The organism is Herbaspirillum sp. NPDC101397 (genome assembly GCF_044767325.1).
Taxonomy (GTDB): Bacteria; Pseudomonadota; Gammaproteobacteria; order Burkholderiales; family Burkholderiaceae_D; genus Herbaspirillum.
In genome coordinates this window covers 745394-802578 of record NZ_JBIWNS010000001.1, presented here as the reverse complement: position 1 = coordinate 802578, position 57185 = coordinate 745394, and the positions used below count along the sequence as shown (strand labels likewise).

Below are 57185 nucleotides of genomic sequence, written 5' to 3'. Positions count from 1 at the left end.
AGCGATTGCAGCCTATGATGATTGCCTGCAGCGCTTTCCGACTCTGGAGGAGGCGTCGCAATCGCGCCATCGCGCCATGATCCTGGCGCTGGATCTCTGCCAGATCATGCTGGAGGAGCGGCCGCAGGAGGCCGCTCTGCTGTGCGAGCAGGCGGCCCTATTGGAGCGGCTTGGACGGTTCGATGAAGCGCTGGCCAGCCTGGACCGGGCATTGGAGTACGCGCCCACGCACCAGCAGGCGCTGAATCAGTGCGGCAATGTGCTGTTGCATCTGAACCGCCACGAAGAAGCTGTGCTGTGTTACGACCGCATCCTGGCGCAATCGGCGGTCGACGCCGCGGCGATTTTCAATCGCGGCAACGTGCTGCAAAAAATGAATTGCATCAACCAGGCGCTGTGGTGCTACGAGCAGGCGCTCACCTTGCAGCCGAATTTCCCCGAAGCGGAGATGGCGCAGAGTCATTGCCTGCTGTTGCAGGGCGACTTCGCCGGCGGCTGGCAGCATCACGAAGCGCGCTGGCGGACGTCGCAGCTGCGCGACCAGGGCCTGTTCCCGCATGAGCCGGCCTGGCTGGGTGAGCAATCGCTGGCGGGGCGCAGCATCCTGTTGTGGGCCGAGCAGGGACTGGGCGACACGATCCAGTTCGCGCGCTACATCCCCTTGGTCGCGGACATGGCGGCGCAGGTGACGGTGTGCGTGCCGGAGACCTTGCGCCGGCTGCTGGCCTCACTGACCTCCTTGCCCAATGTCACGCTGGTCAGCAACGACAAGGCGCTGACGCCGCACGATTTCCATTGCCCGTTGATGAGCTTGCCGCTGGCGCTGAGCTGGACGCTGGCGACGATTCCGGCAGCGGTGCCATATCTGCATGCCGACGTCGAACTCAAACAGCAGTGGTCGGCCGTGCTCGGGTCGGCATCGCCGCGGCTGCGCGTCGGCCTGGCCTGGGCCGGACGGCAGCACGGCGAACTCAATTACACGCGCGATATCCCCTTGAGTCATCTGCGCCCGTTGACGGAGATCGACGTGGAACTGGTGAGTTTGCAGCAGCAGATTCCCGCCGGCGATCTCGCTGAGCTGGCGCAGTGGGGGCGCATGCACCGGCTGGAGGCGGCCATGACGGACATGGCCGAGACGGCGGCGCTGATCGATAATCTGGATCTGGTGATCAGCGCGGATACGGCGGTGATCCATCTGGCGGGTGCGCTGGGCAAGCCGTCCTGGCTGCTGCTGCGTTATGAAAGCGAATGGCGCTGGGGCTGGCAGACCGGCAGCTCGCGCTGGTATCCGACGGTGAAAGTATTCCGCCAGCAACATCGCGGCGACTGGTCGGGCGTGGTGGAAGAGGTGACGGAGTGTCTGCGGCTGGCGGCGGACAGGTAAGGAATCGCCGCGCAGGGATCCTTGCGCGGCTGCAGGGTTTTTTTAACGGCGGTGGGTTTTCATGGCAGCCTGGATTTCACGCTGGCTGTCGCGTTGCTTCTCGGTCTCGCGCTTGTCGTGCTGCTTCTTGCCCTTGGCCAGGCCGATTTCGCATTTGATGCGGCCTTTACTGAAATGCAGGTTCAGGGGCATCAACGTATAACCGGAGCGTTCCACCTTGCCGATCAGCTTGTCAATTTCGGATGCATTGAGCAGCAGCTTGCGGGTGCGGGTGGTTTCAGGATGGACGTGCGTGGAGGTGCTGGTCAGGGCGCTGATGTGCGCGCCGAACAAAAAGATCTCGCCGTTGCGGATCGTCACGTAGGCTTCCTTGATCTGCGCCTTGCCGGCGCGGATAGCCTTGACTTCCCAGCCTTCCAGGACGATTCCGGCTTCGAAGCGCTCCTCGACGAAGTAATCGAAAAATGCTTTTTTATTATCAACAATACTCATCTGGTCGGAAAATCCGTGGTCTCGGTTAAAATTTCAACTTTGCGATTTTATCAAACGGACCACCTTTCATGGCAGTCGTACATAAAACAGTCCTGATCAATTACAGCGCCGAGCAGATGTTCAAGCTGGTCGACCGTGTCGAAGACTATCCTGAATTCCTGCCGTGGTGCGGCGGCGTTGACGTTGAAGAACGCCAGGGCGACAAGCTCAAGGCCAAGCTCAAGATCAACTATCACGGCCTCAAGCAATCCTTCACCACTGAAAACACCAACACGCCGCCGAGCAGCATGACCATGCATCTGGTGGAAGGTCCGTTCAAGCATTTCGAAGCGCGCTGGAACTTCAAGGCGCTGCGCGAGGATGCCTGCAAGATCGAATTCGACATGCAGTACGAATTCTCGAGCCGCATCCTGGAATCGGTGATCGGGCCGGTGTTCAGCATGATCGCCAACAGTTTCGTCGATTCTTTCTGCAAGCGTGCAGAACAGATATATGGCTGAAACGGCGCAATTGCAAGTCGAGATCTGCTATGCCGCGCCGGACTTGCAGGTCCGCAAGCCGGTGCGTGTCGACGCCGGCGCCACCGTGCAGCAGGCCATCATGCAAAGCGGGGTAATGCGCGAGTGTACAGCAATCGACCTGACGGTTTGCCGCGTGGGCATCTACGGCAAGCTCAAAACGCTTGAGACGGTGCTGCGCGACCAGGACCGGATTGAGATCTACCGTCCGCTGATCGCCGACCCCATGGATTCACGCCGCCGCCGGGTGGCGAAGAAGGGCTGAGACATCGTTGCGGCAAGGCATGCAGCAAATAAGCTGCACATTTCACGGAAAAATCAAGGTCGGCGAGACGCGTGCAAAAGTTTTCTGTATAATTCGCTTTTGCGCCTATAGGAAATGCTATGCGTCTTCTCCAAAAAGCACTCACATTCGATGACGTGCTCCTCGTCCCGGCTTATTCGGACATCCTCCCCAAAGATACTTCCCTTGCCACGCGTCTGACACGCAACATTCGCCTGAACATTCCGCTTATCTCCGCGGCAATGGACACCGTGACTGAAGCGCGCCTGGCGATTGCCATCGCACAAGAGGGCGGCATCGGTATTGTCCACAAGAATCTCACGCCGAAGGAGCAGGCGCGCGAAGTTTCCAAGGTCAAGCGTTTTGAGTCCGGCGTGGTGCGCGATCCGATCACGATCCCGCCCACCATGAAGATCCGCGAAGTCATCGCGCTGTCGGAATTGCACGGCATCAGCGGTTTCCCGGTTGTCGAGGGCAGCGCCCTGGTCGGTGTGATCACCAACCGCGACCTGCGTTTTGAAGAAGACCTCGACGCCGAAGTGCGCGCCAAGATGACGCCGCGCGACAAGCTGGTCTACGTCAAGGACGGCGCCGGCCTGGAAGAAGCCAAGCGCCTGATGAACAAGCACCGCCTCGAGCGCGTGATGGTGATCAACGACAACTTCGAGCTGCGCGGCCTGATTACCGTCAAAGACATTCAGAAATCCACAGCTCACCCGTTCGCCAGCAAGGACGACCAAGGCAAGCTGCGCGTCGGCGCTGCCGTCGGCGTCGGTCCTGACAATGACGAACGCATTGAATTGCTGGTTGCCGCAGGCGTTGACGTGCTGGTGGTCGATACCGCCCACGGCCACTCCGCCGGCGTGCTGAACCGCGTCAAATGGGTCAAGACCCGTTACCCGCACGTTGATGTGATCGGCGGCAACATCGCTACCGGCGCAGCAGCCAAGGCGCTGGTCGAACACGGCGCGGATGCGGTCAAGGTCGGCATCGGCCCAGGCTCGATCTGCACCACCCGTATCGTTGCCGGCGTCGGCGTGCCGCAGATCTCGGCCATCGCCAACGTTGCAAAGGCACTCGAAGGCACAGGCGTGCCGGTCATCGCCGACGGCGGCATCCGCTTCTCGGGTGATGTTTCCAAGGCATTGGCGGCAGGCGCCTCCACGGTCATGATGGGCAGCATGTTCGCCGGCACGGAAGAAGCGCCGGGCGAAGTGATCCTGTTCCAGGGCCGCAGCTACAAGTCGTATCGCGGCATGGGTAGCGTCGGCGCCATGACCGACGGTTCGGCTGACCGCTATTTCCAGGACGGCGAAAACAACGCGGAAAAACTGGTGCCGGAAGGTATCGAAGGCCGCGTCGCCTACAAGGGCAGCGTGCTGGCGATTCTGTATCAATTGGTCGGCGGCGTGCGTTCCTCGATGGGTTATTGCGGTTGCGCCACCATCGATGAATTCCGCGAAAAAGCCGAGTTCGTCGAGATCACCTCGGCGGGTATGCGCGAGTCGCATGTCCACGATGTGCAGATCACCAAGGAAGCTCCTAACTACCGCGCCGACTAAGCAAGGTGACGATAGTGACAAAAGGCCGCGCCACTTAGTTTTGGCCGCGGCCTTTTGACTTATTTTTGCCGCTGAAATAATTTCAAACTTGCCTACCATCACAGCCATGCACTCAAAAATTCTGATCATCGATTTCGGTTCCCAGGTCACTCAGCTGATCGCTCGCCGCGTGCGCGAAGCCGGCGTGTTTTCCGAAGTTTTTCCCCACGACGTGAGCGACGAATTCGTCCGTAACTACGGCGCCTCCGGCGTGATCCTGTCGGGCGGCCCGAACAGCGTGACCGAAGGCGATACGCCGCGCGCGCCGTTCGCGGTGTTTGAGTTGGGTGTGCCGGTGCTTGGCATCTGCTACGGCATGCAAACCATGGCCGAGCAGCTCGGCGGCAAGGTGGAAAACGGCACGCTGCGCGAATTCGGTTACGCCGAAGTGCGCGCGCATGGCCACACCGCGCTGTTGAAAGACATCGCCGACTTCACCACGGCCGACGGCCACGGCATGCTGAAGGTCTGGATGAGCCACGGCGACAAGGTCAACGAAATGCCGCACGGCTTCAAGCTGATGGCCTCGACCGGCAACTGTCCGGTGGCCGGCATGGCCGACGAAGACCGCCGCTTCTATGCCGTGCAATTCCATCCGGAAGTCACGCATACGCTGCAAGGCAAGGCTTTGCTGGGCCGTTTCGTGCATGACATCTGCGGCTGCAAATCGGACTGGAACATGCCCGACTACATCGCTGAAGCGGTCGCATCGATCCGCCAGCAAGTCGGTACCGACGAAGTCATCCTGGGCCTGTCCGGCGGCGTCGACAGCAGCGTTGCCGCTGCGCTGATCCATCGCGCCATCGGCGACCAGCTGACCTGTGTGTTCGTCGACCACGGCCTGCTGCGCCTCGACGAAGGCAAGATGGTCATGGAGATGTTCGGCAAGAACCTGGGCGTCAAAGTCATCCACGTCGACGCGACGGATCAGTTCATGGGCCACCTGGCCGGCGTGACCGATCCGGAAGCCAAGCGCAAGATCATCGGCCGCGAATTCGTCGAAGTGTTCCAGGCCGAATCCGGCAAGCTGAAGAACGCCAAATGGCTGGCGCAAGGTACGATCTATCCGGACGTCATTGAAAGCGCCGGCAAGGGCAAGAAGGGCGCGCACACCATCAAGAGCCACCACAACGTCGGCGGCCTGCCGGAGACGCTGAACCTGAAGCTGCTGGAGCCGCTGCGCGAACTGTTCAAGGACGAAGTGCGCGAACTGGGCGTGGCCCTCGGCCTGCCGCACGAGATGGTATATCGTCATCCATTCCCAGGACCGGGCCTGGGCGTGCGCATCCTCGGCGAAGTGAAGAAGGAATTCGCCGACCTGCTGCGCCGCGCCGATGCGATCTTCATCGAAGAACTGCGCAACACCAAGGATGCCGACGGCCAGAGCTGGTACGAAAAGACCAGCCAGGCCTTCGCCGTGTTCCTGCCGGTGAAATCGGTGGGCGTGATGGGCGACGGCCGCACCTACGAATACGTGGTGGCGCTGCGCGCCGTGCAGACCCAGGACTTCATGACTGCACACTGGGCGCATCTGCCGCACGAGTTGCTGGGCCATGTGTCCAATCGCATCATCAACGAAGTGCGCGGCATCAACCGCGTGGTCTATGACATCTCGGGCAAGCCGCCTGCGACGATTGAGTGGGAGTGATCGGCTTCCTGACGCGTTGATTCTACTGTGCTAAATGAATGCCATTGATGGTCGTGACCACATCATCAATGGCATTTTTCATGGCATGTTGCCTTCGTCGAGGTGACTCGAAGATCACCGGGCTACACCGTGAGCATGCAGAACATTTGATGACTAGTCCGGCGCGACACGCGGCTTGGAATTCGAGCGGAATTGCTTGCGGTAGGCCGAGGGTGAAAGGCGAAAGGATGACTGGAAGTGCTGCCGCATGGACAGCCCGGTCCCAAACCCAGCCTGCTGGGCAACGACTTCAATCGATGCCGCGCTGCTTTCAAGCAGATGCTGGGCATGTACCAACCGCTGGCTCAATATCCATTGCTTAAACGACGTGCCGGTCGCATCGCGAAAATGGCGTGTGAAGTTGCGCCGGCTCATCGCTGCGCGCTTCGCGAGCGATTCAATGGTGTGGACTTGCTCCATATGTGCCGTCACCCATTCGAGAACCTGGGAAAGGCGGCCGTCGCTGCTCGTCACCGGCAAGGGACGTTCGATAAACTGCGCTTGCCCTCCCTGCCGATGCGGAGCGACCAGTAGTCTTTTGGCGCGACGATTTGCGGCATCTGGACCAGAAATCTGGCGTAACAGATGCAAGCAGCAATCGATGCCTGCGGCGACGCCTGCCGAGGTAAGGACATCGCCTTCGTCGACATACAGCACATCCGGATCCACTTTTACCTTGGGATATCGTTTGGCCATTGTGTCGACACACTCCCAGTGGGTCGTGGCGGTTTTGCCGTCCAGAAGACCAGCCTGGGCCAGCGGAAACGCCCCAACGCACAAACCCACGACTCTGGCGCCTCGGCGATGCGCCCGCTGAAGCGCTTCCAGCAAAGCAGGCGGCGCCTCGCGACAGTCGTCATGCCAGGATGGCATGATCACCAGGTCGGCCGAGTCCAGAGCGGCAAGGTCGAACGGCGTGTCGATCATAAAGCCGGCCGTGGTGCGTAGCGGCGTCTTGTCAGTTGTACAAACCACCACTTCAAACGCCGACACCACAGGGTCGCGCGCATTGCCGCCAAAAACCAGGCATGGCACCGATAAGTGAAATGGAATGATGCCGTCGAAAGCAATGATGGCAATTTTCAAGCGATCGGATAAAAAAGCTTTTTTTCGCATGGCCCAATTATATCGAACATTGGCTTTCAGGCCGCTAGTCCTGACCGCGGGATGGATCGACAATGGCTGTGGTGGGGAAGCAAACTCAGCCAGCATCCCGGCCTGCACGCCGATCAATACAAAAAAGGATACCTATGCACACCTCAAGCCGCTTGCACATCTTGCCGGCCGTCGCCTGCACTGTGCTGCTGGCCGCTAACGCAAACGCCGTCGTCACTTTCAACGAAAAAAACCTGAATCTCCAACGCGTGTTGGTGCCGGAGGACGGTGAGATCTGCAGCTTTTGGCTGGCTAAGGGGACAGGATGAACAATGCCGAGATTTCCGGCGTGAAGATACCGGACAGTCGAATCGCCCGGGAAATAACCCAACACGTTCGCGACACCGAAACCGATCTGCTGTTCCAGCATTCCAGGCGCGTTTATTTTTGGGGCGCCTTGCTGGGGCAGCGCAAGGATTTGAAATTCGATCCGGAACTACTTTACGCCGCCGCCATGTTCCACGACATCGGCATCACGCCCCATTACCACGGGAGCCAGCTCCGCTTCGAGGTCGATGGCGCGAACGCGGCGCGCGAATTTCTGCAAGGCCATGGAATTGCCGAAAGCGACATCGAGAAAGTCTGGCTTGCGATCGCGCTGCATACGACGCCTGGCATTCCCGAACATATGCACCCCGAAATCTGCCTGGTGCAGGCTGGCGCCGGAATGGATATGACGGGCCGTCACCAGGCAGACTTCTCGGATGAAGAGCGCGGTGCAGTGATTGCCGCCTGCCCCCGCGGTCACGATTTCGGGCATCAAGTCATCGAAACTTTTTATCAAGGTCTGAAGCATCGGCCCGGTAGCACCTTCGGCACGTTCAATGACGATTTTCTCGCATTCAATGATCCTGAGTTTCAGCGGGCGGACCTGTGCAGCATCATCCTCGCCAGTTGGCGGGGTTAGAACGGCGTGCACATTGCCACGGTTCTTCTTCTCTCATTAAAGGAAAGCAAAATGAATACATTCATCAAATTTGGCAAAGGCGCCAAAAAATCTCACTTACGGTCAATTTCGATTGCATCGGCAATGCTGCTGGCCTCCACGATGGTCTTTGCTGCTCCCGAGAGCGAGCTCGCTCAAACGACGCCGGATGACTATTTTCACACCGGCGCAGGCGCCAGATATCTGAAGCGCGCCGATTCGGATCTGGTCGTGGAATCCTTGCGAGGAAACATCAGCGTAATACAGGGTTCCGGCGGCAATATCACCGTCCTCTCGGGAAAAGACGGCAAGTTCCTGGTTGACGCGGGTATTAGCAAATCGCAGGAAAAACTACAGGCTGCCCTCAATAACCTCAGTCCCGCGCCAGTAAAGTTTGTGGTCAACACGCACTGGCATTGGGACCATACGGATGGCAATGCATGGATGCATGCGGCTGGCGCCACCATAATTGCTCACAAAAATACCTCGAAGCATTTGACCGAAACCACACACGTGAATGCCTGGAACTGGACCTTCGATCCGGTGCCGACATCGGCGCGTCCAACACTGCTGGTCGACAAGAAGAAAACATTTACCTTCGCTGGAAGCCAAGTTGAAGTTGAAAATTTCGGCGACGGCCACACCGATGGCGATCTGTGGGTCTATTTCAAGAACGCAGATGTACTAGCGTTGGGAGACACTTTCTGGAACGGCAACTATCCCTATATCGACAATGAAGACGGCGGCAGCATCGATGGAGCGATCAAGTGGGCCAACCAGGCCGTCGCACGCACGACGGACCACACCATCGTTATTCCTGGCCACGGCGCAGTAGGCACTCGCAAACAGCTGATCGAGTTCAGCGACATGCTGGTCACGGTACGCAACAACGTAGCGGCGTTGAAACAACAAGGAAAATCGCTCGATGAAATAATTGCCGCCAAGCCGACCGCTGCCTTCGACGCGAAATGGGGAAATTTCGTATTCAACGGCGATCAATTTACCAGGATGGTCTACGCCGGCCTGCGATGAAAAATTGAAGACGAGCCGGGAGAGCGCCGTAACAATGCCTGCTGACTTGAAACGGTAAAGATGGCGCCCTTGTTTCATTTGGTCAGCTGAAAAGAGCGTACAGAATAAGGTACCTGATACTGCAGCTGTCTTATGCTGCGAAGCTTGGGCTCGATAGCCGGCCTGAGCCGGGGAAGCCCCCGCGGACTTATTTCCCCCGCAGATGCGTCCTCGGCACCGGGGTGGTCAAGGATGACGGATAATAGCGGCCACATCTTTTCAGCACCATTTTGGAATTCCCCCATGGAAATTAAAGTCAACTTCCTCGACAAGCTGCGTCTCGAAGCCAAGTTCGATGACTTCACGGTCATCGCCGACCAGCCCATCCGCTACAAGGGCGACGGCTCGGCGCCCGGACCTTTCGATTACTTCCTGGCGTCGTCAGCTTTGTGCGCCGCTTACTTCGTGAAGTTGTACTGCAACACGCGCAACATCTCCACCGAGAATATCCGCCTGTCGCAAAACAATATTGTCGATCCGGAAAACCGGTACAAGCAGATCTTCAAGATCCAGGTGGAGTTGCCGGCGGATATGGAGGAAACCGATCGCCGCGGCATCCTGCGTTCCATCGAGCGCTGTACGGTGAAGAAGGTGGTGCAGGAAGGCCCCGACTTCATCATCGAAGAGGTGGAAAGCCTGGACGCCGACGCGCAATCCTTGCTGACCCTGAAGCCGGCTGCCGATGCCAGTACCTTTATCCTGGGCAAGGATCTGCCGCTGGAGCAGACCATCGCCAACATGTCCGGCATCCTCGCGGACCTGGGCATCAAGATTGAAATCGCTTCGTGGCGCAATATCATCCCCAACGTATGGTCGCTGCACATTCGCGATGCGCATTCGCCGATGTGTTTCACCAACGGCAAGGGCGCGACCAAGGAAAGCGCGCTGGCGTCGGCCCTGGGTGAATACATCGAGCGGCTCAACAACAACCATTTTTACGCAGGTTCATTCTGGGGTGAAGACATCGCCGAGGCGGAATTTGTCCACTATCCGAACGAGCGCTGGTTCAAGCCCGGCCGCAAGGATGCGCTGCCGAAAGAAATCCTGGATGCGTACTCTCTGGAAATCTACAACCCCGATGGCGAGCTGCGTGGTTCGCATCTGATCGACACCAACTCCGGCAACGTAAAGCGCGGCATCTGTTCGCTGCCCTATGTGCGGCAGTCGGACGGCGAGACGGTGTATTTCCCGTCCAACCTGATCGAAAACCTGTTCGTCAGCAACGGCATGAGCGCCGGCAATACGCTGGCCGAAGCACAGGTGCAATGTCTGTCCGAAATTTTCGAACGCGCTGTCAAGCGCGAGATCCTGGAAGGCGAAATCACGTTGCCTGACGTGCCTCAGGAAGTGCTGGCGAAATATCCCGGCATCCTGGCGGGCATCAAGGGTCTGGAAGAGCAGGGCTTTCCGGTGCTGGTGAAGGATGCGTCGCTGGGCGGGACCTATCCGGTGATGTGCGTCACGCTGATGAATCCGCGCACGGGCGGCGTCTTCGCCTCCTTCGGTGCGCATCCGAGCTTTGAAGTCGCGTTGGAACGCAGCCTGACGGAGTTGCTGCAAGGTCGCAGCTTTGAAGGCCTGAACGATTTGCCGCCGCCGACCTTCGAGAGCAACGCGGTGACCGAGCCGAACAACTTTGTCGAACACTTCATCGATTCCAGCGGCATCGTGTCGTGGCGCTTTTTCAGTGCCAAAGCGAATGTCGAATTTGTCGAATGGGACTTTACCGGCAAGGGTGAAAATTCCAACGCCGAGGAAGCCGCGACCTTGTTCGGTATTCTCAAAGACATGGGTAAAGAGGCTTACGTGGCGGTGTATGACCAGTTGGGCGCCATCGCCTGCCGAATCCTGGTGCCCGGTTATTCCGAGGTGTATCCGGTCGAGGATCTGATCTGGGACAACACCAACAAGGCGCTGTTGTTCCGCGCCGATGTGCTGAACCTGCATCGTCTGAATGATGCCGCCCTGGAAGCACTGCTTGAGCGTCTGGAAAACAGCGAGCTCGATGAATACTCCGATATCGCCACCCTGATCGGCATTGAATTCGACGAGAACACGGTCTGGGGGCAACTGACGGTGCTCGAATTGAAGCTGCTGATCCAACTCGCCTTGCAGCAATTCGAGGACGCGCAGGATCTGGTCGGGGCTTTCTTGCAGTACAACGACAACACGGTCGAGCGCGGCTTGTTTTACCAGGCGCTGAAGGTGGTGCTGGAGGTCATGCTGGATGACGATCTGGAACTGGACGACTACGTGGTCAACTTCCGCCGCATGTTCGGCGACGCCCGCATGGACGCGGTCATGGGTTCGGTGGACGGCAGCGTGCGTTTCTTCGGCTTGACGCCGACCAGCATGAAACTCGAAGGCCTCGACCGGCATCATCGCCTGATCGACAGCTACAAGAAACTGCACAAGGCGCGCGCCAATGCGGCTGCTGCAAATAGCTAGGATTGCGAGCCATGGCTGAACAGGATCTGTTTGGAGAGGTACCGGCACCTGTAGCGCGTCCGCGTCCATCCCGTCCGCGCCCGTCAGCCGCGGCACCGCAGCACACCTGGTTCTTCGCTTTGCGTCCGGCGGTCGCGGATGCAGCCCGTCTTGATGCGTTTGCCGAACAATTAATGACGTCTCATGGCGTCACCGGCAAACGTGTCGGGGCGGAGCGGCTGCATATCACGCTCGAACTGGTCGGGCACGACAGCGACGAGCGCGTGGTGGAGGCGGCGTGCCGCGCAGCCGATGCAGTTCGTTTTCCTGCCATTGATGCGCGTTTCGACGCCGCCGTGACTTTCTCTGCACCCAGCGGGCCGTTCGTGCTGCTCGGAAGCGACGGGCTCGACGCCGTGCGCGAGCTACGCACGGCGCTTGGTTGTGCGATGGCCGAGCATGGCTTTACGCCGCAACGCTCCTATGAACCGCACATGACCCTCGGCTATGATCCGCGCAACCGTGTGGAACGTGCTGCCATCGATCCCATCGGATTCCGGATTGCCGAGTTCGCACTCGTCAAAAGCCATATCGGAATGTCGCGGCACGAAGTGTTGCGCGTGTGGCCGCTCAACGGCTGAGCTCCTCCGCCCGGCGCGATCCGCCGCTCCAGTGCACCAGCCCTGCGATCAATCCCAGCACGATACCGAAGACCACGATGCCGCTCCAGCCGTAGCGCGCCATCAGCCAGCCGCTGATCATCACGCCGAGGGCGCCGCCTGAGAAGGTGGCGGTCATGTACAGGCTATTGATGCGACCTTGCGCTTTCGGATCGACGGCGAAGGCGCGGGTCTGGTTGGACACCAGGCCCGACTGCACGCCAATATCGAGCACGATGACCCCGATCACCAGCAACACCAGCGAGGTCTCAGCGCCGGCCAGCAGCAGGAAGGCCGCCGTCACGATGCCGATGCTGGCGGCAACCACGCTGCGCGGTCCAAGCCTGTCGGTGGCGCGTCCGCCGAGCGAGGCGGCCAGCGCGCCGGCTGCGCCGATGATGCCGAAGCCGCCGGCCCAGGCGCTGCCCATGTGCCACGGACCGTTCGCCAGTAGCGCCGCCAGATTGACCCAGAAAGCATTGAAGCAAGCCCACAGCAAGGCCTGCACCATCATCGATTCGCGAATCGGACGATGGTCGCGCGCCAGCGGCCACAGCGATGCCAGCAGGCGTCCATAAGACAGATTGGTGCTCGGCACGCCGCGCGGCAACAGCATCGCAGCGGCGACCCACACGGGAATCATGAACGCGGCTTCCACGCCATACACCGCACGCCAGCCATAGGCTGATCCGACCACGCCGCTGATGGTGCGGCCCAGCAGGATGCCGACCATGATGCCGCTGACTACTGTCCCGACTGCGCGTCCGCGATCCTTCGGCAGTGACATGACGGCGGCGAAAGGCACCAGTTGCTGGGGTACGCAACTGACGATGCCCAGTCCGAACGAGGCTGCGATCAGCGCCCAGATGCCGGGCGCCAATGCCGCTGCACTGGCGAAAATGAACGCGCCGATGATCTGGCCCAGTACCAACTTGCGGCGGTCGAAGCGGTCACCCAGCGGTAGCAGCAAAGCCAGTCCGACGGCGAAACCGAGCAGCGCCGAGCCGGCCACGAGATCGACTGTTGCCACGTCGACGTGCATGTCGGAGGCAATCAAGGGCAGGATGGGCTGGGTGCAGTAGATGTTGGTGATCACCGCGCCAGCGATGATCGCCATCATGAGGATCTTGCCGCGCGATACAGTGGTGGGCAATGGGGGATTGATGGATGTGGTTGGCTGATCGTTCACGGCGTTCTCCTTCGACAGGCCTGTGGAGGGCGGCGGAATGCCACGTTCCGCAGGCTGATGCCGTAGCTTACTTGTTTGCATTTATAAAGATAATTACCTAAGATTGGGAATCATCCTTCCAGAATTTGGTAATTGCACATGAACCGTCTCGATTCCATGGCCATCCTGATCGCCGTCGTTGATGCGGGCAGCTTGTCGGCTGCCGCGCGTGTCCTCGACATGCCGCTGGCCACGGTCAGCCGCAAGCTGGCGGAACTGGAGACGCATCTGAAGACGCGCTTGCTCCATCGCTCGACGCGGCAGCTCTCGCTGACGGAGGCTGGCATCTCCTATGTGGCCGCCTGCCGACGCATCCTGGAAGAAATCGGCGAGGCCGAGCGCGCCGCGACGGGCGAGTACGCTTCGCCCAAAGGCGAGCTGCTGGTCACGGCGCCGGTGGCGTTCGGACGCTTGCATGTGGTGCCGGTAGTGGCGGAATTTCTGGCACAGTATCCCGAGATCAGCGTCAACCTGATGCTCACCGATCGTGTCGTGCATTTGATGGATGAACATGCCGACGCGGCGATACGAATCGGCGAGCTGCCCGACAGCATGCTCATGGCCACGCGTGTCGGGACCGTGCGACGCGTGATCTGCGCCAGCCCGGCTTATCTGGCGGCACGTGGCGTGCCGGCCCGGCCGCAGGATCTTGCCGGGCATGCCTGTGTCACATTTGAAGTCCTTGCGTCCATGCGCGCCTGGGTATTCGGAAGCGGCAAATCCGAGTTGTCGGTACCGGTGCAATCGCGGTTCACGGTCAACACGGCAGAGGCGGCCATCGCGGCTGCAACGGTGGGCGTCGGGCTGATCCGCGTGTTGTCCTATCAGGTCGCGGACGCGGTGCGTGAGCAGGCGCTGCGCGTGGTGCTGGAGGCGTTCGAATCGGCGCCGTTGCCTGTCAGCCTGGTGCATACGGGACAGGCGCCGCTGCCGTTGAAGCTGCGGGCCTTTCTGGATTTCGTGACGCCGCGTTTGCGCGTGCGCACTGAACGACTCCTTGCTGAATAATCAGGTGCGCCGGCGTTGCAGCAACGGCAGGCCGAGATCGGCCGCGAGTGCAATGGCGATCGCAATGCCGCCGATCATGAAAAGCAGGCGATGGCTACCGCCGCTGGCATTGAAGATGGCCGAATAGCTGTAGCCGGCAACCGCCTGGAACGCCGCAAAGATCGTTGTGGCGCGTCCCCAGACGACGTTTTGCCGCTCTGCGTGGGCATGGCCGGTGACGACTTCCCGTACGCGCGCCAGCATCAGCGGCACGATGCCGGGCGGGAAGGCGCCTATCAGCAAGGTCAGCAGGGCGAGATAGAGATGGTTGTCGGTGCTGCACAGGCCCGCGACCGCCAGCAACTGGACCAGCAATACGTAGCGCATGGTCAGCCGCGCACCGATGCGGTCGGCCAGCAAGCCATAGACCGGCGGACCAAAGATCGCTCCCACGCCGTACAGAATCCAGAACAGCGATCCCTGATGCGCGCCGGCGCCGAGGCCGCGCGCAATGAAGTCGACGAAGAACACCATGGCCGGCACCAGGCCGACGGCCATCAGCGCATATTGTGCATACAACAGGCCAACGCCGGATGACGATGGCGGCGCGGCTGATGCCGCCGTCTCCGCATGTGCGGTGACGGCGGCCGCGATCGGTGCGTTTGCCGGCGGCCAGGCAAACCAGCTGGCCGCTGTCAGCACAGCCGAGACGACGCCAAGTCCGAACCAGGTTTGCCAGAGTCCGAGATTGAGCAGCAGCGGCACCAGTGTTCCTGAACCGGCGATACCCAATCCCAGCCCCAGAAAGATCGCGCCGCTGGCCGACCCGCGGCGCTCCGGCGGCACGTGCGGCAGGATGGTCGCAGCCACCAGCACCATGATGGCGCCGCCGGCGATGCCCGACACCAGTCGCCAGCCGAAGAACCACGCCACCGACAGCGGCACGGCGCAGGCCAGAAACGACAGCGTCACCAGCACCATCATCAGCCGCAGCGTGGCGACGTTCGACAGCTTGCGCGCGATCGGCCGACCCAGCAGCGCACCGAGCAGGTAGCCAGCCAGGTTGGCGGCGCCGAGATAGACGATGTCCGCAGCGGAAAACCAGTGCGCCTGGATCAGCGGTGGAATCAGCGGCGTGTAAGAAAAGCGCGCCAGCCCGATGCTGACGAGACTGGCGCACAGGCCGGCAAGAATGTGACGCCATACGGCTGAACGGCTGGCGACTGCGGTGGCTGGGGCGGTGACGTCGGTGGACATGCGCGATGTTCCTTCAAGGCAAGCAGAATATTGTGCGAAATTATGTTTGACACATATGTCAATAATGCGCATCGTAATCATCATTGACAGTTGTGTCAATGATGATCTACTCTCGTGCATCATCTACCGATTAATGGAGAAGAGCATGGCCGGAGTCCGGCAGTTCGATGAAGAAGCAGTACTGGACAAGGCCCTGGGCCTGTTCTGGCAAAGGGGCTACGCCGAAACCACCATGCAGGAGCTGGCCGCGGTAACCGGCGTGCAGCGCGGCTCGTTGTACAACGCCTATCAGGGCAAAGACGCCTTGTTCCTGAAAGTGTTCGACCTGTACATGGACAGGTTCATCGAGGGCGTTGTCCAGACCCTGGATCGGCAGGACATGGCCGAGGCCCTGAGTGGATTTTTTGCCTTTGTCATCGATTCCATGACGGCCGGAGCGCCGACGCGCGGCTGCCTGAGCAGCAAGACGGCATTGAGCGGCGAAGTGATCGAGGAGCCGATACGGCTGGTGCTGAAAAAACTGGTCGACAAATTGGAGGAGGTGTTGCTGGAACGCTTCCGGCGTCCGGGCGATGCCGCCAGGCTGATGACCACGCCGGAGGAGGCCGCGCGCCTGATCGCCACCTTTACGCGCGGATTGGTGGTCATGGAGCGGGTGTATCGCGACAAGGCGCGTTTGCTGGAGACGGCGGAAATGCTGGTGAGCTTGTTGCTGGGCTCCGCCGCCCGCGACAGGTAGCAACGCCAGACAAGCTATAATGCCGACTTACGGACAACGCGAGGCGCAAGCCTGCAAGCACGGCTCCGAAACCCGCGGCGCACACGCCGCCGCCAGCTTCCTATCATCGTGACTTACAGCATCAAAGAAATTTTCTATACCTTGCAAGGCGAGGGCACGCACGCCGGTCGTCCGGCGGTGTTTTGCCGTTTCAGCGGCTGCAACCTGTGGACCGGCCGCGAAGAAGACCGCAGCAAGGCGATTTGCCAGTTTTGCGATACCGATTTTGTCGGCACCGACGGCGAGGGCGGCGGCAAGTTCAAGACCAGCGATGCGCTGGCGCAGACCATCAACGATCTCTGGCCGGAGACTTACGCTGCCAGCAAGTACGTCGTGTTCACCGGCGGCGAACCGCTGCTGCAACTCGACGAAGCGCTGATCGCCAGCATGCATGCGGTCGGCTTCGAGATCGCCATCGAAACCAACGGCACGATTCCGGTGCCGCCGGGCGTCGACTGGATTTGCGTCAGCCCCAAGATGGGCTCCGAGCTGAAGGTATTCAAAGGCAGCGAGCTGAAGGTCGTGATTCCGCAGCAGGCGCAGGTTCTGGCCGACTATGAGAAGCTGGATTTCGCGCATTTCCTGCTGCAGCCGATGGACGGACCCGACGCCGCGCGCAATACCAAAATGGCGATCGAGCTGGTCAAGAATAATCCAAAGTGGAAGCTGAGCATTCAGACGCATAAGCTGCTGCAGATACCGTAAGCAACTGCGATATATCGGTTATCGGCTTGCGCCCCTATTGCCGGGCGCGCGTTTGTTTACAATCCATTTCTATTTTCAATCCGTATTTAATCCGTATCCAATCCGTAAGGCGTTCATGCTGACCATCACCCGTAAACTCGAATTCGATGCAGGTCATCGCATCCCCGACCACAAGAGCCAGTGCCGCAACCTGCACGGCCATCGCTACACGCTGGAAATCACCTTGGTCGGCAAGGTCATCGAAGTCGAGGGCAGTTCCGATAACGGCATGATCATGGACTTCTCCGACATCAAGACGCTGGCCAAGCAGCATTTGGTCGATGTCTGGGATCACGCCTTCCTGGTCTATGAAAAAGACATGCCGGTGCGCGACTTCCTGGCCAGCCTGCCGGACCACAAGACGGTCGTGATCGACCGCATCCCGACCGTGGAAAACCTGGCGCGCACCGCCTTCGACATCCTCAACGCGGCCTACAAGGACGCCTACGGCACCGGCCTGCATCTGCAGAAACTGGTGCTGCACGAAACGCCCAATTGCTGGGCCGAAATCACCGCCGATTGAGGCGCCAGCGATCATGACCGACACGTTCATGGCCTCACCTGAGCACATGCAGCTTGCGCTCGTGCAGGCGCAGCACGCCTGGGACCTCGGCGAAGTGCCGGTCGGCGCGGTGGTGGTCAAGGACGGCGAAGTCATCGCCACCGGCTATAACCAGCCCATCGGCAAGCATGACCCGACTGCGCATGCCGAGATCATGGCCTTGCGCGCGGCGGCCGAGATTCTCGGCAATTACCGTTTGCCCGGATGCGAACTGTATGTCACGCTGGAACCTTGCGTGATGTGCGCCGGCGCCATGATGCATGCACGCCTGGCGCGCGTGGTCTACGGTGCAACCGATCCCAAGACCGGCGCCTGCGGTTCGGTGGTCAACCTGTTTGCGCAGGAGCAACTGAACCACCATACTGAACTGGTCGGCGGCGTGATGGCGGAGGCCTGCGGACAGATGCTGAAGAGTTTTTTTTCGGAACGACGCGAACAGCTGAAACAGGAAAGACTGCAGCGCCAGGCAATCGCCCACGCGCATGCCAATGCCCAATCAATCGACGAAGAAGCCAATGACTGAGACCTTGCTCGCTCCCGAGATCCACGTGCCGGCCGGCACCTGCGTCGCCATCGTCGCCCCCGGCGGCTATGCGCCCGACGAGGCTGCGGTCGGACGCGGCATCGCCTTGCTGGAAGCACAAGGCTGCAAGGTCAAGAGCTACTACGATCACGCGGCGCGGCACCAGCGTTTCGGCGCCACCGATGCCGGCCGTGCGGCCCACATCCAGCAGGCGGCGGCCGATCCCGAGGTGCAGGTGGTCATTGCATTGCGCGGCGCCTACGGCATGTCGCGCATCCTGCCGGTGCTGAACTATGAAGCGCTGGCCGCCAGCGGCAAGTTGTTCGTCGGCTACAGCGACATCACCGCCTTGCATCTGGCCTTGCTGGCACAGACCGGCGCCGGTGGCATCGCCGGGCCGATGCTGTGCGGCGATTTCGGCGCCGAGACTCCGAGCACGATGACGATGAACAGTTTCTGGCGCACCCTCACGCAACCGACACAGACCATTGCAGTGGAAGAGGCGGGCAATCCTGCGCTGAAGGTAGCGGGCAAGCTATGGGGCGGCAATCTGGCGATGGTCGTACATTTGCTCGGCACGCCGTATTTTCCGCAGATCGACGGCGGCATCCTGTTCGTGGAAGACGTCAACGAGCATCCGTATCGCGTCGAACGCATGCTGCTGCAACTGGAACACGCCGGCGTGCTGGCGCGCCAGAAGGCGGTGTTGCTGGGGGATTTCTCAAATTACCGCTTGTCCGACTACGACAACGGCTACAACTTCGAGCAGATGCTGGGCTATGCGCGCCAGCATTTGTCGGCGCCGCTGCTGACCGGTCTGCCGTTCGGCCATATCGCCGACCGCGTGAGCCTGCCGGTCGGCGCGCATGCCGAGTTGGAGTCGGACGCCTCCGGCTTCTCGCTGCGTCTCAGCGGCTATCCGATCCTGTCCTGAGATAGAGCCTACAAAGGCTTGATCTCGACCTTGACGCCATCGCTGAGCACCGTAATGGCGCCCGGTTCGAAACGCTTGCCGTTCATTTCCAGTTGTTCCGGCTTGAAGGTGTAGAGCGGGTAATCCTTGAGCACCTGTTCCGCCGCGGCGTTGCCGATGGCGTTGAGTTGCGGCGCATATTGCGCCGGCACGCCGGCGATGTCGACTTTTTCCACCGCGGGCGAATCCAGCCGCACCGAACGCGAGGCGGCGTCGTACCTGAGTGCGCTGCTCATGGACAGCGTGCCGTTAACGGGTTTATTCATCAGCAGTTTGTTGTCGATCTGGGCGTCGACTACGGTGGTGAGGCGATTGCTGTCGGGATTGAGCGCCAGGCGCGGATTGCTCAGGTTGACGTCGAACATGTCCATGTAGCGCAGCTTGCGCGGGAACTGGGTGGCGATGGCCGATTGCAGGTCTTTCTTCGGCACGGTGTATTCGTTGGTCCAGATGTTGTACGCCGCCTGGCTGGCACCGGCCGCCGCCAATGCGCCGCAGGCCAGCAGCGCCGCGCCTGCCAGAGTGCGCCAGCGCTTGTTGAATACGGATGTTGTCGTTTTGATCATCTGTCTTTCCTGTCATCGGGCAAAGCGGTTGGAACCGTTGCCGGGCAAATAATTCAAAGCGATTGGCCTCGGAATTTCCCCCGCCTCGGGGAGCAGTCACGCCGGACTTGGCCTGCAATGGTAAAATCACGTGTTTACACCTGACCTCATTCGACTTCCCGGGTTAGTTTGTTTTCCGGCAACTTGTCGGGCAACTCCTCAGCATTATCTAAATACGTAAGGGCTTTTTTCAGTGTTATCCACGGCAAACATCACGATGCAGTTCGGCCCCAAGCCGCTGTTTGAAAACATTTCGGTCAAATTCGGCGACGGCAACCGCTACGGTCTGATCGGCGCCAACGGCTGCGGCAAGTCGACGTTCATGAAAATCCTCGGTGGCGATCTCGAGCCGTCGGCCGGCAACGTCAGCTTGGACACCAACGAACGCCTCGGTAAATTGCGCCAGGATCAGTTCGCCTACGAAGAAATGCGCGTGCTGGACGTAGTCATGATGGGCCACACCGAAATGTGGGCGGCGATGGCCGAGCGCGACGCGATTTACGCCAATCCGGACGCCACCGACGACGACTACATGAAGGCCGCCGACCTGGAAGCCAAGTTCGCCGAGTACGACGGCTACACTGCCGAAGCGCGCGCCGGTGAGCTGCTGTTGGGCGTGGGCGTGGCGATCGAACAGCACCAGGGTCCGATGAGCAACGTCGCGCCGGGCTGGAAGCTGCGTGTCTTGCTGGCGCAGGCGCTGTTCTCGAATCCGGACATCCTGCTGCTCGACGAACCGACCAATAACCTCGACATCAACACCATCCGCTGGCTGGAAGACATGCTCAACGAGCGCAATTCCACCATGATCATCATTTCCCATGATCGCCACTTCCTGAACCAGGTCTGTACGCACATGGCCGACATGGACTACGGCACGCTGAAGGTCTATCCGGGCAACTACGACGAATACATGCTGGCGTCCTCGCAAGCGCGTGCGCAGCAACTGTCGGTCAATGCCAAGGCCAAGGAAAAGGTCGCGGAATTGCAAGACTTCGTGCGCCGTTTCTCGGCCAACAAATCCAAGGCGCGCCAGGCGACGTCGCGCGCCAAGCAGATCGACAAAATCAAGGTCGAAGACATCAAGCCGTCCAGTCGCGCCAATCCTTTCGTGCGTTTCGACGGCGAGAAGAAGCTGCATCGCCTGGCGGTGGAAACGCAAAGCATCAGCAAGACCTACGATCGTCCGATTTTCAAGAACTTCAACATCATGGTTGAAGCCGGCGAAAAGATCGCCATCATCGGCGCCAACGGCGTCGGCAAGACCACGCTGTTGCGCTGTATCGGCGGCGATGTCGCCGGCCTGCAACCCGACAGCGGCCTGGTCAAGTGGGCGGAAAATGCCAACGTCGGCTACATGCCGCAGGATCCGACCGAAGAATTCGCCAAGGGTGAAATCCTGACCGACTGGATGGGTCAATGGACCCAGGAAGGCGACGACGACCAGGCAGTGCGCTCGATCCTCGGCCGCCTGCTGTTCTCCGGCGACGACGTCAAGAAGTCGGTGCAGGTGCTGTCCGGCGGCGAGAAGGGCCGCATGATGTACGGCAAGCTGATGCTCGGTCGCCACAACGTCCTGCTGATGGATGAACCGACCAATCACATGGATATGGAGTCGATCGAATCGCTCAATATCGCACTTGAAAAGTATGCCGGCACGCTGATCTTCGTGTCGCACGACCGTGAATTTGTTTCGTCGCTGGCCACGCGCATTCTGGAAGTGAAGGAGAACGAAATCGTCGACTTCCGTGGCAGCTACGAAGACTATCTGTCCAGCCAGGGCATCGAATAACTTTTTTCAGGCGATCGATTTTTCGATCGCCTTTTTATCGTCCAAGCCATGCAAGCAACCGCAATGAAGGTCGTCGAGTTTGAACGACCACAGATGGAGACAGGCAGCAGCTGCACAGCCAACGCGTGGGCCAAGGTCCCGGCCACGCCGACGGCCGATGAACGCCAGGTATTGAAGGCGCGCATCAAACAGCTGCTGAAGGAAAAACAGGCCGTGCTCGTCGCGCACTATTACGTCGACGGCGACCTCCAAGACCTCGCCGAGGAAACCGGCGGCTGCGTCTCCGACTCACTCGAGATGGCGCGCTTCGGCCGTGACCATGCCGCACAGACGCTGGTCGTCGCCGGCGTGCGCTTCATGGGCGAAACCGCCAAGATCCTGAGCCCGGAGAAGCGCATCCTGATGCCCGATCTGGACGCCACCTGTTCGCTCGACCTCGGCTGTCCGAGCGACGAATTCAACGCCTTCTGCGACGCCCATCCGGACCGCACCGTAGTCGTGTACGCCAATACCAGCGCCGCCGTCAAGGCGCGCGCCGACTGGATGGTGACCTCGTCGATCGGCCTCGACATCGTCAAGCACCTGCATGCGCAAGGCAAAAAAATCCTGTGGGCGCCCGACAAGCATCTGGGCGGCTATATTCAAAAGCAGACCGGCGCCGACATGCTGCTGTGGCAGGGTTCCTGCCTGGTGCACGACGAGTTCAAGGGCGTCGAACTGGAACTGTTGCGCAAGGAACATCCCGAGGCCCTGATCCTGGTGCATCCGGAGTCGCCCGAAGGCGTGGTCGCGCAGGCCGATGTGATCGGCTCGACCTCGCAACTGATCGCCGCAGTGCAATCGTCGGACGCCAAGGAATTCATCGTCGCCACCGACAACGGCATCCTGCACAAGATGCGCGCCGCCGCGCCCGGCAAGATCTTCATCGACGCGCCGACCGCCGGCAACAGCGCCACCTGCAAGAGCTGCGCACATTGCCCGTGGATGGCCATGAACGGTTTGCAGAATCTGCTGCACGTGCTGGAAACCGGCAGCAACGAAATCCACGTCGATCCTGCCATCGGCAGGAAGGCCGTGGTCTGCATCGACCGCATGCTGGATTTCGCGGCGCAGAAAAAAGCCAATGTGCGCCCGACCGGCGCATTGGAAAACGAACAAACACTGTTTGCAGGAATCGGCCCAGCATGAGTCTCACCGTCAGCAGCACCAGCAATCTGCGCAACCCGTTTGCACCTTTCGATCCGGCCTTGTCGGCCGCCTTCGACGCCAATGTCAACCTGGCGATTGCCGAAGACGTCGGCAACGGCGACCACACCGGCAAACTGGTGCCGGAGAACGAACACGTCAAGGCGCGCGTCATTGTGCGCGAACAAGCCGTGCTGTGCGGTGCGCCGTGGTTTGAAGCCGTCATGGCGCGGCTCGATCCGCGCCTGCGCGTGGACTGGAAGTTCGGCGAAGGCGACCTGATGCAGACCGATGCCGAAGTCTGCCGCATCGAAGGTCCGGCGCGGGCCTTGCTGACGGCGGAACGCGGTGCCTTGAATTTCCTGCAATTGCTGTCCGGCGTGGCGACCGCCACCCATCGCTACGTTGACCTGATCCGTGATACCCGCGCGCGCATTCTCGACACCCGCAAGACCTTGCCGGGCCTGCGTCTGGCGCAGAAGTACGCGGTCCGCGTCGGCGGCGGCATGAACCAGCGCCTGGCGCTGTATGACGGCATCCTCATCAAGGAAAACCATATCGCCGCAGCCGGCGGCATCACTGCTGCCGTGACGGCGGCGATCAAGCTCAATGCCGGCGTCAGCATTCAGGTCGAAGTCGAAAGCATTGATGAGCTCGGGGAAGCATTGGCCGCAGGCGCCACCTCGATCCTGCTTGACAACTTCACGCTGGACATGATGCGCGAAGGCGTCATGATCAATGCGCGTCGCGCTGTACTGGAAGCATCCGGCGGCATCAACATGGATACGGTCCGCGCCATTGCCGAGACCGGCGTGGACCGCATTTCGGTGGGCAGCCTCACCAAGGATCTGCAGGCGATCGACTATTCGCTGCGGATCATCGGCTGAGGTTGGCTGAGGTCGGCTGAACCGGCTTTCTTCTTTCTTTCGACACAACCCGCATGACTTTCATGGCATGCGGGTTGTGTCGTTTTGCGGCTGCGCTTGCTGCGGGCGCTGATAAAATGCGCCATTGCACCGGGCGTGAGAAAAGGCAATTGAACCGCCGCACATCTGCCCGCACCGGCAGGCCATCTTCAGGGGATCCAACGTGAAATCAAACAATCTCGTCGCACCGTTGCTATGGGCCGCACTGTATTTCGTGTTCGGCTTCGTCTCGCACGCGTTGAACGGCTCCTTCGTCGCCACCGGCTACATCTGGCTACCGGCCGGGATCACCGTCAGTGCCTTGTTGTTGACACCGACCGCGCGCTGGTTTCCATTGCTGGTGTTGTTGTTCGCCGCGCAGATTCTTCTGGGTTGGCTGGAGCATCGCGAACTCTGGCGCATGGCTTTGTTCTGCCTGGATGAAATCGGCGTCGCAGCGGTGGCGGTGTGGTTGGTCAGGCGCGCGCCTTTCCCGATGGAAGGACTCTTTTTCGTTCGCGGCCTGCTGATGGTCGGGGTCGGTGCCAGCGTCGTCAGCGGCCTGTTTGGGGCGGCCTGGTTCGCTGCGACGCAGGGTACGCCATTCTGGCCAACGTTGCGCGTGTGGGCGCTGTCAGACCTGGTCGGCATCCTGATCATGACGCCGGTGCTGGCGAGCTGGTCGCAGTTCCGGGCCACGCGTTCGGGCGGGATTGCGCGCACCGAATTCCTGCTGGGCCTGGCGTCCTTCATCGCCGTCATTGCGACCGCTTATCTTGCGTTCGACAGCGAGCTTGACCGCATCGTTTTCGACATCGATTTTTCAACGACGTATCTGCCGCTGTTTTTCATCGCGCTGGTCGCCCTGTTGTGGGGCGGTCGCGGCGGCGCCTTGTCGGTCGCGGTCTTGTCCCTGATGGCGTTCGTCTACAATTCGCTGGGACGCGGACCGTTCGTCGAACTGGTCCGGCTGAACTCCAGCAATGCTCTGCTTGAGTTGCAGATCTATCTGGCGGTGGCGTCGCTGCTGTCGTTGCTGATCAGCGCATTGAAGACCACGCGCGAGCAACTGCATGACGACGTCGCGCGCTGGAAGAGCAATGTCGAGCTGGCGCTGACCGTGAGTCGGCAACTCGTGTACAGCATCGATCCCGACAAGAAGACCCTCGCCTGGAGCGGCGACGTACAAAGTTTGCTTGGTCTTTCGCCGAACAAACTTGCAACCCTGGATCAGGTATTGAAGCTGGTGCACCCCCTGGATCAGCATCGCTTGCGTCAGCGTTGGCTGGAAGAAGAGGGCGGCGACAGCGAAGAAGTGCGCGAGGACATGCCGTTCCGCTTGCTGCTGGCTGACGGAAAAATCATCGGCGCGATCGACATGAGCCGCAGTTTGCGCGATCCCGACGGTAGCCTCGTGATGGTCGCCGGCACCTGGCATTTCAACGGTGCAGATCTCGCCCAGGGCCGGGGCGAAAAATGACAGCCCGCGTTGGCGTCATCATGATTCACGGCTTGGGCGGCACGCAATACGATTTGGGCTCGATGCACAAAATCCTGCAAAAAGCCGGCGCCGATACTCATGCCGTTACCTTGCCCGGACATGGGACCAGGCCGGAGGATCTGATTCCGATCCGGGCCGAGCAATGGATAGACCTGCTCGTCGCGCAGTATCGCGAATTGCAGCCGCAGTACGAGCAATTGCATGTCATGGGCATGTGCATGGGGTCATTGCTGGCGCTGATTCTGTGCGAGCGGGTCGGGCATACGGCGAAACAGGGCAAGCTCGTCACGCTGGCGCCGCCGATCTACATCGATGGCTGGTCGACGCCCTGGTATGCCAATTTGCGCAGACTGTTCTATCTGATCCCGGGCGTCGCCTCGCGCATGAAGGTGGAAGAGGGCGAGCCTTACGGTATCAAAAACACGCTGGTGCGTGCCGTCGTCAAGGCCAAATTCGAGCGCGGCGACAATTTCCACTATCGCTGGGTGCCGATGGCGTGCATCCGCCAGGTCGATCGCCTGCGCAGCTGGGCCACTGCCGGCGCGAAGAACATCAAGGCGCCGACGCTGATCGTCCATGCGCGGGAGGATGAGCTCACCAGTTTGCGTTCGGCGGAATACCTGCAGGCCGCGATTCCAGATGCGCGCACCGTGGTGCTGGAGAACAGCTACCACATGATCTGCGTCGACAACGACCGCGACCAGGTGGCCAACAGCGTACTGGAATTCTTCGGCTTCCCGCCGCTGCCGGAGCGCGTACGCCGGCAGCGTGGCACGGCCGCCTGAGACATATCAGAACACGCGTCCGAGCTGCAGGTAGACGTTCCACACGCCCTGGTCGCCCAGCGCGGCGCCGAAGTACAGCGGCCCGACCGGACTGCTGCCGCCGAGGAACAGGCTGATGCTCTTTTTGTACGGACCGTCGCCCATGGCGCTGCGCGACTGCCAGACGTTGCCGGCTTCCAGGCTGGTGCCGAGCACCGGATTGCGCAAGCCCGGTACGGCGAATTCATTGAGATCGCGCAAGTAGGTCAGCCTGCTGTAGAGCAGATAATTCCCATAGAACTGGTCGGCTGCATACGCCGACAAGCGCTGGAATCCACCCAGGAAAAAGCCCGGTCCCGCGCTGTTGGACGACAGGTTGCTGGCCGCTTCCAGCGCCACGTTGACGGTGTTGCGATCGTGGCTGAAGGCCCACAGGCTCTTGACCTGGGCGTCGCTGTAGCGATCGTCGTCCTTGCCGAAGCCGCGATGTGCTTCGGCGAACAGGTAGTAGCCCTTGCGCGGGAACAGCGGATCGTCGAGCTGATCGATGGTCAATCGTGCGCGCGCCACCGGCTGGTTGCTTTGCGCGGTGCCGTATAACGAACCGAAAGCCGGATCTGACAGGTTGTAGGACGGCGTGTATTTGTTGTGCTGATAGTTGACGCCCAGCCGCACTTCGCCCAGCCGCGCCAGCGGCATGCCAAGGTCGACGCCGGCGGTGTAGGTATCGATGCGGTATTGCGTCAACGGCGAAGCCTTGCCGTCGCTGCCGTCGGGGTAGATGTCCACGTAGCGGCGGTTCAAGTCGACATACGGCGACAGGTACATGCCAGTGGTGCCGAACACCGGCTGGCGCAGTTCGCTGTGCAGGCTGGCGCGGTTGTTGCCGAGCACCAGGTCGTTGCGCCATTCGAGGCCGCTCTGGTTGATCCAGGGATAGCGATGGCCGATCTGCAGGTTGACGCCGCCGCGACCGTTGAAGTTGTTTGACAGGCCAAGTCCGAACAGCAGGTATTGCGGTCCCCAGGATTTTTCTTCGGCGTCGATCAGCAGCACATTGCGACCGTCTTTCTCGACGATCTCCTGCGTCAGCGCGTTGAAGTCGCCGTTGGTCGCCAGTTGCGACAATTGCTGGTTGATCTTGTCGGCGTCGTAGACATCGCCTTCCTTCACGCTGAGCCGGCTGCGCACGTACGCGGCAGGAATTCGTCCCGTGGTCTTGATTTCGATTGCATCGACGCGGGTGTCCCGCGCCAGCGCCGGACCGCTTTGGCGCGCAGCCAGATAAGCCTGCCACGCGGCCGGCGGCAGCGACAGTTCGGTGAGGCGGGCGCTCTGCGTCTGCGCCGCATTCCAGCCCGCGTTGACCCCGTCCTTGCCGCGCGCAAAGTCGGTGAAGGACATGCCGGTCAGTTCCGGTTCGATCAGCACGTCGCTCTTGCCGAGCAAGGCCTTCTGCGCCTTGACGTTTTGCTGGATCAGGATGCCCACCATCTGCTGCGCGACGGCGGTGGGTGATTGCAGATTGGCGGGGTCCTGCAAGGGGGTGGCGATGTTGACCGCGATGATGACGTCGGCGCCCATGTCGCGCGCTTCCTGCACCGGCAGGTTGCTGACCAGGCCGCCGTCGACCAGCGTGCGGCCGTCGATCGCATAGGGCGCGAACAGACCCGGCACGGCCATGCTGGCGCGCATGGCGCGCGGCAACGAGCCATGCTCAAGGATGACTTCGGTGCCCTTGCCAAGATCGGTGGCGACGGCGCGAAACGGAATCGGCAGATGGTCAAAGGAAATGTTGGCCGGCAACTGCGCCGTCCAGTTCTGCAACAAGGTCAGCAGATTGTTTCCCTGCACCAGGCCGGGCGCCAGCTTGAGCTTGCCGTCGTCGTAACCGGCGGCAATCGAGATCGGATACTGGAAGTCGTCTTCACGCTGCGATTGCGGCAGCTTGGCGCGTTCATTGCGGTCAAAGGCGATGTCGCTGAGGTTGGTCTGCGACAGCCGGTTTTCCAGGTCTTCGGCCGAAATCCCGGTGGCGTACAGGCCACCGACCAGCGCGCCCATGCTGGTCGCGGCGATGTAGTCGACCGGCACGTGCAGCTTCTCCAGATATTGCAGTACGCCCAGATGCGCATAACCGCGCGCGCCGCCGCCGGACAGGACCAGGCCGATGCGCGGGCGCGGCTTGGCGGCGATTCCAGGATCGGTATCTGCCGCCGACGCAGATGCGGTAGTGGTGAGGAAGGCAACTCCCGCCAGCAGGCAGAGCACGCGAAGGGGGAGAAGGTCGGCGGGGCGTGTCACGATGTAGGGGCGAAGATTGGCGAAGGCTCTAGTGTAAATCGGGCCGTACCGGACAAGCAACGCAACGCAGCGCCTTCAGACAGCCTTCATTCTCGAAGGATGCACCGGTGAAGCAACACCGCCAGCGAGTTTTTACTGGTAATAGCCACCGACCGGCGGTGAGGCCAGCATGGTTTTCACTTCATCAATGCTTTCGCGTGGCACATGCTGAAGCGACTGATGATGGGCGTCGATGCTGTCCCAGACTTCGATGATCACCATGCGTGCCGGGATGGTCTGGTCCTGCAGCAACTGGCAGGACTGGCAACCGGACGAGGCGCGGATGGTCGGCAACAGAGCGGTCAGGAATTTCTTCAGCGCGTCGACCTTGTCGTCGAGCGCGCGGAATGTGTTGATACGTGTAATGCTCATCGTTTCCTCCCAGGGCAGGTTGCATTCAATGACGCAGCGATCTTGTTGTTGCTTGTTGTTGCTTGTTGTTGCTTGTCTTTGCTTGTCATGGCGGTTCCTGCGGCCATTATGAACCGAATCGCTCAACTTCTCATTTTTGCGGCGACAGAACCGTCGGCAAGGCTTTCGCCAGGGTGTCCGGATAGTCGAGGCTGTAATGCAGGCCGCGGCTTTCCTTGCGCGCCAATGCGCTATTGACGATCAGCGAAGCGACTTCGACCAGGTTGCGCAGCTCCAGCAGATCGCGGGTGATGCGGAAATTGGCGTAGTACTCGTCGATCTCCTCCCGCAGCAAACGGATACGGTGCTGCGCGCGCTCGAGACGCTTGTTGGTGCGCACGATGCTGACGTAATTCCACATGAAGCGGCGCAGCTCGTCCCAGTTGTGCGAGATCACGACTTCTTCATCGGCGTTGGTGACGCGGCTCTCGTCCCAGGCCGGCAAGGCGATCTCGGGCGCTGTGGGCTGCTGTTCAATGAATTGTGCGGCGGCGCGGCCGAGCACCAGGCATTCCAGCAACGAGTTGCTGGCCAGGCGGTTGGCGCCGTGCAGGCCGGTGTAGGCGGTTTCGCCGACGGCATACAGCCCAGGCAGGTCGGTACGGCCGGCCATGTCCGTGACCACGCCGCCGCAAGTGTAATGCGCCGCCGGCACGACCGGAATCGGTTGTTTGGTGATGTCGATGCCGAACTCCAGGCAGCGCGCCTGGATGGTCGGGAAATGTTCCTTGATGAACTCCGGCGGCTGGTGGCTGATGTCGAGGTCGACATGGTCTAGGCCGCGCTTCTTCATTTCAAAGTCGATGCTGCGCGCCACGATATCGCGCGGCGCCAGTTCGGCGCGCGCGTCGTGTTCCGGCATGAAGCGCGTGCCGGCAGCGACGCCTGCCGAGGCAGGCAGCTTGAGCAGAGCGCCTTCCCCGCGCAGGGCCTCGCTGATCAGGAAAGACTTGGCGTACGGGTGGTACAGGCAAGTCGGATGGAACTGGATGAACTCCATGTTGGCCACGCGGCAGCCGGCGCGTGACGCCATCGCGATGCCGTCGCCGGTGGCGGAGTCCGGGTTCGATGTGTACAGGTAGACCTTGCCGGCGCCGCCGGTGGCCAGCACGGTATGGTCGGCGGCGATGGTGACGACCTTGCCTTGCTTGATGTCCTGCACGTAGACGCCGACGCAGCGTGGCGTGCCTTTGGCGGAGGGATCGAGCTTCTTCGTGGTGATGACGTCAATGGCGCAGTGATGTTCCAGCAAAGTGATGTTTGGATGTGAGCGCACACGTTGTTCCAGCGTTACCTGCACGGCATGGCCGGTGGCGTCGGCGGCGTGGATGATGCGGCGCTGGCTGTGGCCGCCTTCGCGGGTCAGGTGATAGCCCAGTTCGGCGCTGGCGTCGCGCGTGAAGGGCACGCCCTGTTCGATCAGCCATTCGATCGCTTCGCGGCCGTGCTCGACGATGAAGCGCGTGGACGCTTCGTCGCACAGGCCGGCGCCGGCGATCAGCGTGTCGTCGATATGCTGGTCATGGCTGTCGCCCGAGTCGAGCACCGCAGCGATGCCGCCCTGCGCCCAGTTGCTGGCGCCGTCGAGCAGTTCGCCCTTGGAAACTACGACCACGTTTTTCTTTTCGGCAAGGTGCAGGGCGACGGACAAACCGGCAAGTCCGCTGCCGATGATGGCGACATCGAATTTCATGAGGGCTGACGAAGATGTTGAAGGGAATGCACGATTATATCCGGCAATCGTGTGAGGCCAGGTCAGCGGGGAATACGAGGGGGAGAGGGTAAAACGAGTGTAACGAGGGAAGGCATGCATCGCTGCGCGGATAAGGCAGCGATGCGGTGCAGCTGAAACAGATCAGGAGGTCTTGACCGGCTTGACCTTGGCGGCGGCTTGCTTGGCGCGGATGCGGGCGTCGCTGACGTTGTCGGCGGCGGCCAGGGCCACGCCCATGCGGCGGCGTTCAAACGATTCCGGCTTGCCGAACAGGCGGATGTCGGCGCCCGGGATGCGCAGTGCGTCGGCCACGCCTTCGAAGGCGATCGCCTTGGCGTCATGCTGGCCGTAGATCACGGCGGACGCGCCCGGCGTGCGCAGCGCGACGTTGACCGGCAGGCCGAGGATGGCCTTGGCGTGCAATTCGAATTCGCTCTGGACTTGGGTGACCATGGTGACCATGCCGGTGTCATGCGGTCGCGGGCTGACTTCCGAGAACCAGACCATCTCGCCCTTGACGAACAGTTCGACGCCGAACAAGCCCAGGCCGCCGAGGTTTTCAGTGACCTTGCGGGCGATGTCGCGCGCCTTGTCGAGTGCGGCCGGATGCATGGGATGCGGTTGCCAGGATTCGACGTAATCACCCTTGACCTGCACGTGGCCGATCGGATCGCAGAAGCTGGTGACGGTGTCGCCGTTTTCGTTGAGCGAGCGCACGGTCAGCAGCGTAATTTCGTAGTCGAAATCGATGAAGCCTTCCACGATCACGCGACCGGAGTCGACGCGGCCGCCGGCAGCAGCGTAGTTCCAGGCTGCTTCCACTTCAGCGGCGCTGTCGATCTTCGACTGACCCTTGCCCGAAGACGACATGACCGGCTTGATCACGCACGGGAAACCGATTTGTTCGGTGGCGGCCTTCAGCTCTTCCAGGCTGTCGGCGAAACGGTAAGGCGAAGTCGCCAGGCCCAGCGTTTCACCGGCCAGGCGGCGGATGCCTTCGCGGTTCATGGTCAGCCAGGCGGCGCGGGCGGTCGGGATGACGCGCGCCTTGCCGGCTTTTTCCAGCTCGACCAGGGTCTCGGTGGCGATGGCTTCGATTTCAGGCACGACCAGGTCGGGTTGTTCCTGAGCGATCAGCGCGGCCAGCGCGGCGCCGTCGGTCATGTTGATGACATGTGAGCGGTGCGCGACCTGATGGCCTGGCGCATCGGCGTAACGGTCCACGGCAATCACTTCCACGCCCAGGCGCTGCAGGGCGATGATCACTTCTTTGCCGAGTTCGCCGGAACCGAGCAGCATGACTTTGGTGGCGGAAGGAGAAAGCGGGGTGCCGAGGCGAACGGGAGTCTTCATTGGATAAATGCAGAAAGGAAAGATGGGAAAGTCGGGGGAATCGCGCGACGATACCAAATCTTGGGGGTTTTGGACAGCACAAAAATTGTGCCGCCGTTAGCAAATCGGAAAGCTCTTGAGAGAATGCTTGAAGAAAGGCAGATAAGTGCAAGCAATCCGCAGAGACCGTCCGGATGACTCTTATTCCCGTTCGGGGAGCGGGATCGCCAGCATCGCTCCACTCAGACTTTTCCCATGCGCATCCAGCGCCAATGAACGCGTCACGCCGCCGCCCAGCGCGTGCTGCATGACGAAGTTGAGCGCGCCCAGGTGTGGCAGCGCGTAACGCGTCACCTCACCCTGCACGACGCCGGCGAAATGCGCCTTCACGCGTTCCGGGGTCAGGTGTTTTTCCAGCAGCGCGTAGTCCTTGAGGTCGTAGGCGATGACGGAGATGTTGGATATGTCGCCCTTGTCGCCGGCGCGCGAATGCGCGATGTCTCGCAGCAGCATCTCAGTTCTCCTCGAAATGGATAGCCGGCGCGACCAGTTCGCGCGGCAGCAGCATCGACAACACGGCGATGACTTCGCGCGCCGATTTGGTGGCGCCGCCCCCGCCGGCCGGGCCGCAGGTATAGAGCGTTTCGACTTCATTGCCGATGCGTACGGCTTCGCGCAGGCTGGCGGTTCTGCCGGTGACGCGGGCGCGCACTTCGTAGGGTTCGTTGGCGGCGGAAGAGAGTTGCGCGCCGTGGATGGCGTTGACGCCTATGAGGTCGTAGCGCACTTCATCGATTTGCACGCCGGTGATGGCGAATCGCTCTCGGACAATGTCCAGCGCCAGCTGGCCGCGTGCTTGGGCGCCGGGGCCGGCGTAGGAGATCTGGCCTTCGCCGACGTAGCTGTCGAGGTAGCCGAGCGTGGTCTTTAGCGTGGCGGGACGTGCGCGGCCGTTGCCGCCGCTGATGGCGACGCGGTCGGGGCCGGTTTCGGTGATGATGACTTGCGAGAAATTGGCGATCACGTCGGGCGTGAAGTAGCTGCGCGGATCGTGGATTTCGTACAGCAGTTGTTCCTTGCAGGTGGCGGCGGTGACCTGTCCGCCGGAGCCTGCGACCTTGGTGATGACGGCGCTGCCGTCGGCGGCAACTTCGGCGATGGGGAAACCGAGACGTGCGAGATCCTTGACGTCCTTCTTGCCGGGATCGGCGAAGTAACCGCCGGTAACCTGGCCCGCGCATTCTAGCAGATGGCCGACCAGCGTGCCCTGGCCGAGTGTTTTCCAGTCGTCGGCAGCCCAGCCGAATTCATGGATCAGCGGGCCCAGCACCAAGGCCGGATCGGCGATACGCCCGGTGATGACGACATCGGCGCCGGCCTTGAGTGCGTCGACAATCGGCTGCGCGCCGAGGTAGGCGTTGGCGGAGATCAGCTTGTCGCCCAGGGATTTGACGGGCAGGCCGTTGTCTTCGATGCGGTAGTCGCCGTCGAGCAACACATCCAGCACGTCGTCGCCGGTGATGGCGGCGATCTTCAGGTGGGGCAGGCCGAGTGCGAGGGCGATTTCGCGCGTCTTCTTCGCTGCCGCGAGCGGATTGGCGGCGCCCATGTTGGTGACGATCTTGACGCCTTTGTCGGCGCACAGTTTCAGCACGGCCTGCATGCGCTCGGCCAGCAGCGGGTCGTAGCCTTTTTGCGGATCGGCACGGCGCGCTTGTTGGCCGATGGCGATGGTGCGTTCGGCCAGGCATTCGAAGATCAGATAATCGAGTTCGCCTTTTTCGGCGAGTTCGACGGCAGGTTCGATGCGGTCGCCGGAATAGCCGGCGCCTGCGCCTATGCGGATAGTTTTCATATCAGGCCTTTACAGCAGCGGGAACAATCCGAGCAGCACGCAAGCGATCGTCATGACCACCGAGGCGCCGAACAGGAAAGGAATCGTGTACTTCTGATGATCAGCCAGCTCGATGCCGGCCAGGCCGCACACCAGGAAGGTCGCCGGCGTCAGCGGACTGACCGGGAAGCCGGTGGTCATCTGACCCAGCAGCGCGGCCTGCGCCACCTGGATCGACGGCACGCCCAGCAGATGGCTGACTTCAGCGATTACCGGCAGCACGCCGAAGTAGAACGAGTCGGGATCGAACAGCAGGCTCAGCGGCATCGACAGCAGGCCGAGCACGACCGGGATGTGCGACGCCATGGATGGCGGCACGAAGCCGACCGCCATCTTGGCCATGGCCGTGAGCATGCCGGACTTGGTCATGATGCCGGTGAACACGCCGGCGGCGAACAGGATACTGGCCATCAGCAGCGCCGCCTTGGCGTGGGCATCGATGCGGGCGCGTTGCATGGCGACGTCGGGATAGTTGACCATCAGCGCCAGCACCACGCCGATCATGAACATCACGACCGGATCGACTTTGCCGCTGATCATCACGCCCAGCACGAAGACGGTCAGCACGATGTTGATCCAGAAATTGCGCGGGCGGCGGATCTTCTTTTCTTCTTCGGTCAGCACGTGCTGCTGCACCACGCCGGCGGCGGCGCCGCTGCTCAGGCCGAGTCGTTTTTCTTCTTTCAGGCCGAGCAGGTAGGAGGCGATGAAGACGAACGCCAGCCCGACCAGCTGTACCGGGATCAGCGGGGTGAAGATATCGCTCACGGGAATGTGCAGTGCAGCGGAGGCGCGGATCATCGGGCCGGTCCACGGCAGGAAGTTGACGCCGGCCGCCATCGAGGCCACGCAGGCCAGGATGCGTTTGTCGATGCCCAGGCGCGTGTACAGCGGCAGCATGGCCGGGATGGTGATCAGGAAGGTCACCGCACCCGAGCCGTCCAGATGGATCAGCAGCGCCAGCAGGGCGGTGCCGGGCACGATGCGGCTGGGGCGGCTGCCGACGGTGCGCAGGATGCGGGTGATGATGGGGTCGAGCATGCCGGCGTCGGTGACGATGCCGAAGAACAGGATGGCGAACACGAACATGCCGGCCACCGGCGCAATCGAGGTGACTCCGGAGACGATGAACTTCGACGTCTGCATGCCGAAGCCGCCGATCAGTGCGGCGGCGATCGGGATGGCGATCAGCGCCACCAGCGGCGACATCTTCTTGGTGAGGATGGCCGTGAAGAGCAAAACGATCGTGATAAAGCCGAGCAGGGCAAGCATGCGTGTCTCCGGTGTTTTTGTTGGAGGAATACCGTCGCCGGTTTCCATTGATTCTTGTTGGTGGGGCGAGTGTAGGCGGCGGGCAATTTTGTTGTAAAGTTCATTTTTCCGATTGATTAATCGGTTTCATGAATGAATCGACATGCAAACGAATATCTCCACCAGGCTGCTGCAGGGCTTCCTTGCGCTCAACGACTGCCGGCACTTCGGCCACGCGGCAGAGCGCTGCCACGTGTCGCAGTCGGCGTTCAGCGTGATGATCCAGAAACTCGAAGCCGCTGCCGGCGCGAAGTTGTTCGAACGCGATACGCGCAACGTCACGCTGACGCCGGAGGGCGAATTGTTCGTCGAAGTGGCGCGCCAGCTGATGGCCGATATCGATGCAGCGTTCTCCAACATGAGCGACTACGTTGCGCGCCGCAAGGGCAAGGTCTCCATCGCCGCCTTGCCGTCGCTGGCGGCGGGCTGGCTGCCGCCGGTGATCGCGGCGTACCGCATCCAATATCCGGGGGTGACGGTGGAGCTGTTCGACGCGCTTTCAGATCATTGCCTGAATTACCTGCGCCAGGGCAAGGCTGATATTGCGCTGACCGCCCCGGGACCGAACCTGATGGAGTTCGATACCCAACCGCTGTGCGAGGATCCGTTTTACCTGGTGTGCCGGCGTGACCACAAGCTGGCGAAAAAGCGCGTGATCCGGATTCCGCAACTGGCAGGCTGTGAATTGATCCATCTGGCGCGCTCGACCAGCGTGCGCCAGCACCTCGATGCGCTGCTGCAGCCGGTCGGCGTGGTCAATACGGGACTGGAGGTGGAGCATCTGGCGACGGTCGCCGGACTGATCGAAAGCGGGCTGGGCGTGAGCCTGGTGCCGGAGCTGACGCTGTTCCAGTTCCGTCATCCGAACCTGGTGGCGATTCCGTTGAATGCGCCCGACCTGGTGCGGCCGCTGCTGATCGTCAAGGCCAAGGAACGCAGCCTGTCGATTGCCGCGCAGGGCTTGCTGGAACTGATACAAGAAAAAAGCCGGTCAGGATTTGCACCCTGACCGGCTCGACGTACTCTCTCACTTGTACTTCCAGACTTCTGCAAGCGAGGGAGCCGTCCGGCTTCCCCCTCTTGATGCTTTTAGTACTCTTCGGCGTTGATGTTGTTGTCTTTCGACTCTTTGACGAAGAGCAGACCGATGACGAAAGTCGCCAGCGCGATCACGATCGGATACCACAGACCGTAGTAGATGTCGCCCTTGTACGCCACCAGCGCGAAGGCCGTGGTAGGCAGCAGGCCGCCGAACCAGCCGTTACCGATGTGGTAAGGCATGGACATCGAGGTGTAGCGGATGCGGGTCGGGAACATTTCCACCAGTGCGGCAGCGACCGGACCGTAGACCATGGTCACGTAGAGCACCAGGATGAACAGCAGCAGCAGAACCATCGGCTTGTTCATCTGATCAGGATCGGCCTTGGTCGGGTAACCGGCGGCCTTGATGTCGTCAGCCAGTTCCTTGGAGAATGCCTTGTCCTTCGCTGCAGCATCTTCCTTGGACAGACCTGAGGCGTCATACGAAGTGAGGACCTTGTCGCCGATCTTGATGGTAGCGACGGAGCCCGGGGCGCCAACCACGTTTTCGTAGTTCACCGAAGCGGCGGACAGCTTGGCCTTGGCGATGTCGCAAGACGAAGTGAACTTCTTGGTGCCGGTCGGGTTGAACTGGAATTGGCAGGTTGCAGGATCGGCTGTGACGATCACAGGTGCTTTTTTCAGGGCTGCTTCCAGCGCTGGATTGGCATAGTGGGTCAGGCCCTGGAAGATCGGGAAGTAGGTCAGTGCAGCGATCAGGCAGCCGCCAAGGATGATGGGTTTGCGGCCGATCTTGTCGGACAGCGAACCGAACACCAGGAAGAACGGTGTTGCCAGCAGCAGCGCCAGCGCGATCAGGATGTTGGCCAGGGGACCGTCGACCTTCAGCGTTTGCGTCAGGAAGAACAGCGAGTAGAACTGACCTGCGTACCAGACCACGGCTTGGCCGGCTGTCATACCGATCAGCGCCAGGATGACCAGCTTCAGGTTCTTCCACTTGCCGAATGCTTCGGTCAGCGGAGCCTTCGACAGCTTGCCTTCGGATTTCATCTTCAGGAAGGCCGGCGACTCATTCATCGACAGGCGGATCCAGACGGAAATGCCCAGCAGGATGATCGAGACCAGGAACGGAATGCGCCATCCCCAATCGGCAAATGCAGCTTCGCCGACGGCGGTGCGCACGCCCAGGATCACCAGCAGCGACAGGAACAGACCCAGCGTCGCTGTGGTTTGAATCCATGCAGTGAACGAACCGCGTTTGCCTTCCGGCGCGTGCTCGGCGACATAAGTCGCTGCGCCGCCGTACTCGCCACCCAATGCCAGACCTTGCAGAATGCGCAGGATGATCAGGATGATCGGCGCAGCAATGCCGATGGAGTTGTAATTCGGCAGGATGCCGACGATGAAGGTCGACGCACCCATGATCAGGATGGTCACCAGGAAGGTGTATTTGCGTCCGACCAGATCACCCAGGCGGCCGAACACCAGCGCGCCGAACGGACGCACGATGAAGCCCGCGGCAAATGCCAGCAGCGCGAAAATGAAAGCGGTGTTGGGATCCGTGCCGGCGAAGAATTGCTTGGCGATGATCGCTGCCAGCGAGCCGTACAGATAGAAGTCGTACCATTCGAACACGGTGCCCAGCGAAGAGGCAAAAATAACTTTGCGCTCTTCGGGCGTAATGGTATGCGCAGTGGAAGCTGTCGCCATGCTTGTCTCCTAGATTTATTGATGTAATTGGATGTACAAACGGGCGACCGGGAAGACTCAAACTGCGCAGGCGCCATTTGTGCACGGGTGGAGTGTGCGACGCGAACCTTACGCAGGACTTGCTTGAAACTTACATAAGCTTACAGAGAATTTTCCGCATTGCAGCGTAGACGGCAATGGCGATCAGGCTGCTTGCTGTTGCAGGAAAACCGGTACTTTTGCGGCAGGCAGGCGGTTGATCGCCGCCAGCAGTGTAGGGTCGACCCGCGTGCATTTGTGATGACCGCGCAGGCGTTCGCTCAGGTGCAACAGCAATTCGGCGGAGACTTCGGCATCGGCTTCCGCTCTGTGGGCATGGCCGCTGAAGCGGATGCCGAGGCTGTCTGCCAGGCTCGACAAACGATAGCTGGACAAGCCCGGCAGCAGCCGGCGCGACAGGAGCAACGAACAGACCAGCTCGGAATAACCGGCCTGCAGATCGAGGCGTTCGGCTTCGGCAGCGAGGAATTTGGCGTCGAAACTGGCATTGTGCGCTGCAAGAGCGTCGCTGCCGATGAAGCGTAGCAATTCAGGCAATATGCGTTCCACCGACGGCGCCGAATCGACCATGTCTTGCGTGATGCCGGTCAGTACGGTGATTTCGTAAGGCACCTCGGCGCCGCAATTGATGAGCGACACGAAACGCTCGACCACGCGGCCGTCAACGATACGCAGCGCGGCGACTTCGGTGATGCGGGCGCCTTGCGCAGGACTCAGGCCGGTGGTTTCGAAGTCCAGCATGACGACAGGTTGATTGATCACGGCAACGGCAATTAAAAAGTAACGAAGGACGGATTTTAATACGGCGCGGGGTTTCTCTCTGAAATCACCTGAAGACAAGCCCGCATCCAAGCGATCAGAGCATCCCGGACGGCCTTCGCTTATCATTACGGCTTTGCTAATTTTGCCGGGAGACTCGCCATGCTGAAACACATCGTCATGTGGAAACTGAAAGACCAGGCCGAAGGCGGCGACAAGGCGACCAACGCGCGCAAGATGAAGGAGCTGCTGGACGGTTGCAAGAACCTTGTGCCGGGCATCCTGAAGTTCGAGGCTGCGCTGGCGCAACCGGGACTGGAGGCGACTTACGACGTGGTGCTGTATTCCGAGTTCGAATCGCAGGCGGCGCTCGACGCCTACCAGGACCATCCCGACCATATTGCCATCAAGCCTTTTATCGGCGCGATCCGCGAGGCGCGCCAATGCATGGACTATCTGGCCTGAACACGCGCTGACATGACTTATTCACTCTCTGAAGTTTTCACCAACGGTAATCCTTACCTGGAAAGCCTGGGTGTCGAAGTGCTGCAGTATGGCGACGGCAAAGCCACCATGGCGTTGCTGCTGCGTCCCGAATTCATGAACAGCTGGCTGGTCGCGCAGGGCGGCATTTCGATGACGCTGATGGATGTGGCGATGGGACTGGCGGCGCGCACCGCGATTCCAGACGCCAAATCTTCGGCCACGGTCGACATGAGCACCAGTTTCCTGCTGCCGGCGGGCAAGGCAGGGGAAACCATCGTCGCCAAGGGAGTCGCCTACCATCGCTCGACCACCATGTGCTTTTGCGAAGCCGAGCTGTGGAACGGCGACAAGCTGGTCGCCAAGGCGATGGGCACCTTCAAGGCGATCAAGCGCCTCGACATCGCCAAGAAGCTGACGGACGAGTCTTGAGCACCATCGATATCACCAGAACAACAGAGATTCCGAACATGAGCTACAACATCAAGATCGCCGCATGGGACGTGCTGCGCGAAGACGCCGCAGTAATTCGCAATGAAGTCTTCGTCGTTGAACAAAACGTGCCGGCCGAGCTGGAAATGGACGAGATGGATGCCGTATGTGTGCATGCCGTCGCCTACGATGCCGCCGGTGTGCCGGTGGCGACCGGCCGCCTGCTGCCGGACGGACATATCGGCCGCATGGCGGTGCGCAAGAGCGGCCGCGGTCAAGGCATCGGCGGCAGCGTGCTGCAGGCGCTGATGGCAGCGGCGCGTGCGCGCGGCGACCGCGAGGTGGTGCTGAATGCGCAAACGCATGCAGCCTCCTTCTACGGCAGCCATGGTTTCGCCCAGGAGGGCGCCGAATTCATGGAAGCCGGTATTCCGCACATCCACATGCGCGCTGCATTGGACTGATTCCGCCGCCAGGCGGAGCAAGGGTGAGGGCGGTTCTCGTCCTCATCCATATTCCTCGTTTTTTAGATCCCACATGGCTGTCGCCTCAAGTAACGGCATAAAGTTGTTCCCGGGGAAATAATTGTATTTTGTTGTGGTTTCCCACAATATCTAGAGGTATGCCGGTCGGGCATACTTGCGCCCGCAGCGACTCATGCCGTGTTACGCACCTTGCGATGTCGACTGCAGACAGTTTCCTAGATTTCATAATAAACGGAGAACCGCAATGGCCGCCAAAACGCCGCTTTACAGATCCCTCTACTTCCAGGTGTTGGTGGCAATTGCCATCGGCGTCTTGCTGGGCCACTTCTATCCGCAGACGGGCGAGGCGATGAAGCCGTTCGGCGACGGCTTCATCAAGCTGATCAAGATGATCATCGCACCGGTGATTTTCTGTACCGTCGTGCTCGGCATCGCCGGCATGGAAGACATGAAGAAGGTCGGCAAGACCGGCGGCCTGGCGCTGCTGTACTTTGAAGTGGTCAGCACCCTGGCGCTGATCGTCGGCCTGATCCTGGTCAACGTGCTGCAACCTGGCGCGGGCATGAACATCGATGCCAGCACGATCGACACCAAGAGCATCGCCGCCTACACCGCACCGGGCAAGATGACCAGCACCACCGACTTCGTGATGAACATCATCCCGACCAGCATGTTCGATGCGTTCGCCAAGGGCGATGTGTTGCAGGTGCTGCTGATTTCGGTGCTGTTCGGTTTCGCGCTGCATAAGTTCGGCGGCCGCGGCACGCTGGTGTTCGATTTCATCGAAAAAATCTCGCACGTCCTGTTCTCGGTCGTTGGCACCATCATGAAGGCGGCGCCGATCGGCGCGTTCGGTGCGATGGCGTTCACCATCGGCAAGTACGGTGTCGGCTCGCTGCTGTCGCTGGGCAAGCTGATGGGCACGTTCTACCTGACCTGCCTGTTCTTCATCTTCGTCATTCTCGGCATCATTACGCGACTGCACGGCTTCAGCGTGTGGAAGTTCGTCAAGTACATCAAGGAAGAACTGCTGATCGTGCTGGGCACCTCGTCGTCGGAATCGGTCTTGCCGCGCATGCTGGCCAAGATGGAAAACCTGGGCGCCAAGAAAACCGTGGTCGGCCTGGTAATTCCGACCGGTTATTCGTTCAACCTGGACGGCACCGCGATTTACCTGACCATGGCGGCGGTGTTCATCGCCCAGGCGACCAATACGCCGATGACGCTGACGCAGGAACTGACCTTGCTGGCGGTGCTGCTGCTGACTTCCAAGGGCGCGGCGGGTATTACTGGCAGCGGCTTCATCGTGCTGGCGGCGACGCTGTCGGCGGTCGGCCATGTGCCGGTCGCAGGCCTGGCGCTGATCCTCGGCATCGACCGCTTCATGTCGGAAGCACGCGCGTTGACCAACACCATCGGCAACGGCGTGGCGACCATCGTTGTGGCGAAGTGGAGCAACGAGCTTGATGAGAAGCGCCTGCATGCGCAGCTCAACAACGAGACGTCGGAAGAGGCCAATGAGCCGGAAGCGGTCCTGGATCGCACTGAAGCCAAGATCCATCATTGATGTTGTTGTCGCCCGCTGATGCGGGCGGTGCAAAAAAAGGCGGCGAGACTGGATGGTCTCGCCGCCTTTTTTATTGCCACCGGCCGCACAAAAGAAAAGACCCATAACGAATGGGGGCACGTTACGGGTCCGGGTCTCCTCGCAGCCTCTTGAGGACTGGATTTATTTATACCTATTGTGTTCCGTTTGACGTGATTAGTCATTCTGCAGTGCAGCATGGTTTTTAGGGGAGGAAGCGATGGAATGCGGGTTTGCGCGCAGCTGGACTAAAACGGCAAACAGAAAAAGCGAAAAAAAAGCCCGCGACCTGACGGTGCGGGCTTAAATCCAATTCTTTAAGGAGGAAATTGGAGGAGACGGGTGTAACTTTAATGCTCCGCACAAAAACCATCTACTTTATTTCTCAAATATCAGATATGCGTTTTGGTGATAATGCCTGCGTGTTTTTGCCTGATGCCGCCTCAGCTGGGACTTTCAGGACGCTCGATTTCCGGTTTCAGCCTGAGTTTGCACGGTGATTTTTTCTGTTGCGGCTCGGTTGCGGGCGGCGACTGGCAGGACGTGACCGGATCCGAGACGTGTTCACTCAGGACCGGTTCGCCGACGATGGGCACGCGCACGACCGTGGAGGCGCGGGTGCCGTATTCGGGCGAGCAGATGAAGATGGACGAGAGAATGCGTTCCCATTCCTGGCTCACGCCGGTGTTCGGCAGCCGGCAGTCATTGGCGCGCGTGCTGTCGCTGAGCAGTTCGAAAAAGGTTTCTTCCGGCGCGCCCTGACACAGCAGGCTGGCGAATTGCGCCTTGGCACGCGTGAGCTTGGGCCAGGGCGTGTCGAGCATGGCGTTGGACAGGCCGTAGACGCCATAGCCGAGCGGTTTGCCGTTGCGCGGGTCTTCGTCGCCCTTGTTGGAGTACCACAGCAGGGTTTCGCGATCGCCGACGACCAGGTTGAAACCGTTGTATTGGCCGGCATCGGCGCGGATATGCTCGATGTATTGTTCCGGAGTGAGCGCACCCGACAGGTAATCGGACACCAGTTTGCCGCGCGAGGGCGCATCCGGACGTTTCTCAGTCGGCGCGCGTACGTTGGTCAGTGCGGCAAAGCGGCCATGGCGCGTCACGCCAAGCCAGGTGCCGCCGGCTTGCAGGTCGCGGCCGGCGTAGATGTCGGGATGGTCTTCCCACCAGCCGGCGGCGCTGGCCGGGCGGTTGTAGAACTCGTCGCGATTGGCCGCCGCAATCAGCGGCATGCCGGGGATGACTTTCCACGCAAAAATGATCAGGCACATGGTGAAAAATCCAGGAAATATTCGATGTGACGCGGTCCGTCGATCAGCGCGGGCAGGCCGGAGCTTGTAATCGCCTCCTCAAGGATGGTTTCAAAACCTTCCGGGGTATCGAGGTAGACCTCCATCCAGGTATGCAAACCGTCCTTGTCCTGCGGCCGACGCTTCAGCTCGGTGGCGACCTGGTGCTGCTGTGACAGGCGCGCCTGCAACGCCGCCGCCTGCTGTTCAAGCTGCTCTGATTTGCCGACAGGCACGCGGTAATAAACATAAAGATCCATCAACGGGCTCCGCTAGTGTCGCTGATACCGCTTACTGCGGGTCCGCCAACTCGTACGGCAGCGTCTGCAACTGCAGCACGGGACCGTCGACGCTGCCCAGATGGATGCTGCCCGATTCAGCTGCAGCCAGCTTGATTTCCACCAGGCAGGCCGAATTGCCGGCGCCGGCCGGCTCGGCGTTGACCACCATGCCGCAAGGCTGGCCCGGATCTTCGCTGGAAAACACTTCAGCGCCGGCGGCAACTTGTCCGGCGGCGACCAGAGCGAGCACGCTGCGGCGTTTCAGCTTGCCGAGGTATTGGCTGCGCGCGACGATTTCCTGTCCCGGATAGCAACCTTTCTTGAAATTGACGCCGCCGATCAGCTCGAAATTGATCATCTGCGGCACGAACTGCTCCTGCGTTGGCTGCGTGATCGTCGGAACGCCCGCGTAGATGTCGCTCAGGCGCCAGGCTTGGGCACCGGCCGCCGTGAGTTTTTGGGTCAGCACCGGCCAGGCGGCGAGTGCCTGTTCTTCAGACGTGATCCACTGAAAACGCGGCGTACCGCGGCTGTCGGCTACGCGCAGCAGGGTGCCGTGTTCGTTGTCGGTTTTGCCATAAGCTTGCGCCGGCAATTGTGGAAACCATTGCAGCAGGGCGGTCGCGGCAGCATTACCCGCAAGACCCAGCGCCACACGCTGTTCGCTGATGTCAGCCAGCTTGGCCTTGGCCCGAAGCACGAACATCTGCAGGCGCTTCTGGATCGCCGGCTGCAGCGTACGCGGCAGTTGCAGCACGATCTGGTCTGCATCTTTCCACATCAGGAAGGTCGCCAGCAGGCGGCCCTTGGGCGTGCAGTAGCCGGCCAGGCGGACGCTGGCGAGGTCGAGTTTTTCGACGTCGTTGGTGATCTGGTTATGCAGGAAGGATGCGGCATCGTCGCCGGTCAGCGAGATCAGGCCGAGATCGGCGAGCGGGGCGACGAAATTGTCCGGCAGCGCGGTGTCGGCGTCCGCATGGAGATGCGAGCCTTGTTGTTCCAGGAAGGTAGTCCACGCGGAGCGTGCCGGAGTCGGATCGGTCATAAATTAGGTTACTGGGCTAACAGCGATTATCATTGATGCCTCGATTATAGTGGCGCTGGAAAAAGCGCGTCGGATTGCGCTGGATTTTGCTTTTACGATGAAAAAAATATTCAATACCCTCGTCCTGCTGTGTGTCCTGGCTGCCTGCGGAGCCGCCTATTGGCTTAGCCAGCCGATCATCGAAGAAGGCCAGAAACCGGTCGAATTCACCATTACCCCGGGCGCCGGCATCAACGGCGCCGCCCAGCAGATTGCCGATGCGGGCGCACCGGTCAACCCGGTGCTGTTCGCCTTGCTGGCGCGCGGCAGCGGCAAAGGCAACCGCATCAAGGCCGGCAGTTACGAGCTGAAACCTGGCGCCACGCCATTGCGACTGCTTGAGCAACTGGTGCGCGGCGAGTTCGCGCAAGAGTCGCTGACCATCATCGAGGGCTGGAATTTCCGCCAGATGCGCCAGGCCATCGCCGACCACAAGGGACTCAAGCACGACACTGCGGCGCTGTCCAATGCCGAATTGCTGGCCAGGCTGACCACTGAATTCGCCGTGCCGGAAGGCTTGTTCTTCCCCGACACCTACCTGTTCGCCAAAGGCGCCAGCGACATGCAGATCTATCGCCAGGCGTTCACGCTCATGAGCAAGCGCCTTAACGAGGCCTGGAGCAAGCGTGATCTCTCCTTGCCCTACAAGACGCCTTACGAGGCCCTGATCATGGCCTCCATCGTCGAGAAGGAAACCGGCCAGAAGTCGGAGCGCGGCATGGTCGCCGGCGTGTTCGTCAACCGCCTGAAGACCGGCATGCTGCTGCAGACCGACCCGACCGTGATCTACGGCATGGGCGAGCGCTACCAGGGCGTGATCCGCAAAAGCGATCTACTGACCGACACGCCGTACAATACCTACACCCGCAAAGGCATGCCGCCGACACCGATCGCGCTGCCGGGGGCGGCATCGCTGGCGGCTGCCATGAATCCGGACAAGACCGAAGCCCTGTACTTCGTGGCGCGCGGCGACGGCACCAGTCATTTTTCCAGCAACCTGAGCGAGCATAACCAGGCGGTCAACAAGTACCAGCGTTGATTTTTCGTTTCGACCGACCATCACGACCATCAAGAATTCCATGGCATCTGGCAAATTCATTACTTTCGAAGGCATCGACGGCGCCGGCAAGTCGACCCATATCGCTTTCGTTGCAGACCTGCTGCGCTCACGCGGCCTGACGGTGGTGACCACGCGCGAACCGGGCGGCACCGAACTGGGCGAGAGCCTGCGCGCGATGGTGCTGCATCAGAAGATGCACCTGGAAACCGAGGCGCTGCTGATGTTCGCGGGTCGTCGTGAACATCTGGCACAGGTTATCGAACCGGCGCTGGCGCGCGGCGACTGGGTGATTTCCGATCGTTTCACCGACGCCACTTTCGCCTACCAGGGTGGCGGCCGCCACCTGTCGCTCGACAAGCTCAATGCGCTTGAGCAATGGGTGCATCCGCATCTGCAGCCGGACTTGACGCTGTTGTTCGACGTGCCGCTGGAAGTGGCGCGCGCACGCCTCGACGCCGAACGCACGCTGGACAAGTTCGAGCAGGAGAAGGCCGATTTCTTCGCCGCCACCCGCGCAGAATACCTGCGCCGCGCGGCGCAATTTCCGCAGCGTTTCCGCGTCATCGACTCGACCCGCTCCATTGCCGATATCCAGCAGGAAATCGCGCAGCTGCTGGACGCGGTCTGATACTCACACCCATGACTGAACACGCATGAGCAATACCGTTTTCCCCTGGCTTGAAGACAGCTGGCTGCAACTGCAGCAGCTGCGCGCGCGCCTGCCGCACGCGATCCTGTTCTACGGACCCGAAGGCATAGGCAAGACCGATTTCGTCGAATCGTTTGCCCAATCGCTGCTGTGCGAAGACGTGCAGCCCGATGGCCACGCCTGCGGCGCCTGCGCCTCGTGCGGCTGGTTCTCGCAATACAACCATCCCGACTACCGTCGTGTGCGTCCGGAAGTCCTCGACGGCGAAGACGGCGGCGATGAGGGCGACGGCGAAGAAAAGAAAACCGCCAAGGCCAGCAAGACGCCGTCAAAGGAAATCAAGATCGACCAGATCCGCGCGCTGGCCGACTTCATGAACGTCTCCACGCATCGCTCCGGCATGCGCGTGGTGGTGCTGTATCCGGCGGAAGCGCTGAACACGCCCGCCGCCAACTCGCTGCTGAAAACCCTGGAAGAGCCGCCGCCGAACACCATGTTCCTGCTGGTGTCGAACCGGCTCGATCGCTTGCTGCCGACCATCCTGTCGCGTTGCCGTAAATTCGCACTGGCCTTGCCGTCGCACGACGCCGGTCTGGCCTGGCTCAAGCAGCAGAATGTGAAAGACGCCGATGTCTGGCTGTCGGAGCAGGGTGGGGCCCCGCTGGCGGCATTGAACGCTTCACAGGGCGACGGTCGCGAGGTCATGGATGAATTCCTGCGCTCGTTGTGCCATCCCGGCATTGATGTCGCGCTGAAGACCGCCGAACGCCTGCAAAAAACGCCGGTGGCCGAGCTGGTCGGCTGGCAGCAGCGCTGGCTGTACGATCTGTTCGCGCTGAAGTCGGGCGGACCGATTCGCTACTATCCGCGCTACAGCAAGGAGCTCGGCGCATTGAGCGGGCGCATCGACGCCGTCACCATCGCCACCGCGTTCAAGGCCGCCAACGACCGCCGCGCGATTGCAGATCATCCTTTGTCGGCGCGACTGTTTATCGAAGAAATGCTGATCGAGTATTCTTCGCTATTTACCTGAACCGGGCGGAGGCGCTCCGCGCGGACGCTTCCGCCATCTCCACCACACCAGTTACCATCAGTTGAAATCTGTCATGAGCACTGCATACACCCATCGCCTGGCGCGTCCGCAAGACCTGGACGCCATCGTCGCCATCTACAACAGCACCGTTGCGTCGCGCCAGGTTACCGCCGACACCGAACCAGTTTCGGTCGCCTCGCGCCAGGCATGGTTCGACGAGCACACCGCCGACAAACGCCCGCTGTGGGTTGCCGAGCGCGACGGCGAGATCATCGGCTGGCTGTCGTATTCCAATTTCTACGGCCGTCCGGCCTATGCCGGCACCGCCGAACTGTCTGTCTACCTGCACGAAAAGGCGCGCGGCCAGGGGCTTGGCCGTTACTTCCTCGAGCAGGCGATTGCCTTTGCGCCGTCAATCAAGGTGCATACGCTGCTGGGTTTCGTGTTCGGCCATAACGAGCCGAGCCTGAAGCTGTTCGAGGCATTCGCCTTCGAGCGCTGGGCCAACATGCCGCGCGTGGCGACGCTCGATGGTGTGGAGCGGGATTTGGTGATTCTTGGGAAGCGGGTGGCTTGATTCATCTGCGTTGAGATCGCCGGAAGTTGTTTTGGTCCGGGAATGAAAAAGGGAAGCCGAGGCTTCCCTTTTTGTTTGACGCCGATTGTTGCAATCAAAAGTCCAGCGCAGCCGACAACGTGAAGGTGCGCGGGCTGCCCAGCACCAGATAGTTGCTGCTGCTGCCACCGGTCGAGGCCCAGTAGTTCTTGTTGAGCACGTTGTCCACGCGGCCGCGGATCGTCACGACCTTGGATCCGATCGCCGTGGTGTAACGCACACCGGCGTCGTAGCGTGTCCAGGAAGGCAGTTCCTGCGTATTGGTGACGTTGGCGTATTGCGAGCTGGTGTACACCGCGCGCGCATTCAGGCTCAGACCTTGCAGGCCGGGTATATCCCAGTCCGCGCCGATATTGGCCTGGGTTTTCGGTACGCCGATGACGTATTTGCCGTTGGTCAGGCCGCCGTTGGTTTTTTCCTGCTTTGCATCGAGCAAGGTGACGCCGCCGAGCAGGCGCAAGCCGCGCATCGGTGTGCCGAATATCGAAACTTCGGCGCCGCGATTGCGTTGTTCGCCGTTCAGGCCGTAGACGTTGTTGCTGTCGATGTAGGCGTTCGGTTGTGAAATCGTGAACAGCGCCACGCTCATGCCGACCTTGCCGGCGTCGTATTTCGCACCGATTTCCTTTTGTTTGGTCTTGTAGGGAGCGAAGATCTGGCCGATGTTCACCGCCGGCGAAGCCGCAGTCGAACCTTGCTGCAGGCCCTGGACGTAATTGCCGTAGAGCGACAGGTTGTTCGTCAGCTTGAACAGCAGGGCATACAGCGGCGTGACGGCACTCTGATTGTAGTAAGCGTTCTGGATGCTGGTGTAGTAGGCATAGCCGGTCGCCTTGACGCTCTGGTTACGCACACCAAGCGTGAGTTGCAGGCGGTCGTCCAGGATCGACATCGTATCCGCGATGGCGACGCTGGTCAGCTCGGTCATCTTGGTGGTGCGTGGATTGGACAGGTCGCCACCGGTGGTCACGGGCGTCAGCAAGGTAGGCAGCGGATAAACGATCGGCGAATAGATGTTGGTCGGCACCGCGGGAACCGAGGGAGTCGTGCTGATCGAGGTGCCGTAGGCGTTCTTGGACTCCTGTTTGAACAGCGAGGCGGTCGCGCTCAGTTCGTGCTTCACGGGCCCGGTGCTGAGTTTGGTGCGGATGCCGATTTCACCGGTGTGGACGAAGTCTTCGCGTGCATTGTCGAAGCGATAGACAGTAGCGGCGCCCGTGGCGCTGTTGGTCAGCGTCGGATTGGCCAGGCTGTTGTTCTCGGTGCCGAAGCGTACGCCGTAAGCTGCCCACGCCGTGGTGTTGTCGGTCAGGTCGAGTTCACCGCGCAAGGTGCCGAACAGGTCGCGTTCGTTCGAATACGACCACGGTTGCGTGAAGTTCGAAGAAGCGTCGGGGGCGCGGGGAATCGCCAGCGTGCCGGGCGATACGCTCGGACGCGGCTGACTCAGCTTCTGTTCCTGGTAACCAAAGTCGCCCGACACGCGGAAGGTGTTGCCGCGATAGTCGACGCCAATGGAGAGGAGTCCCAGTTCGCGGTTTTCGTTGTCGACGCCGGTGCCGCCTTCGCGACGCGCTGCATTGACGCGGATGCCGAAGCGGTCATCCGGGCCGAAGCGGCGGCCGATGTCGGCGGCAGTATAGATCTGGCCACCGGTTTCCCAACCGACGGTGGCTTGCGAAATCGGCTCGCTGGTGGCGCGTTTAGGCAGCAGGTTGATGGTGCCGCCGAGGCCTGAACTGCCTGGCGTCATGCCGTTTAGGAAGGCGCTGGCGCCGCGCAGGACTTCCACGCGCTCAAGCAATTCTGTCGCCACGTATTGACGCGGCAGCAGGCCATACAATCCGTTGTAGGCAAGGTCATCGGAATTGAGCGGGAAGCCGCGAATGACGTACAGCTCCTGGAAATTGCCGAAGCCGCGCGCGATACGCACCGACGGATCGTTTTGCAGCACGTCGGCGACACTGCGCGCCTGCTGGTCCTTGATCAGTTCCTGAGTATAGCTGGTGGTATTGAACGGGGTATCGAGGAAATCCTTGTTGCCAAGGAAGCCTACGCGGCCGCCGCGCGCCACCTGGCCGCCTGCATAGGCTTCCGGCAGTCCGCTTGCCGATGCGTCGGCGGAGGCGTTGACGGTAATCGACGGCAGCGCCTGGTCCGGCTTGGCGGCGTCAGTCTGCGCCGGCGCGGTTTGTGCGCCGGCCGGCAGCGAGTAAGTCAGGGGAGCGATGAAAGCGAGCGCCAATGCGGCGGCGACAGGGGTGCGACGGTAGTGCATGGAGTCCTTTGGATGACGGGTCGGTTTTATTGCCCGAGCTACTGAGCGGTATCGACTTGGATAAATATGCAGGCTGGCAACAATGGAATGGATAATTATAGTTAAGAATCATTATTGTTTACATTCTCATTTTAATTTTAGATCCGACTGTTGTAATTTTTCATCCCATTGATCGATATTGGTGCGTAAGCCCCTGCTTTCTGTTTGCTTCTCGGAAATCATTTTTCTATTTTCCGGACGCCGTTTTATTCATTTTCGATCGTATTTTTTAAGATGCTGGCCTGCACTGTGCGGCATGGAGCGGACGCAGAGCGGCATATAATCCCTGCATGCCGATACTTTCCCTTTCCCGCCCCTTGTCGCAGCATCAACTGCTGCTGCGCCTGTTCTGGATGCGCTGCGTGACGACGCTGGCGCAGGCTTTGCTCGTGGCCAGTGCGATCTACGGCATGGAGCTGAGCCTGCCGCTGACGCCGCTGTGTACCGTGCTCGGGCTGATGCTGGTGTTCAACGGCCTGACATGGTTGCGCATGCGCCTGCCGCAGCCGGTGCGCGAGCCGGAATTGTTCTTCCAGCTCTGCATCGACGTCAGCGCCTTGTCGGCCTTACTGTATTTCACGGGTGGCGCGACCAATCCCTTCGTGTCCTTTTACCTCCCGGCCCTGGCCGTGGCCGCGGCAGTCCTGCCGTCGCCATATGCGTTCGGCCTGGCGTTGTATTCCCTCGCGTGCTATTCGGCGCTGACGTATCTGTATCAGCCGCTGCACATCCATGATCACGACCAGGCCACGGCATATCACCTGGCCGGGATGTGGGTGAACTTCGTGATGTCAGCGGCGTTGATCACGTGGTTCGTGACACGCATGTCGGCCACGGTGAGGTCGCGCGACGCCCAACTGGCGCAGGCGCGCGAGCAACAGTTGCAGGATGAACGCATCGTTGCGCTCGGCACGCAGGCCGCCAGCGCCGCGCATGAAATGAGCACGCCGCTGGCGACCGTCGCGGTGATCGCGGGCGAGCTGCGCATTGAGGCCGGACGGAACAATGCGCTGACCATATACCGCGACGATCTGGCCGTGGTGGAAGAGCAGATCGCAGTCTGCAAGACGGCGCTCGATCGTATGGGCATGGATGTGCAGGTGCGGCAAGCCGATACGGCTGCGCCGGTCAGCCTGAGCGACTGGCTGCGACATTTCGTCGATAGCTGGCGCCTGCGCCATCCGGCAGTGTCGATTCGCCTGACCTTGCCGCAAGGCGTACCGGATCTGCTTGATACGGCGCCGGCGCAGGACCGGCAACTGATCGGACAGGTTGTGCAGACCCTGCTTGACAATGCCGCCCAGGCGGTCTCTGAAAACGGCAAAGTCGACGTAGTGCTGAGTCTGCAAAAAGACGCCGTTGCAAGTTCGACGATGAATTCAGCTATCATTCGCGTCGCCGACGATGGTCCCGGCATCGCGCCGGAATTGCTGAAACGTCTCGGTTACGAGCCTGTACGCAGCAGCACCGGCGGCAAGGGGATCGGCCTGATGCTGGCCTTTGCCACAGCGCGCCAAATGGGCGGGAAGCTGACGCTTGCCGCCGCGACCGGAACGGCAGGGCGGGGCGCCTGCGCGACGCTGGCCTTGCCGCTGATCTCTCCCAACCGTCTCCTCCTCAACCAGAAGAAAACATGAGCGCAGCCTTCCTGATCCTCGACGACAATGACGTGTTCGCCTCCACGCTGGCGCGTTCACTGTCGCGCCGGGGATTCTCTGCGACTGTCGCGCACAGCGGCGAAGATGCGCTGAAGGCCGCCGCTGAAACCGATTTCGCCTACGCTACCATTGACCTGCAATTGCAGCAGGATTCGGGTTTGCAGTGGATCGCGCCGCTGCGCGAAAAACTTCCGCACGCGCGGCTGCTGGTGTTGACCGGTTATGCCAGCATCGCCACCACGGTGCAGGCAATCAAGGCCGGCGCCGACAACTATCTGGCCAAGCCGGCCAACCTCGATTCCATCCTGTCTGCGCTGGAGCACAGCGCCAACGATGCTTCCACCGACCTCGACAACACCGACACCGCCGCACCGCTGTCGGTAGAACGCCTCGAGTGGGAGCACATCCAGCGCGTGCTGGTGGAAAATCAGGGCAATATTTCTTCCACGGCGCGCGCGCTGAACATGCATCGCCGCACCTTGCAGCGCAAGCTGGCGAAACGCCCCGTCGCCAAGTAAGTTCGGTGCGTGCGATAGCGCGCAAGCTGCCGCTATCGCACGCTGCGACAATCTGTCGCATTCCCAAGCCGCACCTGAGCCTCTAGCATGGCCCCCTTTATTCCATGGGGGGGAAACCATAGTGAAGAAGTTTTTCCGGCAGGTGCTGTCATTGCCGCGGCGACGCGCGATCGCCGTTGCGGTGCTCGGTTTGTGCAGCGGCGCGAGCTTCGCGGCAAGCGACGTGCTCGAGACGATCGAAGTGCGCGACACGCGCGACGAACCCAACGAAAAACTTCAGCTCGACCGGCACGCTTCCACCGCCAGCCGTCTCGGCCTGAGCGTGCGCGATACCCCCGGCAGCATCAGCATCATCGACCGCGCCGCCATCGAGGCGCGCGGCGCGAGCGACACGCAGCAGATCCTGCGCGGCATTCCCGGGGTGACTGCTTCGGCGCCGCCGGGGCAGGCCGGGTTCGTCTCCTATCGCGGCTTTTCTGCATCGCAGATCACGCAACTGTTCAACGGCATCACCGTGCAATACGACTCGATCTCGGCGCGGCCGATCGACAGCTGGATCTACGATCGCGTCGAAGCGGTGGGCGGCGCCTCCGGCTTCGTGCATGGCGCGGGCGCAGTTGGCGGAGCAATCAACTACATTACCAAACAGGCCAATCGCGACGGCGACCTGGCCCAGCTGTACGGCAGCTACGGCTCGAACAATTCATCCGTCGTGGCGGCAGGGCTCAATCGCAAACTCAGCGCCGGAGACGGACAGGGCGTCACCAACTATTTGCGCATCGACCTGAGCCGCAGCGGCAGCGACGGCTATGTCGACGGCGAGAGGCGCCGCGCCTTGACCGGCGCCTTGTCGCTGCTGACCGACATTACGCCCCAGCTCTCGCACACGCTCGCCTACGAATACCAGCAAGAGCATGTCGATCGTCCTTACTGGGGCACGCCGCTGCTGAACCCGACCACCGGAACCGGTCGCATCGACCCGGCTACGCGCTTCAAGAACTACAACGCCAATGACGGCGTGTATGAGCAAACCGTGGAGTGGTTCCGCTCGATCGTGGATTACCGCCTGTCCGACAAGACGTCGTTCAAAAATACTTTTTATCACTACGACGCGCTGCGCGATTACCGCAACGTCGAGGTCTATCGCTACAACGCAAGCAACACGCAGGTGGTGCGCTCATCGGCCTTCCTGCAGCGTCACGATCAGGAACTGACTGGCAATCGATTTGAATGGCAGCATCGCGGCCAGCTCGGCTCGCTGGAATCGGAATGGGCCGGCGGCGTTGACTACAGCGTCAACCGCATGACGCGTTTCCCGCGCACGGTGGCCGGACCGATCAGCAGCGTCAATCCGCTCAATTTCAGCACGGAGACTTTCTTTTCGATTCCCGGCATGAGCTCCGACTTTGTGCCGGACCGCAGCAATCGTGTCACCACGATTGCAGCCTTCCTCGAAAACCGCACGCGGCTGCTGCCGTCGCTGGCGCTGGTGACCGGCTTGCGTCATGACCGCATTGAGCTCGAGGTGGACAACCAGCGCACCGTCAGCGTCACCGATCCGGCCTATTTCAAGAACACCTATCTCCCTACCACCGCACGCGCCGGGCTGGTGTGGGATATCACGCCGAGCGCCAACCTGTTCGTGCAATACAGCACCGCCGCCGATCCGCCGGCCGGCGTGCTGACCACCGCCAACTTCAGCCAGGTCAGGAATTTCGATCTGACTACGGGCGATCAGGTCGAGGCCGGCAGCAAGTTCGACTTCTGGGATGGCCGCGGCAACGCGACGATTTCCGCGTATGCCATCACGCGCAAGAACCTGGCCGTCACCGACTCGACCAATCCCAACCTCACGGTGCCGGTCGGTCAGCAGTCCTCACGTGGCATCGAGCTGGCGTTCGGCGTACGTCCGGTGAAGAGTCTGCGCATCCAGGGCAATCTGTCGCTGGTGCGCGCACAGTACGATAATTTCACTGAAAGCGTCGGCGGCGTCGCGGTCTCTCGCGCCGGCAATCGTCCGACCAATACACCGGCGCGGGTCGCCAATCTGTGGCTGGATTACGCCTTCCTGCCCGACTGGAACGCCGGCTTCGATGCACGCGCGGTGTCGTCGGTGTACGGCAATACCGCCAATACGGTGAGCGCGCCGGGGTATGCGATCTTTGGCGCCAGCCTCAGCCGCAAGCTGAACAAGGCGACCATCACCGCCCGTGTCAAGAACCTGACCGACAAGGTCTACGCCGACAACATCACCAGCACGCCGATGTTTTATCTTGGCGCGCCGCGTACGTTTGAAGTCGCCGTGCTGGCGAATTTCTGAGCATGCAGCGCGCCAAACGCTGGCTGTTCCTGATCCATCGCTGGCTCGGGATCGTCGCCTGCCTGTTCATGCTGCTGTGGTTCGTCAGCGGCGTGGTGATGATGTATATCGGCTATCCCAAGCTGACGCAGTCGGAGCGACTGGCGCGTTTGCCGGATCTCGACGCCGCTCGCTGTTGCATCTCGGTCGTCGAGGCGGCACGCGCATTGCCTGCCGACGCGCGGCCGTCGTCCATCGTGCTGACCAGTGCGGCGGGAGGACCGCAATATCAGTTCGGCGTCGGCAAAAAAGTCATCGCAGTTGACGCGCTCAGCGGCGCGGCCGTCACCGATATCGGCGCCAAGGATGCTGTGGCGGCGGCCCACGTTTTCATGCCCGACGCTACGCCGCGCTACGTGGATCGCGTGGATGAGGACACCTGGACGCACACCCGTGGACTCGACCTGCACCGGCCGCTGCATCGCGTACAGATGGACGATCCCGAGCAGACCTTGCTCTACGTCTCCAGCACCACCGGCGAGGTCGTGCGCAAGGCGACGCACACCGAACGCGTGTGGAATTACGCCGGCGCCTGGCTGCATTGGCTATACGCGTTTCGCGGTGGTCCGCTCGACGGCGCATGGAGCCACATCGTCATCTACCTGTCGCTGGCGGGCGTGCTGGTCGCCGTCAGCGGCAGCGTGATCGGCATCTGGCGCTGGCGTTTTCGAGGGCGTTTCCGTTCCGGCGCGAAGACGCCGTACCGTGAACCGGTGATGCGCTGGCATCATCTGATCGGACTGGCGTTCGCCGGCATCACGCTGACATGGGTGTTCAGCGGCTTGATGTCGATGAATCCATGGGGACTGTTCAAAGGCGGCGGTGTGGAACTGAACCGGCGCGCTTATGCCGGCGCCGTGCTTGATCCGGCAAGCTGGCCGCTCGGCAGCAGCGATGCACTGAGGTTGTTGCCGCCGTCGTGGCAAGCGCGTGAATTGCGCTGGCACATGCTGGACGGCAAGCCTTACCTGATCGCGGTCAACGGCGCTGGTCGCACGCGCATGATCGACGCGTCGGAACACCAAGTCGACGATGCTGTTCCACAAGAACAAGTCATGCGCGCGGCGGCGAAGCTGATCGATGCGCCGCTGGCCGGCAGCGAACTGCTGCAACGCGAAGACGCGTATTACTACAGCCGCGAAGCGCACACCATGATGGGCGGCATGCGCCATCCCTTGCCGGTGTTGCGCCTGCGCTATGCCGATGCGGCGCAGACTTGGGTGCACATCGATCCTGCCACCGGCGTGGTGCTCGGCAAACTGGATGGCACGCAACGCGTCAAGCGCTGGCTGTTCGCCTTCCTGCACAGCTGGGATTTGCCGGTGTTGCTGTCGAGCCGGCCGTTGTGGGACATTGCGCTGATTCTCCTGAGCCTGGGCGGACTGGCGCTGAGCCTGACCGGCGTGGTGATCGGGGTGCGCCGCCTGCGGCATTGACGTTCGTGCGAGCGGTTCCTGGAAAGGCCGGCAGCGGGGCGATGGCGTAAAATAGCGCCCATCATGTATATCGACTCCCATTGCCATATCAATTTCCCCGAACTCGTCGCGCGCCTGCCGGATATCCTCGGCAAGATGGACGAGAACCGCGTCAGCCATGCCTTGTGCGTCTCGGTGAATCTTCCCGAGTTTCCGCAGGTGCTGGCGCTGGCGGAGCAATATCCGCATATCTACGCCTCGGTCGGCGTGCACCCCGACTATGAAGACACGCCGGAGCCGAGCGTCGAGCAACTGGTCGAACTGGCGGACAATCCGCGTATCGTCGCCATCGGCGAAACCGGGCTCGACTATTTCCGCCTGCAGGGTGATCTCGAATGGCAGCGCGAACGTTTCCGTACGCACATCCGCGCCTCGCGCATCACCGGCAAGCCGCTGATCATCCACACGCGTTCGGCCTCGGAAGACACCATCCGCATCATGCGCGAAGAGGGCGCCAATCCGGAAGCCGGCGGCGCCGCCGGCGTCATGCATTGCTTCACCGAGTCGCAGGAAGTGGCGGATGCGGCGATTGAACTTGGCTTCTATATTTCCTTCTCCGGTATCGTCACGTTCAAGAGCGCCAAGGCCTTGCAGGAAGTGGCGCGCACGATTCCGCTGGAACGCATGCTGATCGAAACCGATTCGCCTTACCTGGCGCCGGTGCCGCATCGCGGCAAAACCAACGAGCCGGGCCTGGTGCGGCACGTGGCGGAGTTCATCGCCGATTTGCGCGGCATCCCGGTGGAAGAGGTGGCGCGCCACACGACCGAGAATTTCTTCACGCTGTTCAAGATGGCCAAATGAGGGTAGCCCGCATGCCGAATCGCCGTTTCTTTTCCATTCATGCCGCAGTGTTGGCGCTGAGCGCGTTGTCCCTGCTCGCCCCAGCACATGCCGGCACCTACGAAGACTATTTCATCGCAGTCAAGATGGATGCGCCGCGGGAGCTGCAAGACCTGATCAAGCGCGGTCTCGGACCGAACATGGTCGAACCGCAGCGCGGCTATTCGGCGCTCATGCTGGCTATCCGCGAAGATTCGATGAAGGCCTTCAATGTCTTGTTCAATACGCCTGGCATCGATCTTGAAGCGAAGGCCAAGAACGGCGACACGGCATTGATGGTTGCTGCGTTCTACGGCAAGACCGATGTCGTCAAGCTGCTGCTGGACAAGGAAGTCGAAGTAAATCGTCCCGGCTGGACCGCACTGCATTACGCCGCCATCAACGGCCGGCCCGAGACCATCAAGCTGCTGCTGGATGCCTCGGCTTATATCGACGCCGAATCGCCCGACGACAAG

At 61.0% G+C, this 57185-nt stretch carries 53 protein-coding genes (2 of these 53 running past the window's edge); 35 read left to right on the top strand and 18 right to left on the bottom strand.

Features of this window, described 5'->3' with window-relative positions:
• On the top strand, window positions 1–1384 hold the 3' portion of the coding sequence (locus ACIROW_RS03535; protein WP_402271930.1) for a tetratricopeptide repeat protein. It extends 203 nt beyond the left edge of the window; only the last 1384 of its 1587 coding nucleotides appear in the window; its start codon lies off the left edge, out of view; it ends in the stop codon at window positions 1382–1384.
• Between the two features lie 42 nt (window positions 1385–1426).
• Here the strand turns inward: ACIROW_RS03535 and smpB are convergent, their stop codons facing one another.
• Window positions 1427–1876, bottom strand: a complete 450-nt coding sequence (gene smpB, locus ACIROW_RS03530; protein WP_016835449.1) for an SsrA-binding protein SmpB — start codon at window positions 1874–1876, stop codon at window positions 1427–1429.
• Between the two features lie 68 nt (window positions 1877–1944).
• On the opposite strand from smpB, the gene ACIROW_RS03525 reads away from it, so the two are divergent.
• From ACIROW_RS03525 to guaA, 4 genes are all read left to right on the top strand, one after another.
• A complete protein-coding gene (locus ACIROW_RS03525; RefSeq protein ID WP_116432539.1) occupies window positions 1945–2376 on the top strand; it encodes a type II toxin-antitoxin system RatA family toxin in 432 nt (143 codons plus the stop codon).
• A complete protein-coding gene (locus ACIROW_RS03520; RefSeq protein ID WP_402271927.1) occupies window positions 2369–2659 on the top strand; it encodes an RnfH family protein in 291 nt (96 codons plus the stop codon). The genes ACIROW_RS03525 and ACIROW_RS03520 overlap by 8 nt, the downstream gene beginning before the upstream one ends.
• Before the next feature lie 119 nt (window positions 2660–2778).
• Window positions 2779–4239: an IMP dehydrogenase gene (gene guaB, locus ACIROW_RS03515; protein WP_016835451.1), complete on the top strand. Its 1461-nt coding sequence runs from the start codon at window positions 2779–2781 to the stop codon at window positions 4237–4239.
• A gap of 106 nt (window positions 4240–4345) precedes the next feature.
• Entirely contained in the window at window positions 4346–5926 is a 1581-nt protein-coding gene (gene guaA, locus ACIROW_RS03510; protein ID WP_402271925.1) for a glutamine-hydrolyzing GMP synthase, read from the top strand.
• Between the two features lie 153 nt (window positions 5927–6079).
• On the opposite strand, the gene ACIROW_RS03505 is transcribed toward guaA, so the two are convergent.
• Window positions 6080–7081, bottom strand: a complete 1002-nt coding sequence (locus ACIROW_RS03505; protein WP_402272476.1) for a GlxA family transcriptional regulator — start codon at window positions 7079–7081, stop codon at window positions 6080–6082.
• Window positions 7082–7385: 304 nt separating this feature from the next.
• On the opposite strand from ACIROW_RS03505, the gene ACIROW_RS03500 reads away from it, so the two are divergent.
• From ACIROW_RS03500 to ACIROW_RS03485, 4 genes are all read left to right on the top strand, one after another.
• Window positions 7386–8027 (top strand): HD domain-containing protein, encoded by a 642-nt coding sequence (locus ACIROW_RS03500; RefSeq protein WP_402271923.1) that lies wholly within the window; start codon window positions 7386–7388, stop codon window positions 8025–8027.
• Window positions 8028–8078: 51 nt separating this feature from the next.
• On the top strand, window positions 8079–9077 hold the full coding sequence (locus tag ACIROW_RS03495) for an MBL fold metallo-hydrolase (RefSeq protein WP_402271921.1): 999 nt from the start codon (window positions 8079–8081) through the stop codon (window positions 9075–9077).
• Window positions 9078–9359: 282 nt separating this feature from the next.
• Window positions 9360–11564, top strand: a complete 2205-nt coding sequence (locus tag ACIROW_RS03490; protein ID WP_402271919.1) for an OsmC domain/YcaO domain-containing protein — start codon at window positions 9360–9362, stop codon at window positions 11562–11564.
• Window positions 11565–11575: 11 nt separating this feature from the next.
• Window positions 11576–12184: a 2'-5' RNA ligase family protein gene (locus ACIROW_RS03485; RefSeq protein ID WP_402271917.1), complete on the top strand. Its 609-nt coding sequence runs from the start codon at window positions 11576–11578 to the stop codon at window positions 12182–12184.
• On the opposite strand, the gene ACIROW_RS03480 is transcribed toward ACIROW_RS03485, so the two are convergent.
• A complete protein-coding gene (locus ACIROW_RS03480) occupies window positions 12174–13391 on the bottom strand; it encodes an MFS transporter (protein ID WP_402271914.1) in 1218 nt (405 codons plus the stop codon). The genes ACIROW_RS03485 and ACIROW_RS03480 overlap by 11 nt on opposite strands.
• A 138-nt stretch (window positions 13392–13529) precedes the next feature.
• On the opposite strand from ACIROW_RS03480, the gene ACIROW_RS03475 reads away from it, so the two are divergent.
• Entirely contained in the window at window positions 13530–14438 is a 909-nt protein-coding gene (locus ACIROW_RS03475; RefSeq protein WP_402271912.1) for a LysR family transcriptional regulator, read from the top strand.
• Here ACIROW_RS03475 and ACIROW_RS03470 read toward each other — a convergent pair whose 3' ends face one another.
• Entirely contained in the window at window positions 14439–15674 is a 1236-nt protein-coding gene (locus tag ACIROW_RS03470; protein ID WP_402271910.1) for a YbfB/YjiJ family MFS transporter, read from the bottom strand.
• A gap of 145 nt (window positions 15675–15819) precedes the next feature.
• On the opposite strand from ACIROW_RS03470, the gene ACIROW_RS03465 reads away from it, so the two are divergent.
• From ACIROW_RS03465 to ldcA, 5 genes are all read left to right on the top strand, one after another.
• Entirely contained in the window at window positions 15820–16413 is a 594-nt protein-coding gene (locus ACIROW_RS03465) for a TetR/AcrR family transcriptional regulator (protein WP_402271908.1), read from the top strand.
• Between the two features lie 108 nt (window positions 16414–16521).
• Window positions 16522–17157 (top strand): 7-carboxy-7-deazaguanine synthase, encoded by a 636-nt coding sequence (gene queE / locus ACIROW_RS03460; protein ID WP_402271906.1) that lies wholly within the window; start codon window positions 16522–16524, stop codon window positions 17155–17157.
• Window positions 17158–17272: 115 nt separating this feature from the next.
• Entirely contained in the window at window positions 17273–17719 is a 447-nt protein-coding gene (gene queD / locus ACIROW_RS03455) for a 6-carboxytetrahydropterin synthase QueD (RefSeq protein ID WP_402271904.1), read from the top strand.
• 13 nt (window positions 17720–17732) lie between these two features.
• The gene (tadA, locus tag ACIROW_RS03450) at window positions 17733–18281 is read left to right on the top strand and encodes a tRNA adenosine(34) deaminase TadA (RefSeq protein ID WP_402271902.1); all 549 of its coding nucleotides are present in this window, start codon (window positions 17733–17735) and stop codon (window positions 18279–18281) included.
• Window positions 18274–19215, top strand: a complete 942-nt coding sequence (gene ldcA / locus ACIROW_RS03445) for a muramoyltetrapeptide carboxypeptidase (RefSeq protein ID WP_402271899.1) — start codon at window positions 18274–18276, stop codon at window positions 19213–19215. The genes tadA and ldcA overlap by 8 nt, the downstream gene beginning before the upstream one ends.
• 8 nt (window positions 19216–19223) lie before the next feature.
• Here ldcA and ACIROW_RS03440 read toward each other — a convergent pair whose 3' ends face one another.
• Window positions 19224–19820 (bottom strand): DUF1439 domain-containing protein, encoded by a 597-nt coding sequence (locus tag ACIROW_RS03440; protein WP_402271897.1) that lies wholly within the window; start codon window positions 19818–19820, stop codon window positions 19224–19226.
• A gap of 232 nt (window positions 19821–20052) precedes the next feature.
• Here ACIROW_RS03440 and ACIROW_RS03435 point away from each other — a divergent pair, with 232 nt between their 5' ends.
• The 5 genes from ACIROW_RS03435 to ACIROW_RS03415 all read left to right on the top strand — a co-directional run bounded on the left by ACIROW_RS03435 (window position 20053) and on the right by ACIROW_RS03415 (window position 26027).
• Window positions 20053–21651 (top strand): ABC-F family ATPase, encoded by a 1599-nt coding sequence (locus ACIROW_RS03435; RefSeq protein ID WP_402271894.1) that lies wholly within the window; start codon window positions 20053–20055, stop codon window positions 21649–21651.
• A gap of 48 nt (window positions 21652–21699) precedes the next feature.
• Window positions 21700–22839 carry a quinolinate synthase NadA gene (gene nadA, locus ACIROW_RS03430; RefSeq protein WP_402271892.1) on the top strand — a complete coding sequence of 380 codons (1140 nt, stop codon included), beginning with the start codon at window positions 21700–21702 and terminating at the stop codon, window positions 22837–22839.
• The gene (gene nadC / locus ACIROW_RS03425; protein ID WP_402271889.1) at window positions 22836–23723 is read left to right on the top strand and encodes a carboxylating nicotinate-nucleotide diphosphorylase; all 888 of its coding nucleotides are present in this window, start codon (window positions 22836–22838) and stop codon (window positions 23721–23723) included. Before nadA ends, nadC begins: the two co-directional genes overlap by 4 nt.
• Window positions 23724–23925: 202 nt before the next feature.
• A complete protein-coding gene (locus ACIROW_RS03420) occupies window positions 23926–25221 on the top strand; it encodes an MASE1 domain-containing protein (RefSeq protein WP_402271888.1) in 1296 nt (431 codons plus the stop codon).
• On the top strand, window positions 25218–26027 hold the full coding sequence (locus ACIROW_RS03415) for an alpha/beta hydrolase (RefSeq protein ID WP_402271887.1): 810 nt from the start codon (window positions 25218–25220) through the stop codon (window positions 26025–26027). The genes ACIROW_RS03420 and ACIROW_RS03415 overlap by 4 nt, the downstream gene beginning before the upstream one ends.
• 6 nt (window positions 26028–26033) lie before the next feature.
• On the opposite strand, the gene ACIROW_RS03410 is transcribed toward ACIROW_RS03415, so the two are convergent.
• From ACIROW_RS03410 to ACIROW_RS03380, 7 genes are all read right to left on the bottom strand, one after another.
• Entirely contained in the window at window positions 26034–28277 is a 2244-nt protein-coding gene (locus tag ACIROW_RS03410; protein WP_402272473.1) for a patatin-like phospholipase family protein, read from the bottom strand.
• A gap of 165 nt (window positions 28278–28442) precedes the next feature.
• Window positions 28443–28721 (bottom strand): putative quinol monooxygenase, encoded by a 279-nt coding sequence (locus ACIROW_RS03405; RefSeq protein WP_402271886.1) that lies wholly within the window; start codon window positions 28719–28721, stop codon window positions 28443–28445.
• Between the two features lie 130 nt (window positions 28722–28851).
• Window positions 28852–30453, bottom strand: a complete 1602-nt coding sequence (gene nadB / locus ACIROW_RS03400; RefSeq protein ID WP_402271883.1) for an L-aspartate oxidase — start codon at window positions 30451–30453, stop codon at window positions 28852–28854.
• 162 nt (window positions 30454–30615) lie between these two features.
• Window positions 30616–31827, bottom strand: coding sequence for a formate-dependent phosphoribosylglycinamide formyltransferase (purT, locus tag ACIROW_RS03395; protein WP_402271881.1), 1212 nt, complete (start codon window positions 31825–31827; stop codon window positions 30616–30618).
• Between the two features lie 180 nt (window positions 31828–32007).
• Window positions 32008–32319 carry a hypothetical protein gene (locus tag ACIROW_RS03390; protein WP_402271878.1) on the bottom strand — a complete coding sequence of 104 codons (312 nt, stop codon included), beginning with the start codon at window positions 32317–32319 and terminating at the stop codon, window positions 32008–32010.
• A gap of 1 nt (window position 32320) precedes the next feature.
• Window positions 32321–33661, bottom strand: coding sequence for an acyclic terpene utilization AtuA family protein (locus tag ACIROW_RS03385; protein ID WP_402271876.1), 1341 nt, complete (start codon window positions 33659–33661; stop codon window positions 32321–32323).
• A 9-nt stretch (window positions 33662–33670) separates the two neighbouring features.
• Window positions 33671–34972 (bottom strand): CitMHS family transporter, encoded by a 1302-nt coding sequence (locus tag ACIROW_RS03380; protein ID WP_402271873.1) that lies wholly within the window; start codon window positions 34970–34972, stop codon window positions 33671–33673.
• Between the two features lie 142 nt (window positions 34973–35114).
• On the opposite strand from ACIROW_RS03380, the gene ACIROW_RS03375 reads away from it, so the two are divergent.
• A complete protein-coding gene (locus tag ACIROW_RS03375; RefSeq protein ID WP_402271871.1) occupies window positions 35115–36020 on the top strand; it encodes a LysR substrate-binding domain-containing protein in 906 nt (301 codons plus the stop codon).
• An 80-nt stretch (window positions 36021–36100) separates the two neighbouring features.
• Here ACIROW_RS03375 and ACIROW_RS03370 read toward each other — a convergent pair whose 3' ends face one another.
• Both ACIROW_RS03370 and ACIROW_RS03365 read right to left on the bottom strand, forming a co-directional pair.
• Window positions 36101–37762, bottom strand: coding sequence for an MFS transporter (locus ACIROW_RS03370; RefSeq protein WP_402271869.1), 1662 nt, complete (start codon window positions 37760–37762; stop codon window positions 36101–36103).
• Window positions 37763–37945: 183 nt separating this feature from the next.
• Window positions 37946–38563 (bottom strand): PolC-type DNA polymerase III, encoded by a 618-nt coding sequence (locus ACIROW_RS03365; protein ID WP_402271866.1) that lies wholly within the window; start codon window positions 38561–38563, stop codon window positions 37946–37948.
• Window positions 38564–38722: 159 nt separating this feature from the next.
• On the opposite strand from ACIROW_RS03365, the gene ACIROW_RS03360 reads away from it, so the two are divergent.
• The 4 genes from ACIROW_RS03360 to ACIROW_RS03345 all read left to right on the top strand — a co-directional run bounded on the left by ACIROW_RS03360 (window position 38723) and on the right by ACIROW_RS03345 (window position 41527).
• Complete coding sequence (locus ACIROW_RS03360) at window positions 38723–39025, top strand: Dabb family protein (protein WP_116432569.1); 303 nt, start codon at window positions 38723–38725, stop codon at window positions 39023–39025.
• Between the two features lie 12 nt (window positions 39026–39037).
• On the top strand, window positions 39038–39475 hold the full coding sequence (locus ACIROW_RS03355) for a PaaI family thioesterase (RefSeq protein WP_116432570.1): 438 nt from the start codon (window positions 39038–39040) through the stop codon (window positions 39473–39475).
• A 38-nt stretch (window positions 39476–39513) separates the two neighbouring features.
• A complete protein-coding gene (locus ACIROW_RS03350) occupies window positions 39514–39939 on the top strand; it encodes a GNAT family N-acetyltransferase (RefSeq protein WP_402272470.1) in 426 nt (141 codons plus the stop codon).
• A gap of 265 nt (window positions 39940–40204) precedes the next feature.
• The gene (locus tag ACIROW_RS03345) at window positions 40205–41527 is read left to right on the top strand and encodes a dicarboxylate/amino acid:cation symporter (RefSeq protein ID WP_116432572.1); all 1323 of its coding nucleotides are present in this window, start codon (window positions 40205–40207) and stop codon (window positions 41525–41527) included.
• Window positions 41528–41988: 461 nt separating this feature from the next.
• Here ACIROW_RS03345 and ACIROW_RS03340 read toward each other — a convergent pair whose 3' ends face one another.
• From ACIROW_RS03340 to ACIROW_RS03330, 3 genes are read right to left on the bottom strand one after another with little or no spacing between them, the layout of a single operon-like run.
• On the bottom strand, window positions 41989–42819 hold the full coding sequence (locus ACIROW_RS03340; protein ID WP_402271862.1) for an NRDE family protein: 831 nt from the start codon (window positions 42817–42819) through the stop codon (window positions 41989–41991).
• Window positions 42810–43097 (bottom strand): DUF4936 family protein, encoded by a 288-nt coding sequence (locus ACIROW_RS03335; RefSeq protein WP_402272467.1) that lies wholly within the window; start codon window positions 43095–43097, stop codon window positions 42810–42812. The genes ACIROW_RS03340 and ACIROW_RS03335 overlap by 10 nt, the downstream gene beginning before the upstream one ends.
• Window positions 43098–43128: 31 nt before the next feature.
• Window positions 43129–44163, bottom strand: a complete 1035-nt coding sequence (locus ACIROW_RS03330) for a YgfZ/GcvT domain-containing protein (protein WP_402271860.1) — start codon at window positions 44161–44163, stop codon at window positions 43129–43131.
• 97 nt (window positions 44164–44260) lie between these two features.
• On the opposite strand from ACIROW_RS03330, the gene mltG reads away from it, so the two are divergent.
• From mltG to ACIROW_RS03310, 4 genes are all read left to right on the top strand, one after another.
• The gene (mltG, locus tag ACIROW_RS03325) at window positions 44261–45241 is read left to right on the top strand and encodes an endolytic transglycosylase MltG (protein WP_402271858.1); all 981 of its coding nucleotides are present in this window, start codon (window positions 44261–44263) and stop codon (window positions 45239–45241) included.
• Window positions 45242–45281: 40 nt separating this feature from the next.
• The gene (gene tmk / locus ACIROW_RS03320; protein ID WP_402271855.1) at window positions 45282–45890 is read left to right on the top strand and encodes a dTMP kinase; all 609 of its coding nucleotides are present in this window, start codon (window positions 45282–45284) and stop codon (window positions 45888–45890) included.
• Window positions 45891–45915: 25 nt separating this feature from the next.
• The gene (locus tag ACIROW_RS03315; RefSeq protein ID WP_402271853.1) at window positions 45916–46944 is read left to right on the top strand and encodes a DNA polymerase III subunit delta'; all 1029 of its coding nucleotides are present in this window, start codon (window positions 45916–45918) and stop codon (window positions 46942–46944) included.
• A gap of 73 nt (window positions 46945–47017) precedes the next feature.
• Window positions 47018–47521, top strand: a complete 504-nt coding sequence (locus ACIROW_RS03310) for a GNAT family N-acetyltransferase (RefSeq protein WP_116432579.1) — start codon at window positions 47018–47020, stop codon at window positions 47519–47521.
• Window positions 47522–47615: 94 nt separating this feature from the next.
• On the opposite strand, the gene ACIROW_RS03305 is transcribed toward ACIROW_RS03310, so the two are convergent.
• Window positions 47616–49838: a TonB-dependent receptor gene (locus ACIROW_RS03305; RefSeq protein ID WP_402271851.1), complete on the bottom strand. Its 2223-nt coding sequence runs from the start codon at window positions 49836–49838 to the stop codon at window positions 47616–47618.
• Between the two features lie 329 nt (window positions 49839–50167).
• Here ACIROW_RS03305 and ACIROW_RS03300 point away from each other — a divergent pair, with 329 nt between their 5' ends.
• From ACIROW_RS03300 to ACIROW_RS03275, 6 genes are all read left to right on the top strand, one after another.
• A complete protein-coding gene (locus tag ACIROW_RS03300; protein ID WP_402271849.1) occupies window positions 50168–51514 on the top strand; it encodes an ATP-binding protein in 1347 nt (448 codons plus the stop codon).
• On the top strand, window positions 51511–52053 hold the full coding sequence (locus tag ACIROW_RS03295) for a response regulator transcription factor (RefSeq protein WP_402271846.1): 543 nt from the start codon (window positions 51511–51513) through the stop codon (window positions 52051–52053). The genes ACIROW_RS03300 and ACIROW_RS03295 overlap by 4 nt, the downstream gene beginning before the upstream one ends.
• Before the next feature lie 121 nt (window positions 52054–52174).
• Window positions 52175–54373, top strand: coding sequence for a TonB-dependent receptor (locus ACIROW_RS03290; RefSeq protein WP_402271844.1), 2199 nt, complete (start codon window positions 52175–52177; stop codon window positions 54371–54373).
• Window positions 54374–54375: 2 nt separating this feature from the next.
• The gene (locus tag ACIROW_RS03285) at window positions 54376–55848 is read left to right on the top strand and encodes a PepSY domain-containing protein (RefSeq protein ID WP_402271842.1); all 1473 of its coding nucleotides are present in this window, start codon (window positions 54376–54378) and stop codon (window positions 55846–55848) included.
• Window positions 55849–55911: 63 nt separating this feature from the next.
• Entirely contained in the window at window positions 55912–56691 is a 780-nt protein-coding gene (locus ACIROW_RS03280) for a TatD family hydrolase (RefSeq protein ID WP_402271840.1), read from the top strand.
• 11 nt (window positions 56692–56702) lie between these two features.
• Window positions 56703–57185, top strand: partial view of an ankyrin repeat domain-containing protein gene (locus ACIROW_RS03275; protein WP_402271838.1) — the 5' portion only. 198 nt of this gene lie beyond the right edge of the window; the window shows 483 of its 681 coding nt (coding positions 1–483); it begins with the start codon at window positions 56703–56705; its stop codon lies off the right edge, out of view.

Bases quoted from the DNA above. Each gene is read 5' to 3' on its own strand.
- smpB (WP_016835449.1), bottom strand. From the start codon at position 1,876: ATGAGTATTGTTGATAATAAAAAAGCATTTTTCGATTACTTCGTCGAG.
- ACIROW_RS03525 (WP_116432539.1), top strand. From the start codon at position 1,945: ATGGCAGTCGTACATAAAACAGTCCTGATCAATTACAGCGCCGAGCAG.
- ACIROW_RS03520 (WP_402271927.1), top strand. From the start codon at position 2,369: ATGGCTGAAACGGCGCAATTGCAAGTCGAGATCTGCTATGCCGCGCCG.
- guaB (WP_016835451.1), top strand. From the start codon at position 2,779: ATGCGTCTTCTCCAAAAAGCACTCACATTCGATGACGTGCTCCTCGTC.
- guaA (WP_402271925.1), top strand. From the start codon at position 4,346: ATGCACTCAAAAATTCTGATCATCGATTTCGGTTCCCAGGTCACTCAG.
- ACIROW_RS03505 (WP_402272476.1), bottom strand. From the start codon at position 7,081: ATGCGAAAAAAAGCTTTTTTATCCGATCGCTTGAAAATTGCCATCATT.
- ACIROW_RS03500 (WP_402271923.1), top strand. From the start codon at position 7,386: ATGAACAATGCCGAGATTTCCGGCGTGAAGATACCGGACAGTCGAATC.
- ACIROW_RS03495 (WP_402271921.1), top strand. From the start codon at position 8,079: ATGAATACATTCATCAAATTTGGCAAAGGCGCCAAAAAATCTCACTTA.
- ACIROW_RS03490 (WP_402271919.1), top strand. From the start codon at position 9,360: ATGGAAATTAAAGTCAACTTCCTCGACAAGCTGCGTCTCGAAGCCAAG.
- ACIROW_RS03485 (WP_402271917.1), top strand. From the start codon at position 11,576: ATGGCTGAACAGGATCTGTTTGGAGAGGTACCGGCACCTGTAGCGCGT.
- ACIROW_RS03475 (WP_402271912.1), top strand. From the start codon at position 13,530: ATGAACCGTCTCGATTCCATGGCCATCCTGATCGCCGTCGTTGATGCG.
- ACIROW_RS03470 (WP_402271910.1), bottom strand. From the start codon at position 15,674: ATGTCCACCGACGTCACCGCCCCAGCCACCGCAGTCGCCAGCCGTTCA.
- ACIROW_RS03465 (WP_402271908.1), top strand. From the start codon at position 15,820: ATGGCCGGAGTCCGGCAGTTCGATGAAGAAGCAGTACTGGACAAGGCC.
- queD (WP_402271904.1), top strand. From the start codon at position 17,273: ATGCTGACCATCACCCGTAAACTCGAATTCGATGCAGGTCATCGCATC.
- tadA (WP_402271902.1), top strand. From the start codon at position 17,733: ATGACCGACACGTTCATGGCCTCACCTGAGCACATGCAGCTTGCGCTC.
- ldcA (WP_402271899.1), top strand. From the start codon at position 18,274: ATGACTGAGACCTTGCTCGCTCCCGAGATCCACGTGCCGGCCGGCACC.
- ACIROW_RS03440 (WP_402271897.1), bottom strand. From the start codon at position 19,820: ATGATCAAAACGACAACATCCGTATTCAACAAGCGCTGGCGCACTCTG.
- nadA (WP_402271892.1), top strand. From the start codon at position 21,700: ATGCAAGCAACCGCAATGAAGGTCGTCGAGTTTGAACGACCACAGATG.
- nadC (WP_402271889.1), top strand. From the start codon at position 22,836: ATGAGTCTCACCGTCAGCAGCACCAGCAATCTGCGCAACCCGTTTGCA.
- ACIROW_RS03415 (WP_402271887.1), top strand. From the start codon at position 25,218: ATGACAGCCCGCGTTGGCGTCATCATGATTCACGGCTTGGGCGGCACG.
- ACIROW_RS03405 (WP_402271886.1), bottom strand. From the start codon at position 28,721: ATGAGCATTACACGTATCAACACATTCCGCGCGCTCGACGACAAGGTC.
- nadB (WP_402271883.1), bottom strand. From the start codon at position 30,453: ATGAAATTCGATGTCGCCATCATCGGCAGCGGACTTGCCGGTTTGTCC.
- purT (WP_402271881.1), bottom strand. From the start codon at position 31,827: ATGAAGACTCCCGTTCGCCTCGGCACCCCGCTTTCTCCTTCCGCCACC.
- ACIROW_RS03390 (WP_402271878.1), bottom strand. From the start codon at position 32,319: ATGCTGCTGCGAGACATCGCGCATTCGCGCGCCGGCGACAAGGGCGAC.
- ACIROW_RS03385 (WP_402271876.1), bottom strand. From the start codon at position 33,661: ATGAAAACTATCCGCATAGGCGCAGGCGCCGGCTATTCCGGCGACCGC.
- ACIROW_RS03380 (WP_402271873.1), bottom strand. From the start codon at position 34,972: ATGCTTGCCCTGCTCGGCTTTATCACGATCGTTTTGCTCTTCACGGCC.
- ACIROW_RS03375 (WP_402271871.1), top strand. From the start codon at position 35,115: ATGCAAACGAATATCTCCACCAGGCTGCTGCAGGGCTTCCTTGCGCTC.
- ACIROW_RS03370 (WP_402271869.1), bottom strand. From the start codon at position 37,762: ATGGCGACAGCTTCCACTGCGCATACCATTACGCCCGAAGAGCGCAAA.
- ACIROW_RS03360 (WP_116432569.1), top strand. From the start codon at position 38,723: ATGCTGAAACACATCGTCATGTGGAAACTGAAAGACCAGGCCGAAGGC.
- ACIROW_RS03355 (WP_116432570.1), top strand. From the start codon at position 39,038: ATGACTTATTCACTCTCTGAAGTTTTCACCAACGGTAATCCTTACCTG.
- ACIROW_RS03350 (WP_402272470.1), top strand. From the start codon at position 39,514: ATGAGCTACAACATCAAGATCGCCGCATGGGACGTGCTGCGCGAAGAC.
- ACIROW_RS03345 (WP_116432572.1), top strand. From the start codon at position 40,205: ATGGCCGCCAAAACGCCGCTTTACAGATCCCTCTACTTCCAGGTGTTG.
- ACIROW_RS03340 (WP_402271862.1), bottom strand. From the start codon at position 42,819: ATGTGCCTGATCATTTTTGCGTGGAAAGTCATCCCCGGCATGCCGCTG.
- ACIROW_RS03335 (WP_402272467.1), bottom strand. From the start codon at position 43,097: ATGGATCTTTATGTTTATTACCGCGTGCCTGTCGGCAAATCAGAGCAG.
- ACIROW_RS03330 (WP_402271860.1), bottom strand. From the start codon at position 44,163: ATGACCGATCCGACTCCGGCACGCTCCGCGTGGACTACCTTCCTGGAA.
- mltG (WP_402271858.1), top strand. From the start codon at position 44,261: ATGAAAAAAATATTCAATACCCTCGTCCTGCTGTGTGTCCTGGCTGCC.
- tmk (WP_402271855.1), top strand. From the start codon at position 45,282: ATGGCATCTGGCAAATTCATTACTTTCGAAGGCATCGACGGCGCCGGC.
- ACIROW_RS03315 (WP_402271853.1), top strand. From the start codon at position 45,916: ATGAGCAATACCGTTTTCCCCTGGCTTGAAGACAGCTGGCTGCAACTG.
- ACIROW_RS03310 (WP_116432579.1), top strand. From the start codon at position 47,018: ATGAGCACTGCATACACCCATCGCCTGGCGCGTCCGCAAGACCTGGAC.
- ACIROW_RS03305 (WP_402271851.1), bottom strand. From the start codon at position 49,838: ATGCACTACCGTCGCACCCCTGTCGCCGCCGCATTGGCGCTCGCTTTC.
- ACIROW_RS03300 (WP_402271849.1), top strand. From the start codon at position 50,168: ATGCCGATACTTTCCCTTTCCCGCCCCTTGTCGCAGCATCAACTGCTG.
- ACIROW_RS03295 (WP_402271846.1), top strand. From the start codon at position 51,511: ATGAGCGCAGCCTTCCTGATCCTCGACGACAATGACGTGTTCGCCTCC.
- ACIROW_RS03285 (WP_402271842.1), top strand. From the start codon at position 54,376: ATGCAGCGCGCCAAACGCTGGCTGTTCCTGATCCATCGCTGGCTCGGG.
- ACIROW_RS03280 (WP_402271840.1), top strand. From the start codon at position 55,912: ATGTATATCGACTCCCATTGCCATATCAATTTCCCCGAACTCGTCGCG.